Here is a 48,503-nt window from a genome sequence, read left to right on the forward strand (position 1 = left end):
GATCCGTTTTCCGGTCCCTCCGCTTCTCAATGAAGCAGTCGGTCCGAATTCCGTTTCCGGCCCCCTGTTGGAGCGGGGTTTCGCCTTTCAGCTTTCGCTTTCCGGCGGTGATCCCGACTTTATCAGATCGATCCGGTCGGGATTCCCCACCGCCATCTGAACGATCCTTCACGTTCACGAACGTGTCGGGGTTCCCCTTGCGGTGGAGCCGTAAACCTACTGGACGGCCGCGCCCGGATGCAAATCGGCGCCGGGGCGGCCGTCCGTTCGGTTGACGAGGCGTCAAAGACGCCTCGTCAGCGGGTCAGACCTCGACGACCACGGGCAGGATCATCGGGCGGCGACGGTAGGTGTCGGAGACCCACTTGCCCATCGTCCGGCGGACGAGCTGCTGGAGCTGGTGCGGCTCCACGACGCCGTCGGAGGCGGACTTGGCGATCACTTCCTCGATCTTCGGAACGACCGCGGAGAACGCGGCGTCCTCGATGCCGGAACCGCGCGCCTGGATCTGCGGGCCGCTCACCACCTTGCCCGTCGTGCTGTCGACCACGACGAAGACGGAGATGATGCCCTCGTCGCCGAGGATGCGGCGGTCCTTGAGCGAGGTCTCGGTGACGTCGCCGACCGAGAGGCCGTCCACGTACACGTAACCCGCCTGGACCTTGCCGACGATCTTCGCCGAGCCGTTCACCAGGTCCACGACGACGCCGTCCTCGGCGATCACGATGTGGTTCTTGGGAACGCCCGTCAGCGCGCCGAGCTCCGCGTTGGCCCGCAGGTGACGCCACTCGCCGTGCACCGGCATGAGGTTCCTGGGCTTGCAGATGTTGTAGAAGTACAGCAGCTCGCCCGCGGAGGCGTGGCCGGAGACGTGGACCCGGGCGTTGCCCTTGTGGACGACGTTCGCGCCCCAGCGGGTCAGGCCGTTGATCACGCGGTAGACCGCGTTCTCGTTGCCCGGGATGAGGGACGAGGCCAGGATGACGGTGTCGCCCTGGACGATCCGGATCTGGTGGTCGCGGTTGGCCATCCGGGACAGGGCCGCCATCGGCTCGCCCTGGGAGCCGGTGCACACCAGCACGACCTCGTCGTCCGGCAGGTCGTCGAGCGTCTTCACGTCCACGACGAGACCGGCGGGGATCCGCAGGTAGCCCAGGTCACGGGCGATGCCCATGTTGCGGACCATCGAGCGGCCGACGAAGGCGACGCGGCGCCCGTACTCGTGGGCGGCGTCGAGGATCTGCTGGATGCGGTGCACGTGGCTGGCGAAGCTGGCCACGATGATGCGCTTCTGGGCGCCGGCGAACACCTGGCGCAGGACGCCCGAGATGTCGCGCTCGGGCGGGACGAAGCCGGGGACCTCGGCGTTCGTGGAGTCCACGAGCAGCAGGTCGATGCCCTCCTCGCCCAGCTTGGCGAAGGCCGGCAGGTCGGTGAGGCGACGGTCCAGCGGAAGCTGGTCCATCTTGAAGTCACCGGTGTGCACGGCCATGCCGGCGGGGGTGCGGATGGCGACGGCCAGCGCGTCCGGGATGGAGTGGTTGACCGCGATGAACTCGCAGTCGAAGGGACCGATGCGCTCGCGGTGGCCCTCGACGACCTCGAGGGTGTACGGGCGGATGCGGTGCTCCTGCAGCTTGGCCTCGATGAGGGCCAGCGTCAGCTTGGAGCCGATCAGCGGGATGTCCGGCTTCTCGCGGAGCAGGTAGGGGACGCCGCCGATGTGGTCCTCGTGACCGTGCGTGAGCACGATGCCGTCGATGTCGTCGAGGCGGTCACGGATGGACGAGAAGTCGGGCAGGATCAGGTCGATTCCGGGCTGCTCCTCCTCGGGGAAGAGCACTCCGCAGTCGACGATCAGCAGGCGGCCGCCGTACTCGAAGACCGTCATGTTGCGGCCGATCTCCCCCAGGCCGCCGAGCGGGGTGACGCGCAGGCCGTTCTCGGGGAGCTTCGGCGGGGGGCCGAGTTCAGGATGCGGGTGGCTCAAAAGACTCTCCTCACCACGCACGCCACATGCCCGCAGGACATATGGCGCGCGTGACCTTCGTGCACTTGCAGTTGTTTTTGGATCTTCAGTTGTGGGGTCCGGCGTCTTTCATCCGGTGTATTCAGTTGTGAAGTCGTGGGCGGACCGGTCGGTTCCCGGTCCGGGCGGCGGTTCAGCCGAGCTGGACGCCGCCGGCCGTGAGGTCGCGCCGCAGCTGCTCGGTCTCCTGCTCGGTGAGCTCGACGAGCGGCAGGCGCACGGGGCCGGCGGGCAGTCCCTGCAAGGCCAGGCCGGCCTTGGTCGTCATGACGCCCTGGGTGCGGAAGAGGCCCGTGAAGACGGGGAGCAGCTTCTGGTGGATCTCGGTGGCCTTGCGGACGTCACCGGCCAGGTAGGCGTCGGTCATGGCGCGCAGGTCGGCGGCGACGAAGTGGCCGGCGACCGAGACGAAGCCCGCGGCGCCGACGGCGAGCTGCGGCAGGTTCAGCATGTCGTCGCCGGAGTACCAGGCGAGGCCGGAGCGGGCGATGGCCCAGCTCGTCGCGCCCAGGTCGCCCTTGGCGTCCTTGTTGGCGACGATGCGGGGGTGGTCGGCCAGCCGGACGAGCGTCTCGGTGTCGATGGCGACGCCGCTGCGGCCGGGGATGTCGTAGACCATCACCGGCAGGCCGGTGGCGTCGGCGACGGCGGTGAAGTGCCGGACCAGGCCCTCCTGCGGGGGCTTGTTGTAGTACGGCGTGACGACGAGGAGGCCGTGGGCGCCCGCCTTCTCGGCGGCGCGGGCCAGCTCGGCGCTGTGGTGCGTGTGGTTGGTGCCGGCTCCGGCGACGACGTGGGCGCGGTCTCCGACCGCCTCGACCACGGCCCGTACGAGCTGGGCTTTCTCCGCATCGCTGGTGGTGGGGGACTCGCCGGTGGTGCCGTTGACGATGAGGCCGTCGTTACCGGCGTCCACGAGGTGGGTGGCGAGCCGCTGAGCGCCGTCGAGGTCGAGGGCACCGTCAGCGGTGAAGGGCGTGACCATGGCGGTCAGGACCCGCCCGAAGGGCGTCTGCGGTGTGGAGGTCGGAGCCATGAGGGTCACGCTACTCGTTGCTCACCGTGAGGTGCCCCCTCGGGGAGTGCCAAAGGGATCCCGGCACTGCCTGCTCGGGGGTTCAAGCAGTGCCGGGTCCGTCTTTTCAGACTAGATTAAAGCTACGAAAAGCCGCAATACGGACACCGTAGTTACCGGGCCGTACGGCACCCCCGGGAGCCGGTGCCGAGGCCGCCGGGACCGGGGGCCGCCCGGTCAGGGGGCGATGCGGCCGTTCTTGTTGAACGCGGCGTACGTGAGGGGCATGAGCTTCGCCCACTCCGCCTCCATCTTCTCGCCGACCATCTCGATCTCCCGCTGCGGGAAGGACGGCACGGCCGCCTGCTCGTGCTGCGTGCGCAGGCCGAGGAAGTGCATCAGCGAGCGGGCGTTGCAGGTGGCGTACATCGAGGAGAACAGGCCGACCGGGAGGACCGAGCGCGCGACCTCGCGGGCCACGCCGGCGGCCAGCATCTCCTGGTAGGCCTCGTAGGCCTCGCGGTAGGTGTTCTCCATGACGCGCGTGGTCAGCTCGTGCTGCGCGTCGGTGCCCTCGACGAAGACGTACTTGCCGGGACGGCCCTCCTGGACGAGCTTGCGCTCGGCGTCCGGGACGTAGAAGACGGGCTGCAGCTCGCGGTAGCGACCCGACTCCTCGTTGTACGACCAGCCCACGCGGTGGCGCATGAACTCGCGGAAGACGAAGATCGGCGCGCTGATGAAGAAGGTCATCGAGTTGTGCTCGAAGGGGCTGCCGTGGCGGTCGCGCATCAGGTAGTTGATCAGCCCCTTGGACCGCTCCGGGTCCTTGGTGATCTCTTCCAGGGACTGCTCGCCGGCGGTGGAGACGCGGGCCGCCCACAGCACGTCGGAGTCGGCAGCGCTGTGCTTGACCAGCTCGACGGTCACGTCTCCGCGAAACGTGGGCTTGGCTTCCTTGGCGGTCTCGGTGGGGCTGTCGGTCACCGGCGGGGTCCTTCCAGTTGCATGGCTCGGGCGGCGCCCAGCCTACGGGCCGCCACTGACACTCGGCTGCCGACGGCCCCGCCGCTACGGGGCAAGCTGCTCACTGGTTGAGATTTTTCACAGAAGTCGCCGAAAACGGGCACCGGCGGCGCGCTTCGATCGTCCTTACGTACGACAGCAGTTTTCGAGGTTCCTAGGAGAGCCCCCATCATGTTCCGCCGGCGAGAGCCCGTGCCGTTCGCCTTCGTCGCCGAGGCAGAGCGCTACCGCAGCAACGTCACGCCGCCGCCCCGAGAACGCGCGAGCCGCTCGCAGATAGCCGGCCGCCTGCTCGTGGGCCTCACGGTGACGACGGGGCTGGTCGGAGCGCTGCTGTTCGGAATGCCGTCGCTGCAGCCGAGCGCGCAGGACACGCACCAGTCGCAGCGGTCCGAGACCTCGGACGGCCGCTGACCTGCGGGTGATCATGACGGGCGGGATCCGCGCACCGACCCTGGTGTGCTCGGGTCCCGCCCTTTTCTATAGCCTCACCGGGCACAGCCGTTCGAGCGTGCTTGCTGACGAGTGAGGAAATTCGTGCCCCTGCCCTTTCTGACCGCTGACCGCGACGCCGAGGAGCTCGCGCCCGCCGCCGGGGCCGCCGCCCCGCCCGCCCGGGACGAGGACCTCGCCCGCTGGCGCCGCCCCTACCGTCCGGGGCCGTGGCGCGTGGGCGTCACCGCGCTGTTGCTGCTGCTCGCCTCGTACGTGCTCTTCGCCGCGATGATCATTGCCGTGGCCGGCTCCCTGCCCGGGGCGGGCATCTGTGTCGCCGTCGCCGTCCTGGTGATCACCCTGGCGGTGCGCCTGGTGCGGGCCGGGGTCTGGGTGAGCGAGCACGGGCTGCGCCACGTGGGGCTGCTGTCCGCGAAGACGGTGCCCTGGGCCGAGGTGACGGCCGTGCGCACCGCGCAGCAGCCCGTGCGCTGGCTGGGCCTCCCCCGCACGGTGCAGGGACAGGCGGTCGTCGTGGAGCGCGCGGGCGGCAGCCCCCTGCCGACGCTGGTCACCGACCACGGGGCCGACTTCCTCGGGCGTCCGCAGGCGTTCGCGATGGCGTGCGACGCGGTCGAGGGCTGGGCGGCGGACTTCCGCCGCTGACGCGGTGCCGCCCGGCGCCGAGCCGGGCGCACGCCGCCCCATGCGGGCGGCTCAGGAGGGGCCCATGACGAGCGGCCCCATGCCGCCGCCCCTGCACCGCCCCGTGCAGCGCCCCACGCCGCCTCCGCAGGACGTCGCTGCGCCCTATGCGGTCTCCGCCCGCACCGGCTTCCTGTCGTGCAGGGCGATCGCCCGCTGCATGGCCTTGCGGGCGCGGGGGGTGTCCCGGGCGTCGTGGTAGGCGACGGCCAGCCGGAACCAGGTGCGCCAGTCCGACGGGGCGTCCTCCGTCTCGGCCTTGCGCTTGGCGAAGACCGCGTCCGCGGAGTCCCGGTCGATGCGCCCGCTGGGGGTGCGCACCAGGTCGTCCACCGGCAGCCCGCCCTCGGCCTCCAGCTCCCGCGCCAGCCGGTTGGCGTCGCGCGCGAACCTGGTGGTCTGGTAGAGGAACCAGGCGCCGATGAACGGCAGGACCAGGACCGACGCCCCGAAGGCGATGGTGACGGCCGTGCCCTGCTGGATCAGCATCACCCCGCGGCTGCCGACCAGGACGAAGTAGACGACCAGGACGGCGGCCAGGGCGAAGTAGACGATTTTGGCGCGCACGGTGCTCAGCCCAGGTCCAGGAAGTGTTCCAGGCCGAACGTCAGGCCCGGGGTCGTCGTGACGCGCCGCGCGCCGAGCAGGATGCCCGGCATGAAGCAGCTGTGGTGCAGCGAGTCGTGCCGGATGGTGAGCGTCTCGCCCGTGTCGCCGAAGAGCACCTCCTGGTGGGCCAGGAGGCCGCGGAGCCGTACGGCGTGCACGGGCACCCCGTCGACGTCCGCGCCGCGCGCGCCCTCCAGGGCGGTCGTGGTGGCGTCGGGCTGCGGGGCACAGCCCGCCTCGCGCCGGGCGGCGGCGATGAGCTGCGCAGTGCGGGTGGCCGTCCCGGAGGGGGCGTCGGCCTTGTTGGGGTGGTGCAGCTCGACGACCTCGGCGGACTCGAAGAAGCGGGCCGCCTGGCGGGCGAAGGACATGGTCAGGACGGCCCCGATGGAGAAGTTCGGGGCGATGAGCACGCCGGTCGACGGCGAGGCGTCGAGCCAGGAGTTCAGCTGCGCGAGGCGCTCCTCGGTCCAGCCGGTGGTGCCGACGACGCCGTGGATGCCGTTGCGCACGCAGAACTCGAGGTTGTCCATGACCGAGTCGGGGTGCGTCAGCTCGACCGCGACCTGGGCTCCCGCCTCGGTCAGGGCCTCCAGCCCGTCACCCCGGCCCAGCGCGGCCACCAGCTCCATGTCCTCGGCGGCTTCGACGGCCCGTACGGCCTCGGAGCCGATACGGCCCTTGGCTCCGATGACCGCGACGCGCAGCTTGCTCATCGTCCCTGCTTCCCCTCTACAGCGGTGAACTACTTCCCGCGGTGAACTAAGAAACGGCCTCGTGCAGGCGCGCGGCCTGCTTGTCCTTCAGCGGGCCGATGACGGACAGCGAAGGACGCTGTCCCAGTACATCGCGGGCCACCTCACGGACCTCGTCCGGGGTGACGGCCGAGATGCGCGCCAGCATGTCGTCGACGGACATCTGGTCGCCCCAGCACAGCTCGCTCTTGCCGATGCGGTTCATGAGCGCACCGGTGTCCTCCAGGCCGAGGACGGTGGAGCCCGCGAGCTGCCCCACGGCGCGGCTGATCTCCTCGTCCGGCAGCCCCTCCGACGCGACCTTGTCGAGCTCGTCGCGGCAGATCTTCAGGACGTCGTGGACCTGGCTCGGGCGGCAGCCGGCGTAGACGCCGAAGAGGCCGCAGTCGGCGTAGCCCGAGGTGTAGGAGTACACCGAGTAGGCCAGGCCGCGCTTCTCCCGGACCTCCTGGAAGAGCCGCGAGCTCATGCCGCCGCCGAGGGCGGTGTTGAGCACGCCGAGCGCCCAGCGGCGGTCGTCCGTGCGCGACAGGCCGGGCATGCCGAGGACGACGTGCGCCTGCTCGGTCTTGCGGCCGAGCACCTCCACGCGGCCGGCGGTGCGGATCGTACGGGCACCGGAGCGCGGGCCGACGGGCGTGGCGTCCGTACGGCTCAGGGCGCCGGCCCGGTCGAAGGCGGCGCGCACCTGGCGGACGACCTTGGCGTGGTCGACGTTGCCCGCGGCGGCCACGACGAGGCGCGTCGGGTCGTAGTGCTTCTTGTAGAAGCGGGCGATCTGGTCGCGCGTGAGGGCGTTGATCGTGTCGACCGTGCCGAGGACGGGGCGGCCCAGGGGCGTGTCGCCCAGCATGGTGTGCGCGAACAGGTCGTGCACGCAGTCGCCGGGGTCGTCCTCCGTCATCGCGATCTCTTCGAGGATCACGCCGCGCTCGGCGTCGACGTCGGCGGCGTCGATCAGCGATCCGGTGAGCATGTCGCAGACGACGTCGATGGCCAGCGGCAGGTCGGTGTCGAGCACGCGCGCGTAGTAGCACGTGTACTCCTTGGCCGTGAACGCGTTCATCTCGCCGCCGACGGCGTCGATGGCCGAGGAGATGTCGAGCGCGCTGCGCTTGGCCGTGCCCTTGAAGAGCAGGTGCTCCAGGTAGTGGGTGGCTCCGTTGAGCGCCGGGGTCTCGTCGCGCGAGCCGACGTTGGCCCAGATGCCGAAGGTCGCGGAGCGCACGGACGGCAGCGTCTCGGTGACGATGCGCAGGCCGCCCGGGAGGGTGGTGCGGCGGACCGTGCCGATGCCGTTCTCGCCCTTGAGGAGCGTTTGGGTACGGGCGACGGCCCGCCCCTCCGAGGAGGTGCGGGCCGTCTTCCGTGTACTACGGGACGTCACTTGGCGGACTCGTCCTTGGTCTCGTCGGCCTTGTCGCCGTCCTCGCCCTCGATGACGGGGATGAGGGAGAGCTTGCCGCGCTGGTCGATCTCGGCGATCTCGACCTGGACCTTCTGGCCCACGCCGAGCACGTCCTCGACGTTCTCCACGCGCTTGCCGCCGGCGAGCTTGCGGATCTGCGAGATGTGCAGCAGACCGTCCTTGCCCGGCATGAGGGAGACGAAGGCACCGAAGGTGGTGGTCTTGACGACCGTACCCAGGTAGCGCTCGCCGACCTCGGGCATGGTCGGGTTGGCGATGCCGTTGATCGTGGCACGGGCGGCCTCGGCGGCCGGGCCGTCGGCGGCACCGATGTAGATGGTGCCGTCGTCCTCGATCGTGATCTCGGCGCCGGTGTCCTCCTGGATCTGGTTGATCATCTTGCCCTTGGGGCCGATGACCTCGCCGATCTTGTCCACGGGGATCTTGACGGTGATGATCCGCGGGGCGTTGGGGGACATCTCGTCCGGCGTGTCGATCGCTTCCATCATCACGTCGAGGATGTGGAGGCGGGCGTCACGGGCCTGCTTGAGGGCCGCGGCCAGGACGGAGGCCGGGATGCCGTCCAGCTTGGTGTCGAGCTGGAGGGCGGTCACGAACTCCTTGGTGCCGGCGACCTTGAAGTCCATGTCGCCGAAAGCGTCCTCCGCACCGAGGATGTCGGTGAGGGCGACGTAGTGCGTCTTGCCGTCGATCTCCTGGGAGATCAGGCCCATGGCGATGCCGGCGACGGGGGCCTTCAGGGGCACACCGGCGTTCAGCAGCGACATGGTGGAGGCGCAGACCGAGCCCATGGACGTCGAGCCGTTGGAGCCCAGCGCCTCGGAGACCTGGCGGATCGCGTAGGGGAACTCCTCGCGCGTCGGCAGCACGGGCACGATGGCCCGCTCGGCCAGGGCGCCGTGGCCGATCTCGCGGCGCTTCGGCGAACCGACGCGGCCGGTCTCGCCGACGGAGTACGGCGGGAAGTTGTAGTTGTGCATGTAGCGCTTGCGGGTCACCGGGGAAAGGGTGTCCAGCTGCTGCTCCATGCGGAGCATGTTGAGGGTGGTGACGCCCAGGATCTGGGTCTCGCCACGCTCGAACAGGGCCGAGCCGTGCACGCGCGGGATGGCCTCGACCTCGGCGGCGAGCGTACGGATGTCCGTCACGCCACGGCCGTCGATGCGCTTCTTCTCCTTGATGACGCGCTCACGGACCAGGGACTTGGTCAGCGAGCGGTACGCGGCGGAGATCTCCTTCTCGCGGCCCTCGAACTCCGGCAGGAGCTTCTCGGCGGCGAGCTCCTTGACGCGGTCGATCTCGGTCTCGCGCTCCTGCTTGCCGGCGATGGTGAGCGCCTGGGCGAGCTCGTCGCGGACGGCCTTGGTCAGGGCGGCCAGGACGTCGTCCTGGTAGTCCAGGAAGACCGGGAACTCACCCTCGGGCTTGGCGGCCTTGGAGGCGAGCTCGGACTGGGCGCGGCACAGGACCTTGATGAAGGGCTTCGCGGCCTCGAGACCGGCGGCGACGACCTCCTCGGTGGGGGCGTCGGCGCCGTCCTTGACCAGCTGGACGGTCTTCTCGGTGGCCTCGGCCTCGACCATCATGATCGCGACGTCGCCGTCCTCCAGGACGCGGCCGGCCACGACCATGTCGAAGACGGCGTCCTCGAGCTCGGTGTGGGTCGGGAACGCGACCCACTGGCCCTTGATCAGAGCGACGCGGGTGGCGCCGATCGGACCGGAGAAGGGCAGGCCCGCGAGCTGCGTGGAGCAGGAGGCGGCGTTGATTGCGACCACGTCGTAGAGGTGGTCGGGGTTGAGCGCCATGACCGTCTCGACGATCTGGATCTCGTTGCGCAGGCCCTTCTTGAAGGAGGGGCGCAGCGGGCGGTCGATCAGGCGGCAGGTCAGGACCGCGTCCTCGGAGGGGCGGCCCTCACGACGGAAGAAGGAGCCGGGGATCTTGCCGGCCGCGTACATGCGCTCCTCGACGTCCACCGTCAGGGGGAAGAAGTCGAGCTGGTCCTTGGGCTTCTTGGAAGCGGAGGTGGCCGACAGCACCATGGTGTCGTCGTCCAGGTACGCCACGGCGGAACCGGCGGCCTGCTTGGCCAGGCGGCCCGTCTCGAAGCGGATGGTGCGGGTGCCGAAGGCGCCGTTGTCGATGACGGCCTCGGCGTAGTGGGTCTCGTTCTCCACCAGGGATATCTCCTCGTCTACGTCCCGGCCCGTGTGGCGGGGACGGTGGTGGAGGAGCGTCTGTGCTGGCCGGTCTTCGATCGAAGCACCCGGATTTCCCTGATCCGGGGGCCACTACCGAGGACCGGCGGCGAGCTGAGCGCTCCTCCTCATACGGTTCGGCGTAGGTGCCGTTGTGGAAACCAGACTACAAAGCTTCTGCTTTCCACGAGATACGCAAAGGGAGCGGCCCCCAGATGGTGGGAACCGCTCCCTTCACGGTGTCTTACTTGGCGCCGGCGGCACCGCGGCGGATGCCGAGGCGCTCGACCAGGGCGCGGAAGCGCGTGATGTCCTTCTTGGCCAGGTACTGCAGCAGGCGGCGACGCTGGCCGACCAGGAGCAGCAGGCCACGACGCGAGTGGTGGTCGTGCTTGTGCTGCTTCAGGTGCTCGGTCAGGTCCGAGATGCGGCGGGTGAGCATCGCGACCTGGACCTCGGGGGAGCCGGTGTCGCCCTCCTTGGTGGCGAACTCGGCCATGATCTGCTTCTTCGTAGCGGCGTCGAGCGACACGCGATACTCCTTTTGAGTGTCTTTTGGCCACCGAGTGCCCCTGGTCTCTTACTCAGGGGAGCTTCCGTTACTCGGGAGGCGGGGTCCGCTGGGCGCTGTCCCCAGAGACCCGCGAAGGGCGCTCCGGAGGCGCGTACACAAACGGCCGTTGCACAGAGTACCAGCCCGGACCAGTCCCCCTTGCCGGGAGGGCCGGATACGGGGGCCGGGGCGGGCCCTGAGGGGGCCTGGGGCGGGCTCGGGCGGGCCCGGGGCCTCCCTCTGGGCGGGCCGCATGGGGCGGGGCATGGGGCGGGCGCATGAGGCGCGCGCATGGGGCAGGCGCCCGCCTCCGCCCGGGTCCACCCGGGCTCATCCGGCCTACCGGCCTGTCCCTGCCTGTCCGCGCCTATCCGGCCGACAGGCTGCGCGCCGCCGAGTACAGATCGAGGACGGCGAGGCACAGCGGTACGAGCGCGAGAAGGAGGACGCTCTCGGCGAGATCGGAGACACGCCCCCAAAAGGGTGACAGACCCCGGGCGGGCACGATCAGCGCCACGGCGGTGAGCAGCGCGCCACCGAGGGTGACGGCCGCGGCGAGCCAGAGCGTACGGACGTCGAGGGAGCCGCCGCCCGCGCCCGCGTCGGCGGCCGGCTGGAGGGCGAGGCCGAGGACGAGCAGGGCGAGGGCTGCGAGGCCCGCGCCGAGGACGGCGGCGACCTGGGCGGTGTAGCGGAAGAGGCGGGCGCGCAGCAGCATCGCGAGGCCGGCGGTCAGGGCGAGGAGACGGGGCCAGGGGCCGCCGCCGGGGGCGAAGGCGAGGACGGCGGTGGAGGCCGTGACGAGGACCGCGCAGCCGCCGACGAGGCCGAGCAGCAGCTCGTGGCCGCGGCGGACCCGGACGGCGATGAGCGCGGCGTCCACGGGCTCGGGGACCGTACGGCCGCCGCGGGAGGCCGTACGGTCCCCGGTGACCGCGGAGCGGGGCGCGGCGTAGCCGACGGGGAGGCGGGCGGCGCGGGCGGACAGCCCGGGCAGGAAGGCGACGGCTCCTATGGCGACGACGGCGCAGACGGCGGCGGCCGCGGACGGGGCCGCCCCGGTGAAGATCGTGCAGAAGGCGGCCACGGTGCCGGTGGCCGCGGCGGTGAAGGCGGCGACGAACGGGGCGTCGCCGGTGGGCACGGCGGCCACGAGCACGGCGGAGGCGACGACGACGGCCGCGCAGCCCAGCAGGAACTGCAGCCGGCCGGCCCCCTCGCCCGGCCCGGGGCCGAGGATGCCGGAGCCCGCGATCATCACGTGCGGGAGGGCGGCGAGGCCGAGGGCGACGGCGGAGGCGCGGTCGGCGTAGACCCGGGCCCGTACGCCCGCGAGGGCCGTCAGCAGCACGCCGGCGGCGGCCGCGACGGCGCCGGGGAGGCCGTGCATGTCGTGCCGGACGGGGTCGGCGAACCAGAGCGCGAGGCCCATGAGGGCGAGGAGCAACGCTCCGCCCGCCAGGCCGCAGGCGCGCAGCAGGGCGTCGCTCCACAGCGTGTGGTCGCGGGTGACGGCGGAGGCGATGGCGTCGCTGACGTCGTCGTGCACGGCGGGCGGCAGCGACTCGGCGAAGGGGCGCAGCGCGAGCAGGTCGCCGTCCAGGACGTGCTGGGCGGCGAGCGAGCGGGCGCCGTCGAGGACGGTGCCGTCGCGGCGTACGAGGTGGTAGCCGGTGGGGGTGCCGGCGGGCTGGGTCTGCCCGGTCAGGCGCAGGATCTCCGGGTACACGTCGGCGACGGCGATGTCGTCCGGCAGGGCGACGTCGATCCGGCTGTCGGGCGCGACGACGGTCACTCTGCAGAAGCCGGTCGCAGCGGACGTACTCACCTATCAGGCCCCTTGTTTCACTGTGCACGACGGTGCGGCTTCGCGTGCACGACTGTGCGGCTTCACTGTGCACGGATGTGCGGACACCCTATCGGGGCCGTATGCCCGTACGCCGATAGGATCACCGTTCCGCGCATGGGGCCCGCGCCGTCGGGGCGACAGGGGTGCGCCGCGCGGAACTGTCCTTGCCGTGCGGAGGGGTTGAGGCATCCGGTGAGCCAGATCGTGGTCAGTCGTCCGCCGAGGGCCCTGCCGCCGGAGGTGCCCGGCGAGGCGGTCCGGCTGGAGGCGCCCCCTGAGCTGCCGAGGGACCGTCAGGAGGGGCTGCTGATGCAGCTCCTGCCGACGCTCGGCATGGCCTCGTCGATGGTGTACTTCTTCATGCCGGGCGCCGCCCCGATGATGAAGATCATGGGCGTCCTGATGATGTGTTCGACGCTCGGCATGACCATCGCGATGATCGTGCGGCACCGTCAGGGCACGCAGGGGCGGATGGCGGACATGCGCCGCGACTACCTCAAGTACCTCGCGCAGACGCGGCGCACCGTGCAGCGCACCGCCAAGGCGCAGCGCGACGCGCAGTTCTACCTGCACCCCTCCCCCGACCAGCTGTGGTCGGTGGTGGCCGAGGGCACGCGCCTGTGGGAGCGGCGCGCGAGCGACGAGGACTTCGCGCAGGTCCGCATCGGGCTGGGCACGCAGCAGCTCGCGACGCCCCTGGAGGCGCCGGAGACGGCTCCGATAGACGAGCTGGAGCCGCTGGCCACGGGCGCGATGCAGCAGTTCCTGGCGACGCACGGCTCGCTGGACGGCATGCCGGTGGCGCTGTCGTTGCGCGCCTTCTACCACCTGACGCTGTCGGGCGACCCGGAGACGGTGCACGGCACGGCGCGGGCTCTGGTGGCCCAGCTGGTGACGCTGCACTCGCCGGACGACCTCGTCGTGGCCGTGGTCGCGGCACGGGGCGCGGCGCCGTCCTGGGAGTGGACGAAGTGGCTGCCGCACGTACAGGTGCCGGGGGCCGTGGACGGGGCCGGTGCGCGGCGCCTGATCGGCGACGACCTGACGGAGCTGGAGGAGCTGCTGCGGCCGCGCCTGGAGGGGCGTACGCGGTTCAGCCGGGACGGCCGGCCGCTGCTGGACCAGCCGCACGTCGTGGTCGTGCTGGACGGTGCCGCGGTGCCGGCGGACTCGGTCTTCGCGGCCCCGGAGGGCCTGCAGGGCGTGACCGTCGTCGAGGTGGTGACGGGAGACCTGGGCGAGCCCCGCGGGGGGCTGTCGGCCGTGGTGCAGCCGGGCTCGCTGCGGCTGGAGTCGCAGGTCGCGGTCTACGAGGGGGAGCCGGACACCCTCGCCGCGGAGGCCGCCGAGGCGCTCGCGCGGCAGCTGGCGCCGCTGCGCCTGGGCACGGGGGACGACGGCGACGAGCCGCTGCTGGCCAACCTGGACTTCACCGACCTGCTGGGGCTGGGCGACGCGGGCTCCGTGGACGTGGCGCGCACGTGGCGGCCGCGGTCGGCGGCGGAGCGGCTGCGCGTGCCGATCGGCGTCAGCGAGGGCGGCGCCCCGGTGATGCTGGACCTCAAGGAGGCGGCGCAGGACGGCATGGGGCCGCACGGGCTGTGCGTCGGCGCGACGGGCTCCGGCAAGTCCGAGCTGCTGCGCACGCTGGTCCTGGGGCTCGCGGTCACACACAGCTCCGAGACGCTGAACTTCGTCCTCGCCGACTTCAAGGGCGGCGCGACCTTCGCGGGCATGTCGCAGATGCCGCACGTCGCGGCCGTCATCACCAACCTCGCCGACGACCTGACGCTGGTCGACCGCATGCGCGACTCGATCACCGGCGAACTGCAGCGAAGGCAGGAGCTGCTGAAGGCGTCGGGCAACTACGCCAACATCCACGACTACGAGAAGGCCCGGGCAGCCGGTGCCGCGCTGGAGCCGCTGGCTTCACTCGTCCTGGTGATCGACGAGTTCAGCGAGCTGTTGACGGCCAAGCCCGACTTCATCGACATGTTCATCCAGATCGGCCGCATCGGCCGCTCCCTGGGCGTGCACCTGCTGCTCGCCTCGCAGCGCCTGGAGGAGGGCCGGCTGCGCGGCCTGGAGACGTACCTGTCGTACCGGATCGGCCTGCGCACGTTCTCCGCGGCGGAGTCCCGTACGGCGCTCGGGGTGCCGGACGCGTACCACCTGCCGTCGGTGCCGGGCTCCGGCTACCTGAAGTTCGGCACGGACGAGATGACGCGCTTCAAGGCCGCGTACGTCTCGGGCGCCTACCGGGCGGACGCGGGCACGGGGCCCGGCACGGGGCCGCTGCCGATCGAGCGCCGTCCGGTCCTGTTCACCGCCGGGCCCGTCCCCGTCACGTACACCGCCCCTGTGCCCGCGACGCCGGCCGCGCCCGGCCCGGGCGACGACGCGCTGGCCGACACCGTCCTCGACGTCATCGTGCGCAGGCTCGACGGACAGGGGCCGCCGGCCCACCAGGTGTGGCTGCCGCCGCTGGACCGGTCCGCGGCCCTCGACGAGCTCCTGCCGCCGCTCTCGGCCGTGCCGGGCCGCGGCCTCACGGCGCCCGGGCATCCGCGCCCGGGCCGGCTCGGCGTCCCGATCGGCCTGGTCGACAAGCCCTTCGAACAGCGGCGCGACGTCCTCTACCGCGACTTCTCCGGCGCGGCGGGCAACATGCTGATCGTCGGCGGCCCGCAGTCCGGCAAGTCGACGCTGCTGCGCACGCTGGTGTCGGCCTTCGCGCTGACGCACACGCCCGCCGAGGTGCAGTTCTACGGGCTGGACTTCGGCGGCGGCGGCATGAGCGCCGTCGACGGCCTGCCGCACGTGGGCGGAGTGGCGTCCCGGCTCGACCCCGAACGCGTACGCCGCACGGTCGCCGAGGTGTCGGGCATCCTGGCCCGCCGCGAGGAGTACTTCCGGGCGCACGCGATCGACTCCATCGGCACGTACCGGCGGCTGCGGGCGACGGGCGAGATCACGGACCAGCCGTGGGGCGACGTCTTCCTGATCGTCGACGGGTGGGCCGGCTTCCGGCAGGAGTACGAGATGCTGGAGGGGGTCGTCGCCGACATCGCGGCGCGCGGCCTGGGCTACGGCGTCCACGTCGTGGTGACGGCCTCCCGCACCATGGAGGTGCGCGCCTCCCTCAAGGACCAGCTCCTCAACCGGCTGGAGCTCCGCCTCGGCGACACCATGGACTCGGACTTCGACCGCAAGGTCGCCGCGAACGTCCCGGCCGGGATGCCCGGCCGCGGCCAGCTCCCCGAGAAGCTCCACTTCATGGCCTCGCTGCCGCGCATCGACTCCGGCAGCGACCCCGAGACCCTCACGGACGGCACCGCCGCCATGGTCCGCGCCGTCAGCGAGGCATGGGACGGGCCCGGCGCCCCCGGCGTGCGGCTCCTGCCGCGCCGGCTGCGCGCCGACGACCTGCCCAAGGGATTCGAGTACCCGCAGCACGGCGTGGCCTTCGGCATCGACGAGGCCGGCCTCGAACCGGTCTTCGCCGACTTCGAGACGGACCCGTTCTTCCTCGTCTTCGGCGAGAGCGAGTCCGGCAAGACGGCCCTGCTGCGCCTCCTGGCCCGGCAGATCACCGAGCGGTACGGCCCGGACGAGGCGAAGATCGTGGTCGGCGACTACCGCCGTACGCTCCTCGACGCCGTCCCCGGCACGCACCTGCTGGAGTACGCGCCGACCGCCTCGGCCCTGACGGTGCACGCCGAGGCCCTCAACCGCCTCATGGAGCGCCGCGCCCCGCAGCCGGACATCACGCCGCAGCAGCTGCGCGACCGCAGCTGGTGGTCCGGCCCGCGCTTCTTCGTCATCGTCGACGACTACGAGCTCGTCTCCACCGGCAGCGGCAACCCGCTGGCCGCCCTGACCGAGAACCTGCCCTTCGCGCGCGACGTGGGGGTGCGCTTCATCATCGCGCGCAGCTCGGCCGGTGCCTCCCGGTCGATGTACGAGCCCTTCATGCAGCGCGTGAAGGAGCTGGGCGCCCAGGGCGTCCTCCTGTCCGGCGATCCCGGAGAGGGCGACCTGCTCGGCAGCGTGCGGCCGCAGGGGATGCCCCCGGGGCGCGGGTACTTCGTGTCCCGGAAGAGGGGCGTGTCGCTGGTGCAGGTGGGGTGGGTGCCGGAGGAGATGTGAGGGGCACGAGGCGGGAGGACGGGGCGGGGGCACGGAGCGGGGGCATGGGGCGGCAGGAGAGCCGTCAAGGAGGGGCATTTTCCACACGCTCGGCCCTTCGTACGAGCGCTTTGCGAATCTCCTCTGCCACGGATCCATCCGGAGTACGCTGCCCACGAATGCTGTCCCTGCAGGAGTCGTCGTCCCTGCAGGCGTCAACTGGCCTCATGCCACAGCGATCCCGCGGAATTGCGCACCCGAAAGGCGGCCCCTGTCCCATGGACGAACGCGAGAAGGACGAGCTGTACGCACGCGACATCTCCGGTCTCGAATGGCTGAGTGCGCCCGAGGCCAAGGACGACGAGGAACGCGTCGAGATCGCCTACTTCTCCGATGGCGCCGTGGCCATGCGGTCCTCGACCGACCCCGGCACCGTGCTGCGCTACACCCCGGCCGAGTGGCGGGCCTTCGTGCTGGGGGCGCGGGACGGCGAGTTCGATCTGAAGTAGACCGGTGGGCCGGTGACCAGGTGACCAGGTGACCAGGTGACCAGGTGACCAGGTGAGAACGAGCCGGGGGCGGCCGCCGGATTCCCGGTCGGCCGCCCCCGGAGTGCTGTGAAGCGGATCAGCGGACGCGGATCAGCGGAACGGATCAGTAGCTGATGTCGAACAGCTGCGACGCCTTCTTGTCCGTCGCGTGGAAGTGCTCGCCACCCTTCAGGACCAGGTCCGCGACCTGCTTGAGCGTCTCCTGGATGTGCGCGCTCCGCCGCCGGAACTCCGCGTCCACCTGCAGCATCATCTGGTGGGCCTCGCCCTCCCAGCCGGCCGCGACCTTGTTCACGGCGCTGCGCATGACCTCCAGCTCGCGCTCGATCACGCCCGCGGCCTTCTTGATGTCGGCGGCCGTGGTCTGAAGGGAGCTGTAGTTGACTACGAGCTCTCCACCGTGGTCTGCCATGTGTCCCCACCCTCTGTGGTGCTGTTCAAAGCCGAAAGCCGGAAAGCCGGAATCCGGTATGACGTGCCGGAATGATGTGCCGGAATGACGTTCTGGAATGACGTGGCGGGCACGAGTGCCCGGCCGGATCAGTAGTTGTCGATCCCGCTGGAGGGCGCCCCGGGGGCTCCGGCGGCGGGCGCAGAGGCGGAAGCGGGTGCGGCGCCTCCGCCACCGATGTCGACGCCCTTCATCTGGGCGGCGATCTCCGCGTCGGTCGCGCCCGAGGCACGGTGCGTCAGGACGACGGCCTCACGCACGCGGTCGATCATGCGGCGCACCCGGTCGTGGTCGTCGTTGAGGTCACTCTGCGCCTTGCGGAAGGCGCTGTGTGCCTCGCCCTTCCACGAGGAGCCGCCGTCCAGGGTGGCGATGACGTTCGCCAGCTGGCGAAGGTTCGCCGAGAAGTGTGAACTGGTCTTGTCGATGGCGTCCGTGAAGGCCTTGAACGCCTCGTCACTGACCTTCTGCCTGCCGTTCTCCGACATGTTCCGCCTTTCCCCCCGAGGGCCGTTGTCTGCCACGCCCGCGAAAGGCGCCGAATGTCACTCTAACCACTCTGAGTGCACGCCCCAACTACGCACACATCCGGGCACTTTGATGCGCTCACAGACCGCGCTGCGCCCGGCGCCGGCGGTGCTCCCGCCCCACGACGGCCGCTCCGGCGATCGTGGCCACGAGGACGGCCGCGCCGCCGAGCGCGTACGTCGCGAGCCGTTCCTGCCGCTGCTGCGGCGACTCGCCCACGGCCAGGGGGGCCACGGAGGGGGCCCGGACGCTGCGCGCCCCGGGCCCGGCCGGGGTGACGCGGTCGACGGGGTGCGCGTCGTCCGTGAGGGCGCGGACCGGGTCGACGACCCCCCAGCCGATGTAGGGGTCGTGGTCCTTGGTGACGCGCTCCGCCGTCTGCTCGATCTGGGCGACGACCTGGTGCTGCTTCCAGTCGGGGTGCTTGGCGCGGATGAGGGCGGCGACCCCGGCCACGTACGGGGCGGAGAAGCTGGTGCCGTTGTCGACGCACTGGCCGCCCAGCGGGACGGTGGAGACCATCTCGACGCCGGGCGCGGCGACGCCGACGAACTCGCCGGGCTGCGAGAAGGAGGCGCGCTCGTTGTTGCGGTCGGAGGCGCCGACGGCGAGGACGCCCTTGTACGCGGCGGGGTAGGTCGCCTTGACGTCGCCGCCGAGGCCGTCGTTGCCCGCCGAGGCCACGACGACGACGTCCTTCTCCAGGGCTTCCTTCACGGCACGTTCGAGGTCGGAGTCGTGCTCCAGGGCCTTCGTCGTGTCCTGGGAGATGTTGATGACGCGCGCTCCCGCGGCGACGGCCAGGCCGATGCCCTGCGCCAGGGTCCGGGACGTGCCCGTGCCCTTCTCGTCGTTCTGGCGGATCGGGATGATGACCGACTCGGGTGCGATGCCGACGAACCCGCTGCCGGGGGACGGGCGGGCGGCGATGATGCCGGCCACCTTGGTGCCGTGTCCCACCAGGTCGAGGGTGGGGTCGGGCTTCGGCTTCTCGGGCTCCTTCTCCGGTTTCCCCTCCGGGGGCTTGTCGGGGCTCTTCTCCGGGCTCCTCGACGGGCTCGGCTCCGCGGACTTCTCCGGCTTCCCGGTCCCATCCTTCTCCCCGGACGGGGACCCGGACGGCGCTCCGGGCTTCGGCGTGCTCCTGTCCCCCGCCTTCTTGCGGTCCCCGTCCGTCTTCCCGTCCTTCCCCCCGTCCGAGGGGCCGGGCGACGGCGCGGGGCCGGGTGCCTGGGGCGCGTCCTTGGCGTTCGCCCTCACGCCCGTCCCGCCCCTGGCCGCCGCCTCCGCTGCCGCTTCCGCCATGCCCGTGAGCAGGTCGGCGCCGCTCTCGACGTCGACGGCGCCCTTGAGCTGCGGGTTCCGGACGTCGACGCCCGAGTCGATGACGGCGACGCGAACCGGCCGGCCCGCACTGTCCCGGCCCTTGGTGTCCTGCCAGAGCCGGTCGAGGAGGATCCGTTGGAGCGACCAAGGGGTGCCCTTGATGGTCTTGGCGGGGTAGGTGCACTCGCCGCTGCCGTCCAGGTGCACGGCGGCGGACGACGTCACCGGGGCGGGGAGCGCAGGGGCGGGCGAGGGGACCGGGCCGGACGCCGCCACCGGTGCAGGTGCGGGCGCGGGCACACTCCCGGGCGCGGCCGCCGCAGCGGCTGCGAGGACCGCCGCCAGGGCGGCGTTGAGCACTGTCGTCGTGCGCGGCATCGGCTGTCCCGTCGTGCGTGGCATCAGCTGTCTCATGACCGGTTCACGACCCCTGTGGCTGCCGGGCGCTGTTGGTGTCCAGGCGCGGTCCGGTCGGCAGGAACTGCGACCAGTTCGCGGGTACGGGCAGGGGGTTCACGCTTCCGTAGCCGAGCCTGGTGCGGGCCTGGTCGGATTCGGCCCGGCCTGCGGCTCCCGCTCCCGGCCCGGTCCCGTCCGCCGCGCGGGCGGAGTCGGACGAGCCGTCCGGGCCCGCCGAGGGCGTCGCCTTCTCGCCGATCTTCGACTTGCCCGTGCCGCTGTCGTTGTTGGACTGCACGGCGTAGCGCAGTCCGGTGTCGGTGACGAGGAAGACCGGCCCGCTGTTGGTCTGGCGCCCCGTGACCTGGCGGTAGAGGAGGCCGGAGCCCGGGGTGACGTACGCGCTGGTGGCGCCGTCGGGGATGGTCGCCGGGTAGTCGTCGCCGGCCCAGGTGGCGAGTTCGGGGGTGCCTCCGGCGGACATGCCGCTGAAGATGCTGCACACGGTGTGGTGAGTGTCGTTGGAGGGTCCAATGAAGTTGGCCTGCCGGGGCACCTGGGAGGGCCAGCGGTACTGCCCGTAGAACTCGTCGTCCGCCGGGGTGAAGGCGGCCGCGCTCACCCGCTCGGGCACGCCGGCCTGGTTGAGCGGGGCCAGCTTCCTGCTGTTGAGGAGCAGCTTCGCGACGAGCGGCGAGACGCGCTGGACCTTGCCGGGCAGCACGACGTAGTTCTGCGTGCCGTTGCCGGTGGGCGCTTCGAGGACCGTGCCGACGCGGCCGGCCTTGGCGGGCAGGGTGCCCACGCCCGCGTCCGCTCCGATGTCGCCGCCGGTCTCGGGGAAGACGATGGGCGCGCCGTCGTGGAAGGTCTCCAGCCAGTCCTTGGTGACGGGTTGCGGCCTGGCTCCGTCGTTGAAGACGGAGCGGAGCAGCAGGTTGTGCTCGGAGGGGTCGGCGGACTTCCAGTCGGCGCCGCCGAGCAGGTACTTGGTGCCCCGCGGGTCGACGAGGTAGCGGGCTCCGTCCGGGCCCTGCACGTAGAGCGCCTGGTCGCCGCGCAGGCGCTGCTCGCCCGTGAGCTTCTTCAGCTTGGGATCGCGTCCGGCGAACAGGAAGACGGCCTTCTGGGTGGTCCTTCCGCCCGCACCGGGCTGTTCGCAGACGGCCCAGTGCTTCTGCTTGCCCGCCTCGCCGGGTCCGGGCATGCGGTCGGGTGCGTAGGGGATGCCGAGCGTCGGGCCGCGCGGGATGCGGCCGTTGTCGAGCTCCGCCTCCTTCACCTTGATGACGGAGGACTTCTCGGGGGTGAGGAGCAGCTTCGCGGAGGCGAAGTTCAGGACGGGGTGCAGCTGCTTCTTCCTGTCCGTCGTCAGGACGACGTAGCGGGTGGTGGACTCGCTGCCGACGATGACGTGCGCGGCTTCGTCGTCCCAGCCCTTCGGCGCGGTCGGCCTGAACATGCCCCAGGCGCCGAAGCCCGCGATCAGCACCGCCCCGGCGACGAGGCCCGGCAGGACGGCGCGCAGGGGGCGCGGCGCCCCCTCCTCCGTGCCGTGGGGCGAAGGCTGCAGGAACGCTGCGACCGTTCGCTTCCGCGCGAAGACGTAGGCGTTGAGCTCATCCCGCCGTGATGCCATGTGTAGCCGCTTCTCCCCTGCTCTCGGCGCCGGTCGACAGGTACTGCGCTCGGTCCGGTTGTCGTACCGGACCCCTACTATGCCGGTAGGGATCAACAGGTCCGTCAGGGCCCGGTGCTGATCCGTACTTCCCGTCCGGCCGCGGATGCGGCCGGCGACGGCTGAGGGGGCTGTGACAGGCATGGGTGCCGCAACGCGCGTACGGGCGCCGGGAAGTGCCGTTCCCGGGGCGGGCGTGGCCGCCCCCCGCGCGGTGGCGCGGGGCGGAAGGGCCGGGCCGGTGCGGCTGCAGCAGCTGGTGCTGGCCGAGGTCGCCGTGGCGCTGGTGCTGCTCGCCTGGCCGGCCGGGCCGGCGCTGCTGGCGCCCGCCGTCGTGGTGGCCGTGGTGCTGGTGTCGCTCGCGCTGTTCCACCGGGGACAGCGGCCGGTGGCGGAGTCCCTGGCGGCCTCGGTGGCGCTCCGCGGCCGCGCCCGCCGGGCGGCACCGGCGGATGCGGGCACGGATCCGGCGATGGCACCGGTCGTGGAGTGCGAACCGGCTCTGCGGACCGCCAGCTTCACGGACCGCGGGCAGCAGCGCGGCGTCGGCCTGGTCGGTGACGGGACGTTCGTGTCGGCGGTCCTGCGCATCGATGCCGTGGACGCCCCGCTGCGCCCCCTGCGGGCCGAGAAGGCGCTGCCGCTGGCCCTGCTGCGGGACGCCTTGGACGTCGACGGCATCCGACTGGAGTCCGTGCAGGTGGTGCAGAGCACCCTGCCGGCGCCCGCCCCGCACCTGCCCGCCGATTCCCTGGCCGCACGGAACTACGCACCGTTGCAGGCCCTGTCGGGCGCTCCTGCGGTCCGGACGACGTGGGTGGCGCTGAAGCTCGACCCGGAGCTGTGCCCGGAGGCCGTCGAGGCGCGCGGAGGGGGCGAGGAGGGGGCCGGCCGCTGCGTGGTGCGGGTGGCCGACCAGTTGGCGGGCCGGCTGCAGGGGGCCGGGTTCCGGGCGGCGCTGCTTTCGGAGGACGAGCTGACGGCCGCGATATCCACGGCCGCGAACGTCAATCCGGTGGCCTCCGCGCAGGCCGCGCGCACGGCCGCGCCCGTACGGCGGACGCTGGAGAGCGCCCGGGCGCTGCGGTGCGACGACCGCTGGCACACGACGTACTGGGTCGCACGCTGGCCGCAGCTCGGGCCGGGGGCCACTCCTCTGCCGCAGCTCGCCGCCCTGCTCACCTCGCTGCCGGCGCTGTCGACGACGCTGAGCCTGACGCTGGCACGGGGCCGCCTGAGGAACGGGCGCCATGCGCCGACGCTGACGACGCACGTCCGCGTCACCGGCCGCAGCGCCGACGAACTGGCGGCGACGGGGCGGGAGCTGGAGCGGGCGGCCCGCTCCGTGAAGACCGGCCTGGTACGGCTCGACCACGAGCAGGTCCCCGGCATGCTCGCCACTCTGCCGCTGGGAGGTGCGCGGTGACGATCACCTCGACGCCTTCGCCGGGGCCCGGGAGCGCGCCCGGGACCGGCGCCGGGCGGCCGCGCTTCGGTCTCGGGCTGTTCGGGCCGCGGCGGGGGCGGCACGAGCTCGCACCCGAGGAGTACGAGGCGCTGGCGCTGCCCGTCGGTGACGACGGTGTGGTCATCGGCACCGACCCGCAGGAGGCGCCGGCCGTCCTCGGCCTGGCCCGCCCCACGCCGTTCGACGCCGTCCTGATCGGCGGCGCCTGGACGGCGCAGGTCATCGCCCTGCGGACCGTCGGCACGGGCGCCCGGGTAGCCGTGGAGACCGGCCGCCGCCCTCTGTGGAGCCCGCTCGCGCAGGCCGCCAACGGCGGGCAGCAGTGCGTGACCCTGCACGACGTAGGACGGGTGCCTCCGCAAGGCCCGTCGGTGCACGCGCCCGTCCTGGTCGTGCGCGACTGCGGCGCCCGGCCGCCCCGCGGCCGGGTCGTGACCGCGCCCTGGCAGTCCGTCCTGACCCTGCTGCCCTACCTGGGGCCGGATGCGCCGCGTCTGCTGGGCAGCGCGGATCTGGTCGGCGTGCAGCGGGTCTCGCCGGAGGAGGCGCAGCAGCTCGGCCGCCTCCTCGGGCTGCCGCAGGCCGACGTCGAGGCGCTGCCCGCGCTCCCGGAGACGGTGACGTTGTGGTGCGCCCGGCGGTCGTGGACGTACGTCGACGTGCGGGCGACGGACGCCGAGACGCGGCTGCTGGGCGCCCCGCGCCGCATGGACTGACCGGCTGCGCGGTACCTGCCGGGGCAGGCGTCGGCTGCGCGGTACCGGCGGGGCAGGCGTCGGCTGCGCGGTACCGGCGGGGCAGGCGTCGGCTGCGCAGAGCGGCGGGCCGGCTGCACGAACGTGCACAGGCGGGGCGCACACCTCGTGGTGCGCGCCCCGTTCACTCGCAGGAGTCCGGCGGGCCGTCAGCCCTTGCCGAAGGCGAGGAGCAGCTTGTTGGCTTCCGTCCCTTCGGAACTGCTGCCCGACAGACGCGTGGTGGCGATGATGAGGCGGTCCCCCTCGTACAGGTACCTCGCGCTGAAGAACAGGTTCTCGGCGTTCATGGTGGCCTTCGGAGCCTGCAGCACGACCTTCGGGTCGCCGTCGGAGCCGATGCTCACGACGGCGCCCGCCCTGTCGTACGACGGCTTCCGGTACGCGAAGACCTTGTCGCCCTCCGCCCGGAGCGGCATGAGCTCGGGCTTGCTCTTCTTCGACGCCCACTTGCGCTTGCCGGTGTCGAGGTCGAAGGCGTGGATCTCGTTGCCGGTCGAGTAGCTGTCCTCGCCGCCGGTCGGCAGGTAGAGGGTGTCGTCGGTCGCGGCGACGCCCTGGCAGCCGCCGAGGTCGTGTCCCATGATCGACAGACCGCAGGTCGGCGCGTACGTCTCCTTGCCGAGGTCGATGACCGAGCGCTCCTTGCCGTCCTTGAGGGTGATGACGCCGCCGCTCTTCTTGTCCTCGGACAGGAGGGAGACGACGGCCGGCTCGCTGGAGTAGATCTTCTTGGTCTCCAGGCCCTTGCGGCCGTCGTACGTCCACACGGGCTTGCCGGTGGAGGTGTCGAGCTTCTCGATGTGCGAGGTCTGGTCGCTGACGCACCGCCACGAGCGCAGCATCGCCTTGCCGCCCGCGAATCCGTCCACGGAGCAGCCCGCCTCGAGCTCCGGGGTGGGGACGGGCTCCCCGTCGCTCACCCTGAGCATGCCGGAGCCGCCGAACCACGCCGCCGCGACCGCGTTGCCGCTGAGGGCCATGTCCAGGCCGATGAAGCTCTCGGCGAAGCCGCCCGACTTGGGGATCGGCTTGTCCCAGCCCTTCTTGCCCTCCTTGAGGTCGAGCATCGCGTAATGGCCGCAGGTGTCCTTCGTGTCGGCTTCGTAGGCCACCACGACCTTGCCGTCGTCCGTGACGTGCGCGGGCGCCGCGCAGATCCTCTTGGGCAGGGCGACGGACCACTTCTCCTTGCCGTCGGAGGTGGAGTAGGCGACGACCTTCTCCTGAACGGTCTTGACGATGTAGTCGCCGAACGCCCACACCCCGGGCACTGCGGACCCCGCACGCTCGACCTGGGGTCCGTTCTGGTTGATGAGGATCTTGGCCTCGCCGGCCTGGCGGCCGTCGTTGGGGTCGCTGTCACCGCCGTCGCGCGGCCCGGCCGTACCGCCGCTGTCGTCGCGGCCGGTGACCTCCTTTTTGCCGGGTGAGGCACTGCCGGAGGCCTTCGGCGGGCGCGGTTCGTCGCCGCGGCCGGTCAAGGCCCATACGCCGCCTCCTGCCGCGAGGAGCACGGCGACGGCCGCGCCTATGACGACGGCCGTCCGCTTCTTGTCCGCTCCCCCTGCAGGGGGCCCGGCGGGCGGCGGGGCGCCGAAGGGCTGCCCCTGGGGCGGGTAGGCGCCGTAGGGGCCGGGCTGCTGCGCGTACGGGTTCGCGTTCGGCGACGGGTACGGGTACGGAGCGGCCGGGGCGGGGCCGCCGGGCGCCGCGGGGCCGCCGCCCCATGCGGGCTGCGCGGGGGGAGAACCGGGCGGAGGCGGCACGGGAGGAGCCGCCGGAGGCTGGAAGGACGGCGGGGCCTGAGGCGGGGCCGACGGCTGAGCGGGAGGCGTGGCCGGGGCCGGGGCCGCAAGCGCGGCGGGAACCGGAGCCGGGGAGTTCGCGGGGGCCTGGGCGGGAGACGTGGCGGGGGCCTCGTGCGGCTGCTGCTGCGGCTGCTGCGGCTGCTGCGGCTGCTGCGGCTGCTGCGGAGCGTTCGCTGCCGGGTCCTGCGGTGCGCCGGAGCCGTCCTCCGGCGGCTGGTTCGGCGGCATCGACGGGGGCGGGGGCGGCTGGACCATCAGCGCATACCTCTTGGGTGCGGGCCCGTCGCGCGATCTGCCTCCCCCCGCGATCCGGGGGAAACGCATGGGCTATTCCGCCGGAAAGGAGCGAATCGGGCGCGGATCCCGCGCTGTTGTGACACTCGAGCGGGAAATCTTTGTACCACCCGCCTCCTGCGCCCCAACGGTCCGGTTGCCCCCGCCCGGCGTCGGGGGCGGCGCGCGGGGCGGCCGGTGGTGTGGGGGCGGCCCTGCCCCGGCGGTGCGTATGACGATTAGGCTGGGCAGGTGTACGGACGGGGGACCTCATCGGCCTCCCCTGTCGCAAACGGGGGAGACCCGGGCGGTCGGACGACGGGAACGGTCGGGCCCGACAGGCATTTCATGGGCGCTAGACCACACCAGGAGGCAATGTGAGCAGCGATCGGGACGAGATCCGCGCAGGCGGGTCCGCAGCCGGCGGGGACCGGTCCGACGCCGGTCACGATCACGAGCCCGACACCATGGGCGAGTTCACCATCGACTACACGCCACCTGCCTGGTACACACAGAACGCCTCTTCCGCAGCGGCTGCCACGGCGGGCCCGGGCGGTGCCGGAGGTGACGCCCAGCAGCCCACCCCTCCCCCGCCTTCGGGTGAACCGCTCGGGATGCCGTCCGCGGCGGCCGAGGCGCGGAGCGACCGGGCGGAGACGGCTTCCGGGGAGACCGCTGCGACGGGCGGGGTGCAGAGCCCTGCCACGATGCGGTTCTCCGCGACGGCGCTGCAGGACGAGATCGCGGCACGGGGCGGCGAAGCCGCCTCCGTGCCGAGCGCGATGACCGCCGACGCGGAGGGCGCGAAGGCAGCCGACGGTGTCGCGGGACAGGGCGCCACCGGTACCCCGGGTGACGCGGACGCCGCGGCCGGGCACGAGACCCGCGCCGAGCCGGTCACCGGGCCGGGGCCGGAGCACGGTGCCGGCACGGGCTCCGACGCGGGGAACCGCCTCGACGCCGTTACGGGCCGCACGGAGGACGAAAGCGCTTCTCCCGTCGCCGACGCCCCTGCTGACGACCAGAAGGCCGGAGAGGGCCCCGCGGAGGGCTCGTACGCGGCATCCGGGAACGGCTCCGGGGCCGCGCCTGCTTCCGAAGGCGCGGACGCGGCCTCCGAGGCCGGGCACACGGCCCCGCGCCCCGAGGGCACCATGCGGTTCTCCGCCGCCGCGCTGCGCGACAGGGTCGCCGGGCGTGCGGACGAGGAGCCGGCGGAAGCGGCACAGGACGCGCAGGCGGCCGCGTGGGCCCCGCCGCCGGTGCCCCAGGCCGCGCTGCCTCCTCTCCCGCCGAACTTCGCCCCCGCGGCTCCGGTGCCGGACGCGCAGCAGCCTGCCGAGCTGCCTGCGCCTCCCCCCATGCCGCCGCAGGGCTTCCCGCCCGCCCCGGGCCCGTACGCCGCGGCCCAGCAGGGCGGTTCCGCCGTGCCTGCCGTCCCTGAGGCGCAGCAGGCGCCCGCGGAGCCGCCGTCGGCGACGCATGGGGCCGCCGCTGCCCCCGTCCCGCCGAACGGCCTGACGCCGACGCCCCACCCGCCGGCTTCGCCCTTCCCGCAGCCCGAAGCCCAGGGCGCCCCCGTGCCGCCCGCGCTCAACCCCCCGGCGCCGCAGGGCGGCTACGGGTACCCGCGCCCGGACGCGCACGGGGCGCCCGTGCCGCCGCCGCTCGACGGCTCCCCGCAGCCCGGTGCCCACGCCGCGCCCGACAGCGCGCCCCCTGCCCCGTACGCGGCTGCTCCTGCCCCGCAGGACGGCTACGGATACCCGCGGCCCGACGCGCACGGGGCGGCCGTCCCTGCGCCGGCTCCGGCGCCCCAGGCCGTCCCGGCGCCCCAGGCGCAGCCGCAGCAGGCCGTTCCCGCCCTTCCGCCGGCGCAGGACGCCGTCCCCTCGCCGCAGGGGGCCGCCGCGCCTCATGCGCCGAACGTCCCGGCACCGCAGGGCGGTTACGGTTACCCGCGCCCGGAGGCCCCTGCGCCCCACGCGCCCGCGCCTCCTGCGCTCGACGGTGCCCCGCGCCCCGAGACGCACGGGGCCCCGGTGCCGCCGGCCTTCGACGGCCTCCCGCACCCCGACCCCCAGCAGTCCCCGGCCCCTGCGCCCCAGGCCGATCCTCAGCAATTCCCGCACGCCCAGAGCCCCTTCGACGGTTCTCCCGCGCTGCCGCCGGCTGTGCAGGCCCAGCCGGGCCCCACGGGCGCGCACGAGGCGGCTGCGGCACCCGCCCCTGCACCCGCCCCGTACCCGTACGCCCAATCCCCGTACTCCGACGGCGCCCTGCCGCCTGCCGGGGACGGCGGGCAGGGCGGAGTGCCCGCCGACCCGCGCGCCGGCGGCTGGCCCACGGTGACGCCGGAGCAGCGGCAGCGGTCCGTGCACGGGGCCCCGCTGGGGTTCACCGCTTCCATGGAGCTGTCCTCGGAGCGGCTGCTGCGCAACAAGCCGAAGCCGAAGAAGCAGATCGCCACTCCGCGGTTCAAGTTCGGGGGGAAGAAGGAGGAGGCGGAGCGGCAGCGCAAGCTGGAGCTGATCCGCACGCCCGTCCTCTCCTGCTACCGGATCGCCGTCATCAGCCTCAAGGGCGGTGTCGGCAAGACGACCACGACCACCGCCCTCGGTGCGACGCTCGCCAGCGAGCGCCAGGACAAGATCCTCGCGATCGACGCCAACCCCGACGCGGGCACGCTGGGCCGCCGCGTGCGGCGCGAGACGGGTGCGACGATCCGTGACCTCGTGTCGGCGATCCCGAGCCTGCACAGCTACATGGACATCCGCCGGTACACCTCGCAGGCGCCCTCCGGACTGGAGATCATCGCCAACGACGTGGACCCGGCGGTCTCCACGACCTTCAACGACGAGGACTACCGGCGTGCGATAGACCTGCTCGGCCGCCAGTACCCGGTCATCCTCACGGACTCGGGCACCGGTCTGCTCTACAGCGCCATGCGCGGCGTCCTCGACCTCGCCGACCAGCTGATCGTCGTCTCGACGCCGTCCGTCGACGGCGCGAGCAGCGCCAGCACGACGCTCGACTGGCTCCATGCGCACGGCTACGCCGAGCTCGTCTCCCGCAGCGTCACCGTCATCTCGGGGGTTCGCGAGACCGGAAAGATGATCAAGGTCGAGGACATCGTGTCCCACTTCGAGCAGCGCTGCCGCGGCGTGGTCGTCGTCCCGTTCGACGAGCACCTGGCGACCGGCGCCGAGGTCGACCTGGAGATGATGCGGCCGAAGACCCGCGAGGCGTACTTCAACCTCTCGGCCATGGTGGCGGAGGACTTCACCCGGGCCCAGCAGCAGCGCGGCGTATGGGGCGGAGAACCGGCACCGCAGCAGCAGCCGCAGCAGGCGGCCCCGGCCGCTCCTGTGCCCGCCCAGTACTCCCCCGAGCAGGCCCCGCAGCCCGGTCAGCCGGCCCCCTCGCCGTACCACCCGTACGCCGCCCCGCAGGGCCCGTACGGCGGCGCGCAGCCGCAGCAGCCGGGCCCGTACTCCCCGCCGGGACAGCAGGGGCACCCGGGCCGGCCGGGCGGCTACGGCTACCCGCAGCAGTAGCGCGCACGGGGCGCCCGGCGCCCCGCCACCCGGACACGCGTAAAAGGGGCCCCGTCCGGCAATCGCCGCACGGGGCCCCTTTTACGTACGTCCGACGCCTCCGGCAGCCGTCAGGCCGCCGTCTTCTCGTGTGCGGTCACCAGGTCCCGCGCCCGCTTCACATCGCCCGCCATGCACAGCAGCAGCGCCTCGATGGACTCGAACTTCTCCATGCCGCGCAGGTACGCGAGGAAGTCCACGGCCGCGTGGAGCCCGTAGAGATCGAGGTCGGTCCGGTCGATGGCGTACGCCTCGACGGTGCGCTCCGTCGCGTCGAACTGCACGTTCGTACCGACGGAGATGGCCGCGGGCATCGACTCGCCGCCGGCGGTGAGCCAGCCGGCGTAGACGCCGTCGGCGGGGATCGCGGTGTGCGGCAGGGTCTCCACGTTGGCCGTGGGGTAACCGAGTTCGCGGCCGCGCTGCGCGCCGCGGACCACGACGCCCTCGACGCGGTGCGGGCGGCCGAGGATCTCCATCGCGCCCGCCACGTCGCCCTCGGCGACCAGGCGCCGGGTCAGCGTGGAGGAGAACGGCTGCCCGCCGCCCGCCTCGCCGCTCACGTACAGGTCGACGACCTCGACGCCGTAGTCATACGTGGCACCGAGCTCCGCCAGGAAGTCGACGGTGCCCGCGGCACGGTGCCCGAAGCGGAAGTTGGGGCCCTCCACGACGAGCTTGGCGTGCAGCTTGTCGACGAGCACCTTCACCACGAAGTCGGCGGGCGAGAGCTTCGAGAACTCCGCCGTGAACGGCAGGATCAGCACGGCGTCGACGCCCAGGTCGGCCATGAGCTCCGCGCGCCGGTGGTGCGGCGCCAGCAGCGGCGGGTGGCTGCCCGGCCGCACGACCTCGCTCGGGTGCGGGTCGAAGGTCACCACGACCGAGGGCACCCCGAGCTCGCGCGCCCGCTCCACGGCCCGCCCGATGATCAGCTGGTGCCCGCGGTGCACACCGTCGTACGAGCCGATGGTGACGACGCTGCGCCCCCAGTCCTGGGGGATGTCCTCCAAGCCACGCCAGCGCTGCACTGTGCCCGCTCCTCGCCCGAACCCGAACTTTTGTCTGTCGATTACGCAGGACTAAGAGTGCCATGCCGGTTCTCGGCGCCCCGCATCGGCCGGTCCGCTGACTGTCAGGTCAGGGGAGCCGGCCGCTCCCGACGGGTCCGCTGCGCCCACGGGGCCGTCCGGCCCCGCCCAGGCGGTGAGCTTGATGCGCGCTCGCGGGCCGACCACGACGGCCCACTGCGCGGGCGCGGAACGCAGCCAGCGGAGCACCTGCTCCCCGAAGACGGGGATCTCCCGGGACAGCTGCACCATGCGGCGGTCGAAGCAGGCCGCGCCCTCGGGGCTGCGGGCCATGAGCAGACCGGTGCGGTGCACGAGGTCCCGGGTGCGGGCCTCGGTGCGCTCCCCGGCGCCGGCCGCCACCGCGCGCAGCAGGGCGTCCAGGACGGTGACGTCGCGCTCGAAGGGCCCGTACTGCTCGCGCTCCAGCAGCACCTCCAGCAGCTCCTGGCGCAGCGGACGCGACAGCGGCGTACCCGGGAACGCCAGGACCGGGGCCAGGGCACGCCGCACCTGGGGCGGGCGGCTGCTGAGCAGGTGCACGACGAGCGGGAAGAGGACGGAGCGGGCCGAGGGGCCCTCCTCGAGCCGGCGGTCGACGAAGGCGGCGGCGAGCCCGGCGCCCTCGGGGTGGTGCTCGACGTACTCCTGGACGAGGGCCGCGGCCCGCCGGGCGAGGGCGGGCGTGGTGACCTCGGCGAGGGTGCGCAGGACGTCCCCGGGCCCGTCACCGCGTACGTACAGCCGCGCGCGGTACGCCGCGAGGACCGGTTCGGGGTGAGTGGTCAGGGCGGGGGCCAGGGCACCGGCCGGCAGGTGCGGGTCGCACGCGGCGAAGAGCGCGAGGGCCCGCTGGAGGTGCTTGGCGCGCGTCTCCTGGTCGCGGATGAGGAGGGCGAGCGCGGTGCCGTGCAGGGCGCCCTCCGCGGGGCGGGCCAGCAGGGCGAGCGCCGAGTAGCGCAGCAGCTCGCGGTCGGCGGCCGTGGTGACGTGCCGGGCGGCCTTGAGGGCGTACGCGGCGGCCGCCACGTGCCGCTCGATGCGGTCGTCGTGGGCCCACCGGTCCACGGCCCGGCAGATGGCGGACGGCTCGTCCTCGGCGAGCGCGGCCAGGAGCTCGTCGGCACGCGGGTGCGCGGCGTCCACGAGCGCTTCGGCGAGGTCGTCGACGGCGCGGTGCCGGTGGGTGTGGAGCAGGACCTGGGCGGCGGTCGAGACCGTGAGCCTCAGGTGATCGCCGTACGGGGCGGCCTGCAGGGGGCGCTCGTCGGAGAACCAGCGGCACAGCAGGGCCTGCGCGGCGCAGGGCTCCTCGGCGAGGACGGTCATGACGGCGGGCAGGAAGCGGTCGGTGTGCGGCGGCTGGGGCGCCTGCCGGGGCTGCTCCGGGCCCGGGGAGGAGCTCTCCAGGGCCTGGGCCTGGTACGGGGTCTGGCCGGGGGGCGGCGCGTCGGCGGGGAGCAGCAGGCGCAGCAGGTCCAGCCGCTCGGCGAGCCCGAGGGGCAGCCGCAGCCAGAACCAGGGCCCGAATTCGGCCAGGCCGCCCAGGGAGCCCGTCGCCCCGCTGTCGAAGCCGCCCAGGGCCAGGGAGCGGGCCGTGAGGCGCTCGGCGAGGAGCCGGAGGGCGCCCAGGTAGGGCGTGGCGTCCGGTACGCGCAGGAGGGTCTCCCCCAGGAGGTGCGCCGCCCACCAGGCGGGGTCGGGCAGCACGGGGCGGCGCTCGTCGTCCGTACCGCCTGTCCAGTCGGACGGAGGGAGCGCGGCGACCGCGTCGACCAGGGCGCCCAGCCGGCGCGCGAGCGCGTCCGGGCCGGAGCGGCGTGCCAGGAGGAGCAGTGCCTGGAGCACGGGGCCGATGCGGTGGCGGGGCACGGGCAGCGGCCTGCGGGCCCGCTGGCGGGCGGCGCGGCGGCTGCGGCGGCGCGCGGCCGTCGAGCGCGGCGCGCGGCTCGACCCGGGGGGCGGCGGCACGTGGCCCTCGATGGCGGGCCCCCCGCCCGGCCGCGACGGCAGGCGGGCGTCGTGCTCACCGGAGCCGCCCTCGGGCTCGTACCAGCGGTGGACGAGGGTGTGCAGGGCGGCGTCGAGGTCGAGGTGGGCGCCCTGCAGCCAGTCGGCGAACTCCTCGTGCGCGAAGCGGTAGCCGGTGCCGGCCGGGACGAGCAGGCCCTCGGTGAGGACGGCGGAGGCCCAGCCGTTGCGCCACGGGAAGAGCTCTTCGAAGGCCTCGCGCTCCAGCTCGCCCTGCCCGGGGCCGAGGCACCGCCGGGCCGCCTCGTGCACCTGCCCGGCCACGCGTGCGGCGAGCCTGCGCACCGCCGTGCCGCGCAGCGCGGGGCGGCGCCCCGCCGCCAGCCGTACGGCGATGCGCAGGCAGACCAGGTCCAGGTAGGCGGAGAAGATGTCCCAGCGATCGGGGGGCCGGGCCCCCTCCTCCCCCGCCCGGCCGCCCGGCGCGGTGCCGTCCGGGAGCGCGGCGCGCACTTCGGAAAGCAGGCGGAGGGCGAGCGGGTGGGCGGCGTCCCCCTGGTGGATGGCGTCCGGCGGAATGCCGAAGAGGGCGCGGGCCCGCTCGGCCTGCAGAGGGCCGAGGTCGGTCAGGCTGACGCAGGGCGGCAGGCTGCGCGGGGTGGCCGATGAGGTCGACACGTGGAGCGCCGCGCGCGGGAAGAGGTCGCCCGCCGTCTCCCAGTGCTCCGGGCGGCAGGCGACGACGAGCCGGGCGGACGTCTCCTCCAGCCACTCGGCGGTCGCCGCGGTCCAGGCCGGCAGGGCGTGTGCGAGGACCGGGGGGACCTCCTCGGGGCCGTCGAGGACGACGAGGAGGGGCCGCCCCACGCGGTGCCCCAGCGCGGCCACGGCCTCCGGGGTGGCCTCGGCCGGGTCGCCCATCGTGCCGGCCGCCCCGGCGGAGGCGGTGACGATCCGGGCGGCATCCGCGAGGGCTCGCGCGATCGCGTCCCGCAGGCTGCTGTCGCCCTCTTCCAGGTCGGCGCCGCGCAGCCAGAGGGTGGGGGCCGGTTCGGGGCCCCGTGCGCGCCGGGAGGCGAGCGAGAGGAGCTCCGTCGTGCGGCCCGTCCCGGGGCCTCCCACGAGGCCGAGAACGGCCGCGGAGGGGCCGTCCGCCGCGTCGTCCGGGGCGGCCGGGGCGCCCGGCCCGCCCGGGCCGTGCGGATCCGGAGCCGGGGACACACCGGGCTCCGGCAGGTCGGCGGGATTGTGCGCACCGGGCAGGTCCCCGATCCAGCGCCCGCCCGGGCCGCCGCCCGGTGTGCCGCGCCAGGCGCGCGCCGGGACGGTCACCACCAGTGCGCCCGGTCCTCCCCTGCCGCCCGGGGCGGAGCCGGGTTCCGGGACGGGTTCGTCGGGCGGCGGTTCCGGGGCGGGCGGCCGGTCGGCATCCTCCGGCATGCGGTCGTCGGCGCCCCCGGAAGCATCGGCATCGGCGTCCGCGCAGCCCACGGTCTCCTCGTCCGGATCCAGGAAGCGCGTGAACTCCCTGGCGATCTCCGGCCGCTCCACGGGGTCGCGCCAGTCGCGCGCCGTGATGATCGGCCCGAGGGAGGTCGCCGTCAGCTGGAGGGCGCCCGCGAGGTTGAGGTCGGGGCCGAAGGCGGGGACGGTGGCCGCATTGCGCTCCAGGAGGGCCGCAAGGGAGCCGTCCGGGGAGGCCGCGGCCGCCGCACGGAGCGGGATCGCGAAACCTCCGGAGCGGCGCTCCGCATGGAGCGCGGTACCGAGGACGGCGACGACTGTCCCCGCACGGGCGTCGATGACCGGGCCGCCGGTGGCCTCCTCGCCCAGCCGCAGGCCGTCCCGCTCGCCCAGGGAGAGCTCCACGGCGGCGTCGAGCAGGTGGAAGCGGTCCGTGGCCGTGTAGGTGACGAGGGCCTCGCCGATGACCTGGGCGCGCTGCCAGTGCCCCGCCCGCAGCCGGACGCTCGCCCCGTCCTCGATGCGCTCCGCGGCGGCGACGGGCAGGGGGGCCACGCCGAGGCCCTCGGTGCGCACCAGCGCCAGGTCGCAGCCCGGCAGGGCCGTCACCGCTTCGGCGCCCACCAGGCACGTACGGTCGCCCGGGGCCAGCAGCACCAGGCGCGCCAGGCCGTCGACGGCCTCATGGCTGGTGATCATCGTGCCGCGGTCGTCCGCGATGAAGCCCGTACCGCGCGGCCTCCCGGCGAGGTCTCTGATGCGTACCAGGAACTCGTCCACATCGGTCCGCCGACCGTTCATCCGCCGAACCTCCCCGCCGTGCACTTACCCCGACGGTAGGCAGCGGATGATCGGCAGGACCAGGTCGTCGCGCGAACGCGCCCCCTTCCGCACCCGCTGTTCACTCCGAGCGCCTGCCCAATGGAGTGAATTGTGGGAGCGGTGTGGATAGACGACCGGGAGGAGGGGATCGTGGAGCGGGGAGCGACGGATGACGGCTCCCCGCCCCACGGTGGTGGGGCATATGCGGTGGGATCCATGCGCACGGCGCCTCCCCGGAGGCACGGCGCCACCGCAGCCGGACGCTCACGGCGCCGTCACACCCCGCACCCACGCCCGCACCCCGCGGGCATGGCAGTGCCGCAGCCGGGGGCACGGCGCCGCGCCACAGCGCCGGCCCGCGCCCCCGCCCGGCCGGCTTCTAGCCGAAGGCCGCCAGGCTCTTCGCCCGGCCGCCCTGGTTCTCCAGCAGGAGCAGGAAGCGCCCGTCCGGACCGAAGGCCGCGATCGGCCCCGTGGTGTCGAAGAGCGGGACGCGTACCCGCACGCCGTTGGCGAGCAGGCGCGCCTGCTCCTCCGTGACGTCCCAGCGCTGGAAGGCCGCAGCGGCCGCCTCGGCGACCGGCATGATCGTCAGCTCCTCCTGGAGCTGGTCCAGCGTGCGGGCGTCGCCCAGCCCGTACGGGCCGACGCGCGTCCGCCGCAGGGCGGTGAGGTGGCCCCCCACGCCCGTGTCGGCGCCCAGGTCGCGCGCGAGGGCCCGCACGTACGTCCCGGAGGAGCAGACGACGGAGACCAGCAGGTCCTGCACGGGGGTGCCGTCCGCGGCCTCCGCGGGGGTCACGGCGTGGACGGCGAACGACGAGACGGTCACCGGCCGGGCCGGGATCTCGAAGTCCTCGCCCTCGCGCGCCCGCTTGTACGACCGCTTGCCGTCGATCTTGATCGCGCTGACCTTCGACGGCACCTGCATGATCGCGCCGGTGAGCTTGGCCACGCCCGCGTCGATCGCCTCACGGGTGACCGCGGAGGCGTCGGCCGAGGACGTGATGTCGCCCTCCGCGTCGTCCGTGACGGTGTTCTGCCCCAGGCGGATCGTCGCGACGTACTCCTTCTCGGTCAGCGCGAGGTGGCCGAGAAGCTTCGTCGCCCGCTCGATGCCGAGGACGAGGACGCCCGTCGCCATGGGGTCGAGCGTCCCCGCGTGCCCCACGCGCCGCGTCCGCGCGATGCCGCGCATCTTCGCGACGACGTCGTGCGAGGTGAAGCCGGCCGGCTTGTCGACGATGACGAGGCCGTCCGGCGGGGTCTCCTTGTGCTTCATTCGCCGGCAGCGTCCTTGTCGTCCTCGTCCTCGCCCGGCTTGCGGTACGGGTCGGCCCCGCCCGCGTACGCCGCGCCCGAGGACGCCTCGCGCACCGCGGCGTCGGAGGCACGCGCCCGGTCGAGGAGGTCCTCGATGGTGCGGGCGTTCTCCGGCAGGGCGTCGGCCACGAACGTCAGGGTCGGCGTGAACTTGATGCCGGCCGCACGGCCGACCTCCGAGCGCAGGATGCCCTTGGCGCTCTCCAGGCCCGCGGCCGCGCTGGCGCGGTCCTCGTCATCGCCGTAGACCGTGTAGAAGACCGTAGCCTCCCGCAGGTCGCCGGTGACCCGGGTGTCCGTGATGGTCACATGCGAGCCGAGCCGCGGGTCCTTGATTCCGCGCTGCAGCTTCTGGGCGATCACCTCGCGGATGAGGTCCGCCAGCCTTTTCGCACGCGCGTTGTCGGCCACTGGTCCGTCTCCTTCTTCTTGTCCATTGTGCTTGTGGCGCCGGTGACGCGCTCAGTCGTCGTGGTCGCCGTGGAACCGCCGCCTGACCGAGAGCAGCTCCACTTCGGGACGTGCGGCGACCCAGCGCTCGCAGCGGTCCAGTAGGTCGGTGAGGTGCCCCGCGTCCCCGGAGACCGCCGCCAGGCCGATCGTCGCCCGGCGGTAGAGGTCCTGGTCGCCGACCTCCGCCACGCTCACCGCGTACTTGCGGTGCAGCTCGGCGATGATCGGGCGGACGACGGAGCGCTTCTCCTTCAGCGACCGTACGTCGCCGAGGAGGAGGTCGAAGGACAGAGTCCCTGCATACATGCGTGACGGGTGAAGCCCACCCGGGAGGCGTGAGGTCCAGCTGTGGTGTAGGGCTCTTCGAACCGTACACGCAACGGCCGGGGCCGATCGACGGAATATGCTCCGCCGACCGGCCCCGGGGTCGAGCTATGCGATTCAGCCGCGCGGCTTCTCGCGCATCTCGTACGTCGCGATGACGTCGTCGATCTTGATGTCGTTGAAGTTTCCGAGGTTGATACCACCCTCGAAGCCCTCGCGGATCTCGGTGACGTCGTCCTTGAAGCGACGCAGACCGACGATGTTGAGCTCCTCCGCGATGACCTTGCCGTCGCGGATGAGGCGCGCCTTGGTGTTGCGCTTGACCTCGCCGGAGCGGATGAGAACACCCGCGATGTTGCCCAGCTTGGACGAGCGGAAGATCTCGCGGATCTCCGCCGTACCCAGCTCGACCTCTTCGTACTCCGGCTTCAGCATGCCCTTGAGGGCCGCCTCGATCTCCTCGATCGCCTGGTAGATGACCGAGTAGTACCGGACGTCGACGCCCTCGCGCTCGGCCATCTGCGTGGCACGGCCCTCGGCGCGGACGTTGAAGCCGATGACGATGGCGTCGGAGCCGGTCGCCAGGTTGATGTCGGACTCGGTGACCGCACCCACACCGCGGTGCAGGATCCGGATCTCGACCTCTTCGCCGACGTCGAGCTGGAGCAGCGAGGACTCGAGAGCCTCCACCGAACCGGACGCGTCGCCCTTGATGATGATGTTGAGGTCCTGGACCAGACCGGCCTTGAGCACCTTGTCGAGGTCCTCGAGGGACACCCGGCGGGTGCGCTTGGCGAAGGCGGCGTTGCGCTCGCGCGCAGCGCGCTTCTCGGCGATCTGGCGGGCCGTGCGGTCCTCGTCGACGACGAGGAAGTTGTCGCCGGCGCCCGGGACGTTGGTGAGACCCAGGACGAGGACGGGGGTCGACGGACCCGCTTCCTCGACGTTCTGGCCCTTGTCGTCGAGCATGGCGCGGACACGGCCGTAGGCGTCACCGGCGACCATCGTGTCACCGACGCGGAGGGTACCGCGCTGGACGAGCACGGTGGCCACGGCGCCGCGGCCACGGTCGAGGTGGGCCTCGATCGCGATGCCCTGCGCGTCCTGCTCCGCGTTGGCGCGCAGGTCGAGCGCGGCGTCGGCGGTGAGGACGACGGCCTCGAGCAGCTTGTCGATGTTCAGACCCTGCTTGGCGGAGATGTCGACGAACATCGTGTCGCCGCCGTACTCCTCGGCCACCAGACCGAACTCGGTGAGCTGACCGCGCACCTTCGTCGGGTCGGCGCCCTCGACGTCGATCTTGTTGACCGCGACCACGATCGGCACGTCGGCCGCCTTGGCGTGGTTCAGGGCCTCGATCGTCTGCGGCATGACACCGTCGTTGGCCGCCACCACGAGGATCGCGATGTCGGTCGACTTGGCACCACGGGCACGCATGGCGGTGAACGCCTCGTGACCCGGGGTGTCGATGAAGGTGATCTTGCGCTCTTCGTCGTTGACGTCGGTGGAGACCTGGTAGGCACCGATGTGCTGGGTGATGCCACCGGCCTCGCCCGCGACCACGTTGGTCTTGCGGATCGCGTCGAGGAGTCGCGTCTTACCGTGGTCGACGTGACCCATGACGGTCACGACCGGCGGACGCGCGACGAGCATCTCCTCGCCGCCCTCGTTCTCACCGAACTCGATGTCGAAGGACTCGAGCAGCTCGCGGTCCTCCTCCTCGGGGCTGACGATCTGAACGGTGTAGTTCATCTCGCCGCCGAGGAGCTGCAGCGTCTCGTCCGAGACGGACTGCGTGGCCGTGACCATCTCGCCGAGGTTCATCATCACGGCGACGAGCGACGCCGGGTTGGCGCCGATCTTCTCCGCGAAGTCGGTGAGGGAGGCACCGCGCGACAGGCGAATGGTCTCGCCGGCGCCGCGAGGCAGCATCACGCCGCCCACGGACGGGGCCTGCATGGCCTCGTACTCCTGGCGCCGCTGACGCTTGGACTTGCGGCCACGGCGCGCCGGACCGCCGGGACGGCCGAAGGCGCCCTGCGTGCCGCCACGGGCACCCGGACCGCCGGGACGGCCACCGAAACCGGGACGACCGCCGCCGAAGCCACCGCCGCCGCCACCGGGGCCACCGCCACCGGGACGACCGGCGAAGCCGCCGCCGCCACCGGGACGACCGCCGCCGCCGGGACCGGCCGGACGACCGGCGAAGCCGGGACGACCGGCACCGCCGCCGGGACGACCGGCACCGCCGCCGGGACCGCGACCGGCGCCGCCGGGGCCCGGACGCGGGCCGGCAGCCGGACGCTGCGGCATCATGCCCGGGTTCGGGCGGTTGCCGGAGGGAGCGCCACCGGGACGCGGGGCGCCACCGGGGGCACCCTGCGGACGGGGCATGCCGCCCGGGGTCGGACGGGCACCGCCCGGACCCTGCGGACGGGGAGCACCGCCGGGACCGCCCTGCGGACGCGGAGCGCCCGGGGCACCCTGACCACCGGGGCGCGGCGCGCCACCGGGACGGGGGGCCTGCGGACGGGCCATGCCCGTGGAGCCACCGGAGGTGAAGGGGTTGTTGCCCGGACGGGGACCGGCCGGACGGGCGCCACCGGGACGCGGGGCACGCTCGCCGGCGCCACCGGGACGCGGGGCGCGCTCGGGACGGCCGCCGTCACGCTGGCCGGCGGGACCGGGGCGGGCGCCGCCGGGACGCGGACCGGGCGTCGCGCCGGGGCGCGGCGCGGCCGGACGCTCCGTGGCCGGACGCTCGGCCGCCGGACGCTCCGTGGCCGGCGCGGAGAACTCCGCGGCGGGCACCGGGGTGACCGGGGCGGGCTTGGCCGGAGCCGCCGGAGCAGGCTTCGGGCCCGGGCGCGGGCCGGGGGTCGGCGCGGCCTGGGACGGCTTGGGGGCAGCTGCCTCCGCCGCCGGCTTGGGGGCGGCGGGACGGGGCGCACCCGGAGTGGGGGCACCCGGCTTGGGGGCCGCGGACTTGCGCGGCGCCGCGGGCTTCGCACCGGGCTTGCCGGCGCCGCCGGGTCCCTGCAGTGCGTCAGTCAGTTTGCGGACAACCGGCGCCTCGATCGTCGAGGACGCCGAACGGACGAATTCACCAAGTTCTTGGAGCTTGGCCATGACGACCTTGCTCTCCACTCCGAACTCCTTGGCGAGTTCGTATACCCGGACCTTAGCCACTTCGCTCCTTCTAGGTCCGGGGTGTCCACCGGACCGTCGCTACTTCATGGGCGTACTCATCGCGTACTCATCGAGTGCTCATCGCAATCTCGACCTACTTCCAACTCGCGAGGTACCTGACCGCACGGTGTTACCCGTGCCGTGCTTCTTACAGTGGGGCCATACCCCGCAGACGCGGGGCCGAACTACTGCTGTTCGATCTGTTCGATGTACCGGCGGAGCTCCGCCGTATCGAGCGGCCCCGGGCTTTTGAAGGCCCTGGGAAACGCCCGGCGGCGGACCGCCAGGTCGAGACAGACCAGTGTGGGGTGCACGGAGGCACCCCGGCCGGGCAGCGTACCGCGAGGGTCGGGGACGCAGGCGCCCTCGATCATCACGATCCGCAGCAGATCGCCCTTGGCCGCTCGCTCCCGGCATCCCACACAGGTTCGCTCAGGGCATGCGCGGGCATGCGTCCGGCCAGACACTCTTCAGTCTACCTCCCCGCGCCGACCCCACCCCTGGGGGGCAGTGATCGGGCACGTATGCGTTTCGGCCACGATGCCGGGACCCGTGCAGACGGGCCCCGGCATCGTGAACGTGATCAGGCTCGGCCGGATTCCCGGTCGGGCTGCTCGGTGTCCGGGCGGATGTCGATGCGCCACCCGGTGAGCCGCGCGGCCAGGCGGGCGTTCTGCCCCTCCTTGCCGATGGCCAGCGACAGCTGGTAGTCGGGCACGGTCACCCGGGCGGAGCGCGCGGCGAGGTCCACGACCTCGACCTTGCTCACCCGCGCGGGGGACAGCGCGTGCGCCACCAGCTCGGCGGGGTCGTCCGACCAGTCGACGATGTCGATCTTCTCGCCGTGCAGCTCGGCCATGACGTTGCGGACCCGGCCGCCCATGGGGCCGATGCAGGCGCCCTTGGCGTTGAGGCCCGACCGCGTGGAGCGGACCGCGATCTTCGTGCGGTGACCGGCCTCACGGGCGATGGCGGCGATCTCCACCGAGCCGTCCGCGATCTCCGGCACCTCGAGGGCGAAGAGCTTCTTGACCAGATTCGGGTGGGTGCGCGAGAGCGTGACGGACGGACCGCGCACGCCCTTCGCCACCCGTACGACGTACGTGCGCAGGCGCGTGCCGTGCTTGTACTCCTCGCCGGGGACCTGCTCCTGCACCGGCAGGATGGCCTCCAGCTTGCCGATGTCCACGAGGACGTTCTTCGGGTCCTTGCCCTGCTGGACGATGCCCGCGACGACGTCGCCCTCGCGGCCCGCGAACTCACCGAAAGTGATCTCGTCCTCGGCGTCGCGCAGACGCTGGAGGATGACCTGCTTGGCGGTGGTCGCGGCGATCCGGCCGAAGCCGGAGGGCGTGTCGTCGAACTCGCGGGGCTCCTCGCCCTCCTCCAGGTCCTGCGGGTCCTCCTTGGCCCACACCGTCACGTGACCGGTGCCGCGGTCCAGCTCCACGCGGGCGCGGCGGCGGCTCCCCTCGGTGCGGTGGTAGGCGATGAGGAGGGCCGACTCGATCGCCTCGACCAGCAGGTCGAAGGAGATCTCCTTCTCTCGCACCAGACCCCGCAGGGCACTCATGTCGATGTCCACGGCTACGCCTCCTCTTGGCTCTCGTCGGTTTCGCCGGCGGCCTCTGCCGCCGCGCCTGCGGTCTTCTCCGCGGCCTTACGGTTGAACTCGATCTCCACGCGGGCCTTGGCGATCTCGCCGAAGGCCAGTCGCCGGGAGGTGGGCTTGCGGCCCTTGACCCCCGGGACCTCCAGGTCCAGCCCCTCGTCGTCCACGGCGACGATGCGCGCCACGAGCTCGCCGCCCTCGGTGAGCTGCGCCTTGATCAGACGACCGGTGGCACGCACGTAGTGCCGGTGCTCGGCGAGGGGGCGGTCGGCGCCGGGGGAGGTGACTTCCAGGACGTACGGGGCGCCGCCCATGGCGTCCGTCTCGTCGAGCTTCTCGGAGACGGCGCGGCTGACTTCCGCGCACTCGTCCAGCTCGACGCCCGCATCGGAGTCCACCACGATGCGCAGCACACGCCGCTTGCCCGCCGTGGTCACCTCGATCTCTTCCAGATCCAGCTCCCGCGCGCTCACGAGAGGGGCCAGCAGCTCGCGCAGCCGCTCGCTCTGGGTGGTGCTCATCCGGGTGACTCCTCGGCCGCGTGTGCTGTTGTGGGAAAGTCGCGTGTCAGGTCAAAGCCTATCTGTTCCGGCAGCCGACTGACGATTCGGTGCCTCGTCCGCGGCCGCCGGGTTGCGCGCCGGTACGCTCACGTGCGGTGATCATGACCGGACCGGCGGAAAGAGGATCGTGGCGTTCACGACGACGACGCGGGGCCCGGCCGGCCCGCACCGACGCAGGGTACTGGCAGGGGGCGCCGCGGTTCTGCTGAGCGCCGGCGCCGGGGCGCTGCTCACCGGCTGTTCGGGCGCCTCCGGGGCGCCCTCGGGCCCTTCCGCCGCGGAGCGCCTGCGTGCCGCGGCGGGGCGCGAATCCGTGCAGCTGCTCGCGCGCTACGACGCCACGATCGCGGCGCACGGGGCGCTCGCGGAGCGGCTGCGGCCACTGCGGGAGGAGGTGGCGCGCCATGCGGAGGCTTTCGGCGCGCCGCGGGGGGCATCGGGCGCGCCGCACGGGGCGACGGCGCCGGCCCCGTCCGGCTCTTCGGCCTCTTCGACGCCTTCAGCCTCTTCGGCTCCTTCAGCCTCCTCTGAGTCGTCCGAGCCTTCCGAGCCGTCCGAGGCCTCTGAGTCATCTGAGTCGTCGCCCTCCGAGTCGTCGTCTGCGGAGGCTTCGGCCGCTCCGGGGGCGTCCGCCTCAGGCGCGTCCGCTTCCGCACGTACGGACGGCGTTCCGGGCGACGAGAAGGCCGCCCTGGCCGCACTGGCCGACGCCGAACGGCGCACCGCGGACAGCCGCACCAAGGCCCTCGGCTCCGCCCCGCCCGAACTGGCCCGGCTGCTCGCCTCCGTGGCCGCCGCGGGCGCGGCCCACGCCTACCTGCTCAGGAGTGACGCATGACGGAGACGGCGAGCCCCCAGGCGCCCGAGGACCCCGCCGTGCGGCAGGCGCTGCGGGCTGCCCAGGCCGCGCTCGGGGCCGAGCACGCCGCGGTGTACGGCTACGGGGTCGTGGGCGCGCGCGTGGCGCAGGAGCGCGCGGCTGAGGCGCGCGAGGCCTACGACGCGCACCGCGCTCGGCGGGACGCGATGAGCCGGGCGGTACGGGACCTGGGCGGCGTGCCCGAGGCGGCGGCCGCCGGGTACGCACTGCCGTTCCCCGTCACGGATGCGGACGCCGCCGTGCGGCTGGCGGCGGAGCTGGAGGCGCGCGTCGCGGCCGTGTACGCCGATCTTGTGGCCGCCGCCCGCGGTGACCTGCGGCTCGACGCGGCGGGCGGGCTGCGTGAGGCGGCGGTGCGCGCGGTGCGCTGGCGCGGTGGCGGCGTAGCCTTCCCTGGGCTCACGGAGCGGACGGCTCCGAGCAGGCCCGGCGGTTCACCCGAACGCCCCTGACCGGCAAGGACGAAAAGGACAGCACAGGGATATGAGCAACGCCGACGACCGCTTCGCACCACCGGAGCGGCTGGTGCGGACCCTGGGCTCCGGGCCGGCGGACGGGGCGGGGCGCCAGTGGCTCGCCTCGCTGCCGGAGCAGGTCCACGAGTTCGCGGAGCGCTGGGAGCTGACCCCGGAGCGGGTGCACGAACCCGGCGGGCGGGGCAGCATCGTCGTTCTCGCACGCCGGACCGACGGCACGGGTGCCGTACTGAAGCTGGAAGCGCCGGGCGAGGACACCGCACTGGAGCATGCGGCGCTGGCCCACTGGAACGGCCTGGGGGCGGTCCGCGTGCTGCAGGCGGAGCCCGGGGCGGGTGCACTCCTCCTGGAGCGGCTGCGCGCCGATGTGAGCCTGCGGTCGCTTGCGGAGGCGAAGGCCGTCCTGGAGGCGACGGCGACGCTGCAGCGTCTCTGGGTGCGTCCGGCGGACGGCCACCCGTTCGCTTCGGTGGCCGACCACACGTTGCTGCTCGCGGGCGCCATGCGGGAGCAGCGTGAGGAGCCGTGGGCGGCCGACGCGCGGGCCGTCGTCGACGAGGCCCTGGAGCTGCGGGACGCCCTGACGGCCGACGCCGCCGAAGAGCCGGCGTCCTTGCTGCACGGTCGCTACCAGCAGGGCAAGGTGCTCGCCGGGGAGCGGGCCCCGTGGCTGGCCGTCGGCCCCAGGCCGCTGGTGGGCGAGCGGGCCTACGACCTGGCGTGGCTCGCCCGCGACCGGGTCGACACCCTGATGGCCTCCCCCGGGGCCGCGGCCATCGCCCGGCGGCGCGTGGCCAAGCTCGCCGACGCCCTGGACGTCGACCGCGACCGGCTGCGCGGCTGGACCCTCTTCCGCACGGCGGAGGCGGGCATGCGCGAACTCGCTTCCGGGGCGCGCGCACGGGGCGAACTCCTGCTGGAGTTCGCGGGGATGCTCTGACGGGGCCCCGCCCCATGCGCACCCGACCGCCGCCTCATGCGCGTCCCGCCTCGGCCCCATGCGGGTCCTGCCTCCGCCCCATGCGGCGCCGGCCTGTCTCCGCCCCATGCGGGTCCTGCCTCGGGCCCCATGCGGCGCGGGCGTACCCCGCCCCAGGCGGCTCCCGTCTCCGCCCCATGCGGCCGGGGCACGGGGCCCCGGCCGTCCTGGCGGACCGTCAGCGGCGCGCGCTCAGCCGCTCGATCGCCTCGGCGACCGGCAGCTCCTCGCGGGCGCCCGTGCGCCGGTCCTTCAGCTCGACGAGCCCCTGGGGCGCCCCGCGGCCGACCACCAGGATCTCCGGGATGCCGATCAGCTCGGCGTCGGTGAACTTCACGCCCGGGGAGACGCCGGTGCGGTCGTCGACGAGGACCCGGACGCCTGCGGAGCCCAGCTTGTCCGCGAGTTCCAGGGCGAGTTCGGTCTGGACCGCCTTGCCGGCGGCGACGATGTGCACGTCCGCGGGGGCGACCTCACGGGGCCAGCACAGGCCGGACTCGTCGTGCGTCTGCTCGGCGAGGGCCGCCACCGCGCGGGAGACGCCGATGCCGTAGGAACCCATCGTGACGCGGACCGGCTTGCCGTTCTGCCCGAGGACGTCGAGCCCGAAGGCGTCGGCGTACTTGCGGCCCAGCTGGAAGATGTGGCCGATTTCGATCGCCCGGCCGATCTCCAGTCCCGCGCCGCAGCGGGGGCAGGGGTCGCCCGGCTCGACCACGACCACGTCGAGGTACTGGTCCACCTCGAAGTCGCGTCCGCACACCACGTTGCGGGCGTGCTTGCCGGGCTTGTTGGCGCCGGTGATCCATGCGGTGCCGGGCGCCACGCGCGGGTCCGCGAGGTAGCGCAGCTTGAGGCCCTGGGGGCCGACGTAGCCCCGTACGAGGTCGGGCCGGTCCGCGAAGTCCTCGGCGGTGACCAGCTCGACGACGGCGGGCGCCAGGTGCTCCCCCAGCTTGCCGAGGTCGACCTCGCGGTCGCCGGGCACGCCGATGGCCGTGATCTCGCCGTCGACCTTCACTAGGAGGTTCTTCAGCGTCGCGGAGGCCGGCACGCCGAGGTGGGCCGCGAGGGTCTCGATGGTGGGCGTGTCGGGCGTGTCCAGTTCCTCGACGGCCCCGTGGCCCGTGGGGTCGGACGGGCTCACGGCCACGGTGACGGCTTCGGTGTTGGCGGCGTAGTCGCACCGGGGGCAGTCCACGAAGGTGTCCTCGCCGGCTGCGGCGGGCGCCAGGAACTCCTCGGACGCGGAGCCGCCCATGGCGCCCGAGACGGCGGAGACGACGCGGTAGTCGAGGCCCAGGCGCTCGAAGATGCGGGTGTACGCCTCGCGGTGCAGGCGGTAGGACTCGGCGAGCCCCTCGTCGGTGGTGTCGAAGGAGTAGGAGTCCTTCATCTGGAACTCGCGCCCGCGCAGCACACCGGAGCGGGGCCGGGCCTCGTCGCGGTACTTGGTCTGGATCTGGTAGAGGATCACGGGCAGGTCCTTGTAGGACGTGCACTGGTCCTTGACCGTGAGGGTGAAGATCTCCTCGTGCGTGGGGCCGAGCAGGTAGTCGGCGCCCTTGCGGTCCTTGAGGCGGAACAGGAGGTCGCCGTACTCCTCCCAGCGCCCGCTCGCCTCGTAGGGCTCCTTGGGCAGCAGGGCGGGCAGGAGGACCTCCTGGCCGCCGATGGCGTCCATCTCCTCCCGCACCACGCGCGAGACGTTCTCCAGCACCTTCTTGCCGAGCGGCAGCCAGGTCCAGACACCGGCGGACGAGCGTCGGACGTACCCGGCGCGGACCAGCAGCTTGTGGCTGGCGGTCTCCGCGTCGGCCGGGTCGTCGCGCAGTGTCTTCAGCAGCGTGGTGGACATGCGCTGGACATGGGCCATCGTTGGTCTCCTGGCGGGGCGTAGGGAATGGTCAGGAGATTAGCGGCAGCCCTGTGCTCCGCTGAAACGAGTTCTCGCGCGGGGCGGCCCGCAGAGGCCCCGCCCCGCGGCCCCGTGCCTCACCCCAGCAGCGGCAGCGGGGCCCCCATCACCACGTACGGGCTCTGCGCACTGGGGAAGTGCACGGGGCGCGCCAGGTCGCGGTAGCCGAGCCTGCGGTAGAGGCCGCGGGCGGGGGACTCGGTGTCGATGGCGGAGAGGATCGAGCGCGGCTCGGCGGCGCTGTCGGTGATGGTGGTGATGAGCGCCCGGCCGATGCCCCGTTTCTGGAAGTCGGGGTGGACGTGCAGCTCCGTGATGACGAAGGAGTCGTCGAGCCAGCCTTCGCTGCCCGTGGCGCGCAGGTAGGGCTCGACGACGCCCGACCACCAGTGGCTGCGGTCGTTGGGCATCCCGTAGACGAAGCCGACGAGGCGCCCCCCGTGGGTGGTCGCCCCGAGCGCGCGGGCACCGCGGGAGGCGAGGTGGCGCAGCACGATGTGCCGCCGTACTGCGACCTCTTCCGCGGTGAGCCCGAAGGCCAGCGCCTGCACGGCCAGCGCGTCGTCGACCCGCTCGGCGAGGTCGAGCGGCCCGACCACGATGTCATCCATGCGGGGAGGCTACCCGCACGCTCCCCGCGAGCGGGGACCGGCGGCTCAGAACAGCACGCTCATGAACGCGCCGGTCTCCTCGAAACCCACGCGCCGGTAGGCGGCCCGGGCGGCGGTGTTGTAGTCGTTCACGTAGAGGCTGACGACGGGCGAGACCTCGGCGAGGGCGTAGCGCAGGACGGCCGCCATGCCGGTCACGGACAGGCCGCGGCCGCGGTACTCGGGGGCGACCCAGACGCCCTGGATCTGGCAGGCATGGGGCGTCGCGGCGCCGATCTCGGCCTTGAAGACGACGCGGCCGTCCTCGATGCGGGCGAAGGAGCGGCCGGAGCCCACGAGCTCGGCGACGCGGGCCTGGTAGAGGAGCCCGCCGTCCCCGGCGAGCGGGGAGACGCCGACCTCTTCGGTGAACATGGCGACACAGGCCGGCATGATCACTTCCATCTCGTCCTTGCGGATGCGGCGGACGAGGGGGTCTGGCTCGACGTCGGCGGGCATGGAGCGGGTGACCATGAGGGGCTGGTGGGCGCGCACCTCGCGCGCGGGGCCCCAGTGGGGCTCGAGGAGCGACCAGAGCGCGGACGTGGCCTCCGCGGGGCCCACGATGGAGGAGCAGCGGCGCCCCGCGCGGCGTGCGCGGTCGGCGAAGGCCCGTACGGCGTCGGGGCTCGCGCAGATGGGGACGAGGTTGGCGCCGGCGTAGCAGAGGGACTCCAGGCGGCCGCCCGAGTACCAGCCCCACATCTCGCCGCCGAGCCGCCAGGGGTCGAGGCCGGCGACCTGGACGCGGGCGGCGACGAAGGCGTTGGCGACGGGGTCGCGGTCGAGGACGGCGAGGGCGGCCTCGATGTCGCCGGGCTCCAGGACCTTGATGGTGGTCGTCGTCAGCACGTGTGGATTTGCCTCACCGTCGCGGGGCCCGAGGCCGGAGGGAACAGGTCTTGGAACTGTACCTCCCAGCCTCCTGGACGCACCCCCCTTGCGGCCGCACGGGGCGGGAAGCAGCAGTGCCCCGCCCCGTGCTGGACGGGGCGGGGCACTGAGGGCTCTGCGGGGTGCCGGCGCACGGGGCGCGGGGCGCGGGGCGGCAGGGTCAGCCGGCGATGCTGATCTTGGGCTCGCCGGAGGCGACGCCGTCCTTCTCCATCTGCTCGGCGATCTTCATGGCTTCCTCGATGAGGGTCTCCACGATCTTCGACTCCGGCACGGTCTTGATGACCTCGCCCTTGACGAAGATCTGCCCCTTGCCGTTACCCGAGGCGACACCCAGGTCCGCCT

General features: G+C 73.1%; 36 protein-coding genes and 1 pseudogene. 10 read left to right on the top strand and 27 right to left on the bottom strand.

The window, feature by feature from the left end:
• Positions 1–304 precede the first annotated feature (304 nt).
• The 3 genes from ACFPP6_RS34760 to thyX form a co-directional block, all read right to left on the bottom strand.
• Entirely contained in the window at positions 305–1,990 is a 1,686-nt protein-coding gene (locus tag ACFPP6_RS34760; protein ID WP_382050757.1) for a ribonuclease J, read from the bottom strand.
• A 172-nt stretch (positions 1,991–2,162) separates the two neighbouring features.
• Complete coding sequence (gene dapA / locus ACFPP6_RS34765) at positions 2,163–3,065, bottom strand: 4-hydroxy-tetrahydrodipicolinate synthase (RefSeq protein WP_382050759.1); 903 nt, start codon at positions 3,063–3,065, stop codon at positions 2,163–2,165.
• A 216-nt stretch (positions 3,066–3,281) separates the two neighbouring features.
• A complete protein-coding gene (thyX, locus tag ACFPP6_RS34770; protein ID WP_382050761.1) occupies positions 3,282–4,031 on the bottom strand; it encodes an FAD-dependent thymidylate synthase in 750 nt (249 codons plus the stop codon).
• A gap of 210 nt (positions 4,032–4,241) precedes the next feature.
• On the opposite strand from thyX, the gene ACFPP6_RS34775 reads away from it, so the two are divergent.
• Both ACFPP6_RS34775 and ACFPP6_RS34780 read left to right on the top strand, forming a co-directional pair.
• Positions 4,242–4,484 (top strand): hypothetical protein, encoded by a 243-nt coding sequence (locus tag ACFPP6_RS34775; protein WP_382050763.1) that lies wholly within the window; start codon positions 4,242–4,244, stop codon positions 4,482–4,484.
• A 123-nt stretch (positions 4,485–4,607) separates the two neighbouring features.
• A complete protein-coding gene (locus ACFPP6_RS34780; RefSeq protein WP_382050765.1) occupies positions 4,608–5,171 on the top strand; it encodes a hypothetical protein in 564 nt (187 codons plus the stop codon).
• 144 nt (positions 5,172–5,315) lie between these two features.
• On the opposite strand, the gene ACFPP6_RS34785 is transcribed toward ACFPP6_RS34780, so the two are convergent.
• The 6 genes from ACFPP6_RS34785 to eccD all read right to left on the bottom strand — a co-directional run bounded on the left by ACFPP6_RS34785 (position 5,316) and on the right by eccD (position 12,585).
• Positions 5,316–5,777, bottom strand: a complete 462-nt coding sequence (locus tag ACFPP6_RS34785) for a hypothetical protein (protein ID WP_382050766.1) — start codon at positions 5,775–5,777, stop codon at positions 5,316–5,318.
• 5 nt (positions 5,778–5,782) lie between these two features.
• Positions 5,783–6,535, bottom strand: a complete 753-nt coding sequence (gene dapB, locus ACFPP6_RS34790; RefSeq protein ID WP_382050768.1) for a 4-hydroxy-tetrahydrodipicolinate reductase — start codon at positions 6,533–6,535, stop codon at positions 5,783–5,785.
• A 46-nt stretch (positions 6,536–6,581) separates the two neighbouring features.
• Positions 6,582–7,961 carry a M16 family metallopeptidase gene (locus tag ACFPP6_RS34795; RefSeq protein WP_336010249.1) on the bottom strand — a complete coding sequence of 460 codons (1,380 nt, stop codon included), beginning with the start codon at positions 7,959–7,961 and terminating at the stop codon, positions 6,582–6,584.
• Positions 7,958–10,183: a polyribonucleotide nucleotidyltransferase gene (locus ACFPP6_RS34800; protein ID WP_168094147.1), complete on the bottom strand. Its 2,226-nt coding sequence runs from the start codon at positions 10,181–10,183 to the stop codon at positions 7,958–7,960. Before ACFPP6_RS34800 ends, ACFPP6_RS34795 begins: the two co-directional genes overlap by 4 nt.
• 265 nt (positions 10,184–10,448) lie before the next feature.
• The gene (gene rpsO / locus ACFPP6_RS34805) at positions 10,449–10,736 is read right to left on the bottom strand and encodes a 30S ribosomal protein S15 (RefSeq protein WP_045934183.1); all 288 of its coding nucleotides are present in this window, start codon (positions 10,734–10,736) and stop codon (positions 10,449–10,451) included.
• A gap of 388 nt (positions 10,737–11,124) precedes the next feature.
• Positions 11,125–12,585 (bottom strand): type VII secretion integral membrane protein EccD, encoded by a 1,461-nt coding sequence (gene eccD, locus ACFPP6_RS34810; RefSeq protein WP_382050771.1) that lies wholly within the window; start codon positions 12,583–12,585, stop codon positions 11,125–11,127.
• A 213-nt stretch (positions 12,586–12,798) separates the two neighbouring features.
• On the opposite strand from eccD, the gene eccCa reads away from it, so the two are divergent.
• Together eccCa and ACFPP6_RS34820 are read left to right on the top strand one after the other, a co-directional pair.
• Entirely contained in the window at positions 12,799–16,755 is a 3,957-nt protein-coding gene (eccCa, locus tag ACFPP6_RS34815; protein ID WP_382050773.1) for a type VII secretion protein EccCa, read from the top strand.
• 257 nt (positions 16,756–17,012) lie between these two features.
• The gene (locus ACFPP6_RS34820) at positions 17,013–17,243 is read left to right on the top strand and encodes a DUF397 domain-containing protein (RefSeq protein WP_168093490.1); all 231 of its coding nucleotides are present in this window, start codon (positions 17,013–17,015) and stop codon (positions 17,241–17,243) included.
• Positions 17,244–17,388: 145 nt separating this feature from the next.
• On the opposite strand, the gene ACFPP6_RS34825 is transcribed toward ACFPP6_RS34820, so the two are convergent.
• The 4 genes from ACFPP6_RS34825 to eccB all read right to left on the bottom strand — a co-directional run bounded on the left by ACFPP6_RS34825 (position 17,389) and on the right by eccB (position 21,628).
• On the bottom strand, positions 17,389–17,697 hold the full coding sequence (locus tag ACFPP6_RS34825; RefSeq protein ID WP_168093491.1) for a WXG100 family type VII secretion target: 309 nt from the start codon (positions 17,695–17,697) through the stop codon (positions 17,389–17,391).
• Between the two features lie 128 nt (positions 17,698–17,825).
• Positions 17,826–18,224: a WXG100 family type VII secretion target gene (locus tag ACFPP6_RS34830; protein ID WP_382050775.1), complete on the bottom strand. Its 399-nt coding sequence runs from the start codon at positions 18,222–18,224 to the stop codon at positions 17,826–17,828.
• A gap of 118 nt (positions 18,225–18,342) precedes the next feature.
• Complete coding sequence (gene mycP, locus ACFPP6_RS34835; protein WP_417802608.1) at positions 18,343–19,752, bottom strand: type VII secretion-associated serine protease mycosin; 1,410 nt, start codon at positions 19,750–19,752, stop codon at positions 18,343–18,345.
• A gap of 259 nt (positions 19,753–20,011) precedes the next feature.
• Positions 20,012–21,628, bottom strand: a complete 1,617-nt coding sequence (gene eccB / locus ACFPP6_RS34840) for a type VII secretion protein EccB (protein ID WP_382050779.1) — start codon at positions 21,626–21,628, stop codon at positions 20,012–20,014.
• 181 nt (positions 21,629–21,809) lie between these two features.
• On the opposite strand from eccB, the gene eccE reads away from it, so the two are divergent.
• Positions 21,810–23,093: a type VII secretion protein EccE gene (gene eccE / locus ACFPP6_RS34845; RefSeq protein ID WP_382050781.1), complete on the top strand. Its 1,284-nt coding sequence runs from the start codon at positions 21,810–21,812 to the stop codon at positions 23,091–23,093.
• Positions 23,090–23,851: a hypothetical protein gene (locus ACFPP6_RS34850; RefSeq protein WP_382050783.1), complete on the top strand. Its 762-nt coding sequence runs from the start codon at positions 23,090–23,092 to the stop codon at positions 23,849–23,851. The genes eccE and ACFPP6_RS34850 overlap by 4 nt, the downstream gene beginning before the upstream one ends.
• A gap of 188 nt (positions 23,852–24,039) precedes the next feature.
• Here the strand turns inward: ACFPP6_RS34850 and ACFPP6_RS34855 are convergent, their stop codons facing one another.
• Positions 24,040–25,956, bottom strand: coding sequence for an outer membrane protein assembly factor BamB family protein (locus tag ACFPP6_RS34855; RefSeq protein ID WP_382050785.1), 1,917 nt, complete (start codon positions 25,954–25,956; stop codon positions 24,040–24,042).
• A 395-nt stretch (positions 25,957–26,351) separates the two neighbouring features.
• Here ACFPP6_RS34855 and ACFPP6_RS34860 point away from each other — a divergent pair, with 395 nt between their 5' ends.
• On the top strand, positions 26,352–29,531 hold the full coding sequence (locus tag ACFPP6_RS34860) for an SCO5717 family growth-regulating ATPase (RefSeq protein WP_382050787.1): 3,180 nt from the start codon (positions 26,352–26,354) through the stop codon (positions 29,529–29,531).
• Between the two features lie 110 nt (positions 29,532–29,641).
• Here ACFPP6_RS34860 and ACFPP6_RS34865 read toward each other — a convergent pair whose 3' ends face one another.
• The 9 genes from ACFPP6_RS34865 to rimP all read right to left on the bottom strand — a co-directional run bounded on the left by ACFPP6_RS34865 (position 29,642) and on the right by rimP (position 42,319).
• The gene (locus ACFPP6_RS34865) at positions 29,642–30,601 is read right to left on the bottom strand and encodes a bifunctional riboflavin kinase/FAD synthetase (RefSeq protein ID WP_382050789.1); all 960 of its coding nucleotides are present in this window, start codon (positions 30,599–30,601) and stop codon (positions 29,642–29,644) included.
• Positions 30,602–30,652: 51 nt separating this feature from the next.
• Positions 30,653–34,876, bottom strand: coding sequence for a serine protease (locus ACFPP6_RS34870; protein ID WP_382050791.1), 4,224 nt, complete (start codon positions 34,874–34,876; stop codon positions 30,653–30,655).
• Between the two features lie 400 nt (positions 34,877–35,276).
• On the bottom strand, positions 35,277–36,179 hold the full coding sequence (gene truB, locus ACFPP6_RS34875) for a tRNA pseudouridine(55) synthase TruB (protein WP_058046534.1): 903 nt from the start codon (positions 36,177–36,179) through the stop codon (positions 35,277–35,279).
• Positions 36,176–36,631, bottom strand: coding sequence for a 30S ribosome-binding factor RbfA (rbfA, locus tag ACFPP6_RS34880; RefSeq protein ID WP_382050793.1), 456 nt, complete (start codon positions 36,629–36,631; stop codon positions 36,176–36,178). Before rbfA ends, truB begins: the two co-directional genes overlap by 4 nt.
• Before the next feature lie 51 nt (positions 36,632–36,682).
• A complete protein-coding gene (locus tag ACFPP6_RS34885; protein WP_179082895.1) occupies positions 36,683–36,979 on the bottom strand; it encodes a DUF503 domain-containing protein in 297 nt (98 codons plus the stop codon).
• A gap of 135 nt (positions 36,980–37,114) precedes the next feature.
• Positions 37,115–40,186: a translation initiation factor IF-2 gene (infB, locus tag ACFPP6_RS34890; protein ID WP_382050795.1), complete on the bottom strand. Its 3,072-nt coding sequence runs from the start codon at positions 40,184–40,186 to the stop codon at positions 37,115–37,117.
• Between the two features lie 185 nt (positions 40,187–40,371).
• Positions 40,372–40,653: a YlxR family protein gene (locus ACFPP6_RS34895; RefSeq protein WP_382050797.1), complete on the bottom strand. Its 282-nt coding sequence runs from the start codon at positions 40,651–40,653 to the stop codon at positions 40,372–40,374.
• A gap of 116 nt (positions 40,654–40,769) precedes the next feature.
• Positions 40,770–41,771: a transcription termination factor NusA gene (nusA, locus tag ACFPP6_RS34900; RefSeq protein ID WP_058046529.1), complete on the bottom strand. Its 1,002-nt coding sequence runs from the start codon at positions 41,769–41,771 to the stop codon at positions 40,770–40,772.
• Between the two features lie 2 nt (positions 41,772–41,773).
• Positions 41,774–42,319 (bottom strand): ribosome maturation factor RimP, encoded by a 546-nt coding sequence (gene rimP / locus ACFPP6_RS34905; RefSeq protein ID WP_382050799.1) that lies wholly within the window; start codon positions 42,317–42,319, stop codon positions 41,774–41,776.
• A gap of 169 nt (positions 42,320–42,488) precedes the next feature.
• Between rimP and ACFPP6_RS34910 the strand changes: the two genes are divergently transcribed.
• From ACFPP6_RS34910 to ACFPP6_RS34920, 3 genes are read left to right on the top strand one after another with little or no spacing between them, the layout of a single operon-like run.
• Positions 42,489–43,199 (top strand): hypothetical protein, encoded by a 711-nt coding sequence (locus tag ACFPP6_RS34910; RefSeq protein WP_382050801.1) that lies wholly within the window; start codon positions 42,489–42,491, stop codon positions 43,197–43,199.
• Positions 43,196–43,693 (top strand): ferritin-like domain-containing protein, encoded by a 498-nt coding sequence (locus tag ACFPP6_RS34915; protein WP_382050803.1) that lies wholly within the window; start codon positions 43,196–43,198, stop codon positions 43,691–43,693. The genes ACFPP6_RS34910 and ACFPP6_RS34915 overlap by 4 nt, the downstream gene beginning before the upstream one ends.
• A gap of 31 nt (positions 43,694–43,724) precedes the next feature.
• Positions 43,725–44,657, top strand: coding sequence for an aminoglycoside phosphotransferase family protein (locus tag ACFPP6_RS34920; RefSeq protein ID WP_382050805.1), 933 nt, complete (start codon positions 43,725–43,727; stop codon positions 44,655–44,657).
• A 217-nt stretch (positions 44,658–44,874) separates the two neighbouring features.
• Here ACFPP6_RS34920 and ACFPP6_RS34925 read toward each other — a convergent pair whose 3' ends face one another.
• The 4 genes and pseudogenes from ACFPP6_RS34925 to ACFPP6_RS34940 form a co-directional block, all read right to left on the bottom strand.
• Complete coding sequence (locus ACFPP6_RS34925; protein WP_382050807.1) at positions 44,875–46,572, bottom strand: proline--tRNA ligase; 1,698 nt, start codon at positions 46,570–46,572, stop codon at positions 44,875–44,877.
• A gap of 119 nt (positions 46,573–46,691) precedes the next feature.
• Positions 46,692–47,225, bottom strand: coding sequence for a GNAT family N-acetyltransferase (locus ACFPP6_RS34930; RefSeq protein ID WP_382050809.1), 534 nt, complete (start codon positions 47,223–47,225; stop codon positions 46,692–46,694).
• 45 nt (positions 47,226–47,270) lie between these two features.
• A complete protein-coding gene (locus ACFPP6_RS34935; RefSeq protein ID WP_382050811.1) occupies positions 47,271–48,116 on the bottom strand; it encodes a GNAT family N-acetyltransferase in 846 nt (281 codons plus the stop codon).
• Between the two features lie 202 nt (positions 48,117–48,318).
• A pseudogene (locus ACFPP6_RS34940) lies at positions 48,319–48,503 on the bottom strand (flavodoxin-dependent (E)-4-hydroxy-3-methylbut-2-enyl-diphosphate synthase); the annotation flags it as partial.

The organism is Streptomyces aureoversilis (assembly GCF_042657885.1).
Lineage (GTDB): Bacteria > Actinomycetota > Actinomycetes > Streptomycetales > Streptomycetaceae > Streptomyces > Streptomyces aureoversilis.

Coding starts and splice junctions, on each gene's coding strand:
- dapA (WP_382050759.1), bottom strand. CDS start 3,065: ATGGCTCCGACCTCCACACCGCAGACGCCCTTCGGGCGGGTCCTGACC.
- ACFPP6_RS34775 (WP_382050763.1), top strand. CDS start 4,242: ATGTTCCGCCGGCGAGAGCCCGTGCCGTTCGCCTTCGTCGCCGAGGCA.
- dapB (WP_382050768.1), bottom strand. CDS start 6,535: ATGAGCAAGCTGCGCGTCGCGGTCATCGGAGCCAAGGGCCGTATCGGC.
- ACFPP6_RS34820 (WP_168093490.1), top strand. CDS start 17,013: ATGGACGAACGCGAGAAGGACGAGCTGTACGCACGCGACATCTCCGGT.
- ACFPP6_RS34825 (WP_168093491.1), bottom strand. CDS start 17,697: ATGGCAGACCACGGTGGAGAGCTCGTAGTCAACTACAGCTCCCTTCAG.
- ACFPP6_RS34830 (WP_382050775.1), bottom strand. CDS start 18,224: ATGTCGGAGAACGGCAGGCAGAAGGTCAGTGACGAGGCGTTCAAGGCC.
- eccB (WP_382050779.1), bottom strand. CDS start 21,628: ATGGCATCACGGCGGGATGAGCTCAACGCCTACGTCTTCGCGCGGAAG.
- eccE (WP_382050781.1), top strand. CDS start 21,810: ATGGGTGCCGCAACGCGCGTACGGGCGCCGGGAAGTGCCGTTCCCGGG.
- ACFPP6_RS34855 (WP_382050785.1), bottom strand. CDS start 25,956: ATGGTCCAGCCGCCCCCGCCCCCGTCGATGCCGCCGAACCAGCCGCCG.
- ACFPP6_RS34870 (WP_382050791.1), bottom strand. CDS start 34,876: ATGAACGGTCGGCGGACCGATGTGGACGAGTTCCTGGTACGCATCAGA.
- truB (WP_058046534.1), bottom strand. CDS start 36,179: ATGAAGCACAAGGAGACCCCGCCGGACGGCCTCGTCATCGTCGACAAG.
- ACFPP6_RS34885 (WP_179082895.1), bottom strand. CDS start 36,979: ATGTATGCAGGGACTCTGTCCTTCGACCTCCTCCTCGGCGACGTACGG.
- rimP (WP_382050799.1), bottom strand. CDS start 42,319: ATGAGCACCACCCAGAGCGAGCGGCTGCGCGAGCTGCTGGCCCCTCTC.
- ACFPP6_RS34915 (WP_382050803.1), top strand. CDS start 43,196: ATGACGGAGACGGCGAGCCCCCAGGCGCCCGAGGACCCCGCCGTGCGG.
- ACFPP6_RS34920 (WP_382050805.1), top strand. CDS start 43,725: ATGAGCAACGCCGACGACCGCTTCGCACCACCGGAGCGGCTGGTGCGG.
- ACFPP6_RS34925 (WP_382050807.1), bottom strand. CDS start 46,572: ATGGCCCATGTCCAGCGCATGTCCACCACGCTGCTGAAGACACTGCGC.
- ACFPP6_RS34930 (WP_382050809.1), bottom strand. CDS start 47,225: ATGGATGACATCGTGGTCGGGCCGCTCGACCTCGCCGAGCGGGTCGAC.